Here is a 56,231-nt window from a genome sequence, read left to right as displayed (position 1 = left end):
CGCCCCAGAATGCTGTGTTCACTGAGGACGGCGAAGACTTCGCCGGTCATGAAAGTATCGAAATGCACGATGCAACCGTCGGCCACTTCCACCCATTTCGAATGGCTGCCCGGCAAGCCGATCAACAGATCGTTACCCGCCCCGCTCGGCAGATTCTGCAACACGCCGAGGACTTGGGTTTCCTCGCCACGCATCACGTTCGGCAAGCGCGAACGCTGAATCACGCCCGGCACGATGTGCACATCGACCCCGCGAAGACTGCGAACGGTTTGTAGGGAAGTTCCGAGATTGGCGACGTTCGCCGGCGTGTCGCAGTAGGCCGCTTCGCGCCAGCCCTGAGCACTGCCGACCATGCCGCAAGCAATCACCGGCAAATCGGGCTGTGCGTCAAGCCAGTCACCGCACGCCTCATCGAAGGCCAATTCAAAACCGTCGGCGCATTCCTGGCCGGCGATGATTCGCGGCGTCTTTGGCAACTGCATGATCCCGGACGACAGCGAGCGCTGTTCCAGCACCTGGCCACCGAAGCCGAGTTTGTAAGCACGTAATGAGGTAGTCCCCCAATCGAGCGCGATCAATTGCGCCAGCATCGCTTCACCTGTTTTGTTTTTTGGGCAGTGAGTGAGCTGGACTATAGACCTTTCAAAAGGTAAATCTCAATATGTAATTTAACATCCCATATTTTGGGATTTTAACGTTTTTATATCGGAATCCCTCCAACCCCCTCTTCAGACACGAAAAGCTTGAAGGTTTCATGATGGTCCGCACCGAACATGTGCGTTTCTCCCCGAGCATCACTTAAACCGCCTTCTTCGCGTCCATCGGCACGCCTGATGGTGTAACCGACGTTCGCTTTAGGCTGCATGGTTTTGATGTCCACAATGCGAAATTTACCTTTCAACGGCGCGAATGAACTCAACAGCCCACTGTAGGGTAAACCGCTGCACACTCCCCCATGAACGATGATCTCGCCCGCGTAGTAGCGCGTCTCATTGATGCAGATCTGTTCAAACTGCAACCATGACAGTTGTCGATCCTCTGGTGGCAAAATTACGTACTCAGGTGCCGTGATTTCTTTCTCGACTTCGGCAATAATCCGTGACGTTGGAATGTACATAACCTTGGAGTAATACGCATTGTAAAAAAACGCAGTAACTGTCGCCTTGCACGGAATATATTCCTGTTTTTCTAACAACGACAGCAACACTTCCTTCTGGATAGGCCGAGAACTAGCCCCTTCATCTTCATCCTCTTCAAACATCAATCTGCTGCTGAATTCATAACGACGATCCCCTTCAATAATGTGCACTTCATCGACAACGGCACGTCCTGACAGTCGAATATGATGCAGGATAGAAAAATCAACGTCCCCATCCAGAGAGCAGCTTAGCCAAGTACCTACTTGCGCGTTTATGCCATGTGCCTCATACAAATTAACCAGATCTCTGTCGGACCTAAAGCGCAGGTTATAGAGACCTGAATCATACTCAATTGATGCAAACTCGATTCGTGGTGCCGGCACTTCCAAATGCATGCACGACGAACACATAAAAAACGCAAAAACCAACAGCAATTTTTTCATTTTTCGCCCAAAAAATAAAAAAAACGACAAAACAACACTAACCAATGGCAAATCCAACTACAAAACAATAAATGCTTTGACATCAAACTCATTTACCATCCAAGGCTTCTTTTATTCTTACAACCGGAACGTACATCACATTCGAAAAATAAGTATTCGTCATCGTTGCGCTAACCAGAAACCGACAAGCCACATACTCTTTATTCGACAGAAGAGCTTTCAACTCCGACGTCCCCAAAGCCCTCTCGCTAGCACCAGCGGAAATAGACACATTAAAAATAATCTGTGAGACAAACTTAAATCCTGGTTGAGTTTTATCCCGAGCAACAGCACCCTGAGCGAAATACTTCATCCGATGGTCCAGATTGAAGTCGACATCATCTGCCAAGGCACACATCAATTTTTCACCAACACGTGACTTGTATGAACCGAGAATATCGGTATCTGCTGAAAAATATAGATTATATACAGGTGTATCGCGCACCCTTTCTATTCTTGAAAAATCAAGATTAGCAATGGCCTTATCTTGATTGAAGGAACACCCACCCAAAACAAAAACAGTGACAAGCAAAAAAAAATTCGGAATATTCACATCAACCTCTGAAATGTTTATTAATAGATTGAATCACGTACGCAAGAGCAGACTTCTCATCCGCCAAAACCGTCGTAAACACAACATCCGCCTCTTCATGATTTACATCCATTTTACTATTCACATTAGGCCCTTCTTCCAACCCTGCTTTAGCTTTGGTTTTTCTGGATAAATGTTTGAAATAGCTCCCGCCATCGCTCCATTACCAACGGGGTCCAGTGTCAACAACCGTGAGGCAGGCACTGGATGGTTTGCTAAGCGGTAATTGGAAAGCGACGGAGTAGACATGAAAAGTCCCGAGGCCCTTCGTGTCCTGACAAGAGGCCTCGCCAAGCGCTGGATTTTATTTTTTATCGATAGCTTGCACCAAGTCGACTGTTGGAATACGCATAACGTTTGAAAAGTAAGTATTGTAGGTCGTGGTATGAACCCGAAACACACAGGAAATGTAGCTTCGATTAGTTAACCAACGACTCAACGCCTCGCCTTCCGGAAAAACCTCCGCTCCTTTCTCTCCAGTGAACTCCCTGAAAATAACATCGGCCTGATATTTGTATACCGAGTTATCTTCAATGCGCTCCACCAGACCATAGCCAGAACGTTTTATCTGATGAGCCACGGCAAAATCAAGATCATCATCTACTGCGCAGATCAATCCTTGACCGATACTCGACTTGAATAGTTCAAGAATCGCGACATCCGAAGTAAAGCGCACCTGATATATCCCTGCATCTCTTAACTCCTCAACATCGGAATATATCAGCGTCGCGATCGGCTTTCCGTGATTCAGTGAACACGAAGCGCAAAAGGAAATAATGAGCAAAAAAACGCATCGAAACATCAAATGCTACTCCTTAAAATAGTTCAAAATCGATTCATTCAGTATTTGCCGAGCTGTTTTTCCATTATTCAACGGCCGAATGTACATGATATGTGCATCGGCGTGATTTACGTCAACCCGCCCCATCACATCCGGCCCTTCGACAACTTCCCACTGCTCGCCAAAATCTGCGACCCTGTCAGACAAATTGCGCTTTTCAGGTGCAGCAGCAGCTCGAATATTAACCCAGTACTCAGCTTTCGGCTTAGGTTGCAATCTATATATATTCGAAATACTCCAAACAACCTTACCTTCACCAACCGGGTCTATGGTTATCAACATTCTTACCTTGTAGCCTTTATCGGTCAGAACACTGGACAGGTGCGCGCCATTCCACCCCCCAAGACTATGACCGATGATATATACCGCTGTAGAGCAATCAGGTATTTTTTCAGCACATGTTCTGATAAATCTTTGTCAGCAATAAAATCATTGTAACCAAGAGGCCAAGACTCAAATTTTCCTTTCGGGAATTTTAGCTGCTTTGCATCTCTTATAAATATCTCACGCACATCATCCACATTATTATTCGGCCCACTCAGATAGTAGCTCTCCTGATCCCCAGCACCACCTATAAAAAACACAACAAAATTTCGTAGAGAAACAGAAACCTGCTTAACGGACTGATCCGTCTTACATGTCAGCGTATGCGTTTTCACCTCTCTTTTCGCCAAGGGTGCTTCTACTGTCGCGCCTTCATCAGCCATACCTGATTACTCCACAAACAATTTAATGGTTTCAGCCAAATGAGAACTGACGGTATGGGTAAACCCCGACGCATCGGTGATGCCATGCTCCTCACTGCCGTCACCACGCTGAATGGTGTAGGGGTGGTAGGGAACGGGCTCTCCGGTCGCTTCGTTAACCACCTGCAACCTGTCAGTAAAATGCACCGGCATCGGCAACAACCCACTAAACGCCGCCCCTCCGCCACTCTGACCAATAATGATCGTTCCAGAACCGCCAACCACCACGTTGCCATGGCCGCCCGTACTATCGAGCGTTGCGGCGTTAAGGCCGTTAATGAATACCGTGCCAGACACGGCGCCGGTGATCGGGCTGCCGCAAGCAGATTTATCGGTCATGCGCGCAGCGCCGAGGCCGTCGAAGAACACGTCCGGGGAGCCGGACACGATCGGGTTGGTGCCATGGCCCGGCAATGGGCATGCCGTCGGGTCGGTGACGCGTGCAGCAGGTTTTCCACTCAAGTCAAAGCTCCTTGCTTCTGAGATTCAGGGTGAGGCTGATAGATATCGATGTCGGTTGCGGCGAAGTACCAGCGGTTATCGACCGGGTCGAACAGCGCGTGGCAATCGTCATGGCTGACGGGGGATGAAACGTTGTGAAGGGTTTGCCAGGCCTCGGCGACTTGCCATTTCAGATCTGCATCCGAAACGCTGTCGAGGTCGTTGAGCAAGGTGTTGTAGTCGCGCAGGCCGATCCGGTCATAGGACGTCTGCAGCAGGCTGGCCATCTGCGGGCCGAAATCGATGTAACGCTCTGCGGTCCATTGGCCGATGTCGGAATAAACATACCAGCCCATGGGCAGCAGCGTGCCGTCCTTCAACAACGATTGACCCGCCAAGGCAACGAAACCACAGCAGACGTGCAGCGTCAGCCAGCCTTGATGTTCCCGGATAAACGGATTCGGATCGAACGTGCGAAGCGGTATGACACGGTACTCCTCGAGACCGCGACTGCGCGTCATCAACTCGGCGTCCAGACGCGAAACAAACGCCCGGATCGCCTTGCCGCCCGCACGGTTGAGGGTGCAAAGGATGTCCACCGACTGGCGGTGGCGGTCGTCCGTGGAGCCGAGGTTTTTCACCAGGCCGTACAAACGCAGAGTCGCCCGAAGTCCGCTCATCGCCGGTCACTCATTGACGCGGCGAAGGCTCCACGGGCGTGGAGAAAGAGTGCCAAAAGCATTGCAGGTGTCGTCCGTGAGTGCGCAAAGGGCGCACAGAATGCCGGACTAGAGCGGTGCGAACAACTGATTCATGTCATATAGCCACCATCGATCAACGTCCCTCGGCAAACTCGCGCAACACCGCTCCATCCATTCGATACCGCACCCACTCTTCCTGCGGTTGTGCGCCGAGGGATTTGTAGAATTCGATCGCCGGTTTGTTCCAGTCCAGCACGCTCCATTCGAAACGGCCGCAGTCATTGGCGCAGGCGATTTTCGCCAGGTGGCGCAGCAAGGTTTTACCGGCGCCGCCGCCCCGTTGTTCGGGAGTGATGTAGAGGTCTTCGAGGTACAGGCAGTTGCTGCCCAACCAAGTGGAATAGCTGAAAAAGAACACCGCGAAGCCGATCGGCAAACCGTCGCGCAGACAGACCAGGCCATGGGCGGTGGCGCCTTCGCTGAACAGGCTGCGCTCGATGTCGGCGACGCTGGCGATGACTTCGTGGCGGGCACGTTCGAAGTCGGCCAGTTCAGTGATGAACGCGAGGATTTGCGGAGCATCGCTGGGGGTTGCCGGGCGGATTTCGATGGTCATGAACGTGCCTTGTGAAAAGTTGAAAACGCCATACTAAGTCCGCGCGGGGCGCTCGTCACATTTGAAAGCAAAACGTCATGTAGCATTAATGTTTTGTGGCGTTTTGCATGAACGGGCCAGCCTGCGAAATCAGCGTGACTGTGCTGACGTCTTCGCGGGCAAGCCCGCTCCCACAGGGTGCTCATTGATCACAAAAACCGAGTCGAATCCAAGGAATTCCATGACCACCGCCACTTTCGCGCCGCTGCACAATCTGGCTTCTGAACTGCTGCCCCATGCGCTGGAACCAGGCGAGGACGGTGCTCATGATCTGTCGCATTTGCAGCGGGTGTGGCACAACGTGCGCACGCTTCATGCCGAAGAAGGCGGTGATCTTGAGGTGCTGCTGGCAGCCGTGCTGTTGCACGATTGCGTGGCGGTGGAGAAAAACTCGCCGCTGCGCTCACAGGCCTCACGGCTGGCGGCGCAGAAAGCTTCGACAGTACTGATAGCCTTGGATTGGCCTGGCGCAAAAATCACAGCGGTCGTCCACGCCATCGAAGCCCATAGCTTCAGCGCCAACATCACGCCCATCACCCTCGAAGCGAAAATCATCCAGGACGCCGACCGCCTCGACTCCCTTGGCATGCTCGGCGTGGCGCGTACCTTCTACATTGCCGGGCGCATGGGCAGTGCGCTGTACGACCCTTTGGACCCAGAGGCGAAAGAACGGGACTACGACGACAAGCGCTTTTGCCTCGATCATTTCCAGACCAAGCTGCTGCACCTGGCGGACGGTTTCCAAACGACCACCGGTCAACGTCTGGCACAGATTCGCCACGAACGCCTGAAGGGTTTCATGGAGCTGTTCAAGGAAGAAATCAGCATCTGCTGAAAGTATTACTCCGGCCTCCACTAACCCTGAAATCGGTAACCACAGACCTATCATCGGTACCTTGCGTGATAGATAGATGACATTCACTTCTATCGGGTCAAGGAACCGCCTCATGTCTGCCGCCGCCCCACCCGTCTCAAGCAGGTTGTTCAGCCTGTTCTGCCTCGCCAGCTATTTGTTGTCGTTGTCTTATGGCTCGACTTTTTTACTGTCGCTGCTGATCGGCTCTCGCGGCGGCAACGAACTCGATGCCGGCAGCGTGATTTCGGCGGCGATGCTCAGCACCTTCGCGGCAGTGATTGTCTCCGGTCACTTGTCTGACCTTCTCGGCGCGGCGCGCTCCATTGCACTGTTCAGCCTCTTGCTGGTGGTCGCCAGCCTGGGATTTGCCTTGACGCCTGGCTTTGGCAATTTGCTGCTGTTTTTTGGACTGATGCTAGGGTTGGGTTGGGGCGTTTTCTACACGCTCGGACCGATCATCGTCGCGAGCCTGGTGACGCCTGCGCAACGGGCTAAATACTTTGCGCTGCTGTCGGGCAGCATGATGACCGGGATCGGCAGCGGTCCATTGTTGGGCCGTGCTGCCAGTGCTCTCGGGTATCCGGTGACGGCAGCGTTTTACCTCGCGGCGCTGGCCAGCCTGATCGGTGCTTTGCTGTTCTGGCGGCTGGATGTCCAGCTCAAGAAAACGCCCTCGGCATCAGCGTCAGTCGCTCGAATATCCTGGCACGCAACGGCTCGGGTGTTGTCCTCCAGAGCCGTGTTCCCGATCATCATGGTCGGCCTCGGCGGCTGTGTCTTCGGTGGTCTGTCGAGTTTTCAAACCAGTTACGCAGCGTCCCGTTCACTTGATTATTCACTGTTCTTTTTCGGTTTCATGGGCGCGGCGATCAGCAGCCGAATGTTGATTGCCGGGTTCGTGGTCAAACGCGATCCATTGCGTGCCTCCTGCCTGTTGTCGGGCCTGATGATGGTTTCGATCCTGATGTTCGGTTTTGTGGTCGACGACGGGTTCAGCTACGTGCTGGCGGCGATGATGCTCGGGGTGGGTTATGGGCTGACGTATTCGGTGATCAATGGCCTGGCGGCTAATGAAGCGCCGTCCGGCACGACCTCGCAGTCCTTGCTGTTGTTCAGCCTGTCCTATTTCGTCGGCGTGTTCGGCTTTCCGTTGCTGGCCGGGAGAATCATCGTCGAACACGGGATGGTGACACTGTTGCTTACGGTACTGACGATCGCCCTGCTGAACTGGCTGATCACCGTAGGTCGGTTGATCTGGCGTCACGTCAGCAGGATCAAAACATTGCAGCAGGCCTAGGGGGCGTTCTCAATGAGTTTCCCCGCCGCGCCGGGTCTGCTGTTGTGCAGGGCAAGGCGCGAGAAGCGTGGTTTGGTCATTCCAAATAAGCTTCGAGCAACGCAGCCCTGCACAACAGCAGGCCCGGCCCTTCGGGTTGTGCCTTAAAGCGGGCCAGCCTGCGTTGCAGGCCTTGGAAAGGGAACAACCATTCCCAGCGGCCTGCGCCTTGCCTGGCCCGCTTTAAGGCGACAACGCGGCGGGGAAACTCATTGAGAACGCCCCCTGGACCACTCGTCGTTCATCAGGCACCAATCCAGGTCAGAAAGGACCAATATCGGGTAAGGACTCTAATCAACGGAGACGACACCATGATCACGTCCCGACTGACCGCCCTCGCCCTCACCACATTGCTCACCTCTGTCGCGTTCGCCGCGACCAGCTCTTCCGGGACCGACCCGACCGATCCAATTGATAGGCCCGAATCTGCGGCCACCCAAGGCATCGACAACGGCCGGTCGCCTTCCCCGACGGCCACAGACCCACGGATTTATCACGACGACGCGGGCCGTCAGGGCGGGATGAATACACCCGGCACTCCCGATAACGCCGGAACCGGCGTCAGCTCGAAAACCACCACCGGTGGCTCGGGCTCCGAAGGCCGTAGCGCCAATCAATAAGTTCGCCGGTGCGAGCGAACATGCAATACCTACCCATCCTGACGAAGAGGTAACCATGAACGTCGATAAAAACCTGGAAAAAGAAGTCCTGACCCGCCTGCTGCACGCCCACCCAAATGGCTTGGGCAAGGAGGTTCTGGACAATTACCGGGGGGAGAGAGTCGTGGCCAGCACCCTCGCAACTCTGCAGGAGCGCGGGCTGATCCAGCACGGTCATGTGACCTGCAACGAAGCCGGCGAGCACTCGTTAAACCTGCCAATCAAGCTCAGCGCCGCCGGGGTTGAGGCGGCGCGCAAGCTGGATGTCTAACCATGTAGGAGCTGGCGAAGCCTGCGCCAGCTCCTACAACCAGGAGAAATCCCATGCCTCGTGGAAGCAAAGACAAATACACCGCCGAGCAAAAGCGCAAGGCCGAACACATCGAAGAAAGCTACGAGCACAAAGGTGTGTCGAAAGATGAAGCCGAAGCTCGTGCCTGGGCCACGGTGAACAAGCAGTCGGGCGGAGGTGAACGCGCCGGCGGCTCTGGGCGCAAGAAGCCCGCCAGCGCCAAGTCTGCAGATCGCAAGGAATCATCCCGACGTGCAGTGGCCACTCGTGAAGGCAAGCCACGCAACAGCAAGGCTTCGCGCGATACGCAGACGGTGGACAGCCTGATGAAAGAAGCCCGGGCGAAGAAGATTCCAGGGCGCTCGAGCATGCGCAAGCAAGAGTTGATCGAGGCGTTGCGCAAGGCGGGTTGAAGATCTGAATTGATGGAGAGTTTGAGGGCCTCATCGCGGGCAAGCCCGCTCCCACATTGGATCTATGTTGATCGTTGAATGTGTGAACGACATAAATCCATGTGGGAGCGGGCTTGCTCGCGAAAGCGGTGGATCAAGCGCCGAAAGTCTTCCAGATCAACGCATCCACCTCAGCCGCCCCCGGCGAAGTCGCCGGCCCCCAGCGAGTGACCGCCAACGCCGCAGCCGCATTCGCCCGTCGTGCCGCTTCGACTGCCGATAATCCATGCGCCAACCCGGCGACAAAAACGCCCGCGTGAGCATCCCCGGCGCCATTGCTGTCCACCGCCACGACCTTGAATCCCGGCACATGCTGGTGATCGCCATGCTGGCTGATCCAGCAGCCTTGCGGCCCATCGCGCACCACCGTCAACACCTCGGTGGGCAGATAATCCGCCAACCGATTCAATGCCTCGTCGATATCCTTCGCCCCGGTAAACCGCTGCGCCTCGACACGGTTGCTGGTCCACAGATCGATGCGCTGCAACAAGGCCTTCATCAGTGGCACGTCCGGTGAATCCGCCAATGGCCCCGGATCGAACACCACCTTGATCCCGTCCGGCAAATCCAGCACCCAATCCACCAGCGCCTGAGCCTTGCCGCCATGCAGCAGGCTATAGCCGCTGACATAGACAAAATCGCCCGCCTCGGCTGGCACACTCGCCAGGTCTTCGGCGGCCAATTCGCCTTCGGCACCGATCCAGGAAATGAACGTGCGCTCGGCCGAGGCTTCGGTCAGCGCGACGCACAGCCCGGTGTCGCGCTCGGTGCTCTGATCGATGCCGATCCGAATGCCTTCAGCCGTCATCGCCTCTCGGGCCAGGTCGCCGAAACGGCCCTTGCCATGGCCACCGAGGTAAACCACCGGCAAGCCGTTTCGCCGGGCCGCAGCCATCACATTGAAGCCACCGCCAGCCTCGAAACGGGCGGATTGCGCCAGCACGTCACCGCCTGATTGAGGCAATTTATCCACGGCCATGACCAGGTCGATCATGACCTGGCCGGTGTGCAACAACTTAGGCATGAGCACTCTCGAACAACGCAGCGCGGCGATCCTTGGCACCGCCGAGCACCCAGTAAATCCCACCGGCCACCAGGAACGTCACGATCCAGCCCAGGCCGTTGTGGCCCAGCCAGGAGTCGGACAAAAAGCCGCGGAACCAGATATCTTGTTCAGTGGTGCCAATGGTGGTGAAACTGAAACCCAGCACAATCGCCAGCGCCCACGCACCAAAGGCGCGCCACTCGACGCCGCCGCGATACCAGTAGGCGCTGCTCGGGCTGACGTCCAGCAGGTCTTTGGGGCTGTAGTAATGCCGGTGAATCAGGTCGACCACGAAGATCCCGACCCACGCCGTGATCGGTACGGCCAGCAAGGAAATGAAGGTGATGAACGGGCCGTAGAAGCTCTCGGCAATCAACATGAAGTAGATCGAACCGGCGAAGATCGCAATGATATCGAGCACCACCGCATACACGCGCTTGACCTTCAGGCCGAGGGTCAGCGTGGTCAAACCGGCGGAGTACACCGACAGGTTGTTCGACAGCAGCAGCCCGCCGAACGCGGTGATCAGGTACGGCACGGCCATCCAGGTCGGCAGCATGTCGCGGATCGCGACAATCGGGTCAGTGGCCGAGGCCAGATCATTGTTGCCCACCGACAGCAAACCACCGAGGGTGATCAGCAGCACCAGCGGAATCCCCGCACCGAATGCCGCCGACGCCACCAGACGCACGGCTTTGACACTGCGGTGCTGGTAGCGCGACATGTCGGCACCGGCGTTGGCCCAACCGATCCCGGTGCCAGCAGCCATGGTGCCGATGCCGATAATCATCGCGCTCAGGGGCGCTGGCGTGGCGTTGAATACGGCGCTCCAGTCGATGGTCGCGCAGAGGAAACCGCCTACAAGGATGTTCAACGCACCGAACACGTAGGTCGCCCATCTCTGAATCACCAGCAACGTGGCGTGACCGAGGCCGGACACCGACAACGTCAGCAGCACAAAAATCGCGATGAACACCAGGGTCAGCAGCGGCGCGCTTTTGGCTTCCACCGGTGAGCCGAACAGAATCGAGCACAACGACAGCAAGACGAATGCAGCGGTGGTGGTGTTGACGGTTTCCCAACCCAGTCGCGACATCAGCGAGACCAGCGTCGGGCCGATATTGCCGCGTACGCCGAAGATTGCCCGCGACAACGTCAGGCTCGGTGCGCGACCACGGCGACCGGCAATGGAGATGATCCCGACCACCGCGAAAGAGCCGGCGGCACCGAGAATGGCGACGATGATCGCCTGCCAGATCGCCAGGCCGCGGAAGGCTACCAGCGTGGCGCCCAACGGCAAACCGAGGATGGAAATGTTCGCTGCGAACCAGACCCAGAACAGTTGCAGTGGGTGGCCGTTGCACTCCCCTTCCGGCACCGGCTCGATACCACGGGTTTCCAATTGCCCGGCACTTTGCCCGATGTTCGATGAACTCATAAAAAAACTCCTGTTGCCATTGTTGTGGTTATGGGCAATTTCGGAAGTCGACATAACGTTCCGGCGATCCTGGCCATATCATTGCGCTCCATTGCGGGTGAAAAATTCTAGTATGCGGCGCGCCTATCGCGAGCAGGCTCGCTCCCACAGGTACGGCGTGTATCTCAAGGTTTGTACTATCCCTGTGGGAGCGGGCTTGCTCGCGAAGACGTCAGTACAGTCAACGCAGAGCCAACAGCCCCTGCACCAACGCTTCCAGCTGCAAATCATTTACCGCTTTAACCTGTTCGATCATCGCCACCGGCCAACTTTCAAGCCCCAGAGAAGCCCCAAGCATGGCGCCGAGAATCGCCGCGATGGTGTCGGTATCACCGCCCAGACTGGCAGCCATGCACAGCGCTTCGAAGGCACTCATCTCATCAATGGCTACTTGCTGAGCCAGCGCAAACGACACCACCACCGATTCCTGCGAGGCCACCGACGTGCCGATCACGTCGTACAGCAAGTCCGCCAGCAACGCTTTGTCGCTGTCGACGCTGATGCTCCGCGCCCAACTGATCCGCGAAGCGATACGTCCGCCAGCGACCCAGTGGCCATGGCTTTCGGCTTGCTGAGCGATCTGCTGGCCGAGGTTCAATGCCTCGCCCAGGTCCTTGCCGTTGATCCCGGCAGAAACCACCGCCGCCACCGCCGCCGCACTGGCAATTCCCAGTGTGGTGTTGTGGGTCACCTGACAGGCTTGCACCACGGCGCGGATGAAACGCTCAGGATCGGCAACATCGGCCGCAATCCCCACCGGCGTGATGCGCATCGCCGCGCCATTGGTGGTGCCGTGGCGACCCGCCTCTTCCAGCGAGTGGCCGGCGAGGATCATCTCGATCGCGCGTTTGGTCGAGGGGCCGAGCAAATCCTGCGAGCCCTTGGCTTGCATCCCGGCTTCCCATTCGATCAAGCGCTGGGCCAGCACCGCCGGTTCGATCCAGCCCTCGCCTTCAATCAACAACTGACCGACCAGGATCGCCTGTTCGGTATCGTCAGTGATCGAGCCTTTGGGCATGTTCGCGGCGATCGGTTGATCCGGGCCAGCGTCTTGCAGATCGGTGATCTCGCCAAAGCGCGCCTTGATCTCGGCGCGGCTCAGGGATTGTGTCGGCATGCCCAACGCATCGCCCAGGGCCAACCCATAGAAGGCGCCCAGTGCACGGTCGAGCGCGGTCATTTTGAAGTTCCAATTTGCAGGTGCAGACGAAAATGCACCGGGTCGAGCAGGCTTTCGACCTGTTCCATGAAGCGGTTCTGACGGTCGTAAGTGGTGCGCAGGGCCTTGAGGAACACCGTACCCTCCGGGCGCCCGAGCAATACGGCGTCTTCGGCATTCAAGGGTTCGGCACCGATCCACTGATCGCCGTGATCGCCGATGTAGCCGTAGGCGGCCAACGTGATGGTCAGGGAGTCATCGATCAAACCGACTCGCGGCAGGCCTTCCAGACCTCCGGTGGCGGGCATCAATGAGCGTTCAAGGGACACCAGCGTGCCATCGGTGCCGCGGCGGCGACGGTCGAGGGTGATGAACTGATCAGTGCCGAAACGTGGTAGCAGGTCAGGACGGGTGACCGCCTCCAGCCGCAGCACTTCGGTATTGATCAGCGCCCCATTGTCGGCCAGCGCCTGGGCCCAGCCGCTGCGCTGATCGAGCACCACACCGTCGAACGTGACGATGGACCCCACACCGCTTTGCGTAGCGATGTAGTGGCGCCGTTTCAGTTCGGCCAGGGCTTCACGCAGCGTGCCTCGGCTGACCTTGAATTCTTGAGCCAACTGATGTTCGCCCGGCAATAAAACGCCATCCTCCATGAGGCCGTTTTCGATGCGTCGGACGAGCTCGTCGACTACCTGTTGTTTCTTGTCAATTCGTAGCGGTCTAATCATGTACACCTCGGGTGTACCGTCATAGCTGAAACGGGTTGGGGCGAGCAAGGAATATTTTGTGAAAGTGGGTGAAGGATCCAGGTTCAAATCGATCGCTACGCGGTCAATCGTCGGCTCGCCACATCGTATTTGCTGCGTAAACACAACTTGAGGACGACAGAGATCAACTGTGGGAGCGGGCTTGCTCGCGAAGGCGTCGGCACATCCAGCATCAATGTGACAGATAGACCGTCTTCGCGAGCAAGCCCGCTCCCACAAAGGGAAATCAGCGTTGTTTCAGTCGGTCGATTACGACGGCCAGCAACAAGATCGAGCCACGAATCACATACTGATAAAACGTATCGATATTCTTCAGGTTCATCGCATTCTCGATGATCGCAAGAATCAGCACCCCGGCAATTACATGCCGAATCATCCCGATCCCACCGCTCAGCGACACCCCGCCGAGCACGCAAGCCGAAATCACCGTCAGCTCGAAACCCTGGCCAATCATCGGCTGACCGGACGTCATGCGCGACGCCAGGATTACCCCGGCCAACGCGCCGATCACACCGTGCACGGCGAATATGATGATCTTGGTTCGGTCGACATTCACCCCAGCCAACAACGCCGCTTCCTGGTTGCCGCCGATGGCCATGGTGTTGCGCCCGTAGGTGGTGTAATTCAGCAACCAACCGAAAAACAGGAAGCAGACGATGGTGATCAAAATCGGCACCGGCACACCGAACAACTGACCGTTACCGAAGACGAAGAACTGTTCCTGTGAAACGCCCACCGCTTTGCCATTGGCAAAAATGTAAGCCAGGCCACGCACGATCTGCATCGTCGCCAGCGTAGTGATCAACGCATTGACCCGCAGCTTGGCGATCACGATCCCATTGATCAGCCCGACCATCAGCCCCATCACCAGCGCTGCACTCACGCCGAGGAACACGCTGTCGGTGTCGCGCATCACCACCGCCGCGACTACGCCGGCACAGGCAATCACCGAGCCCACCGACAAGTCGAAATGCCCGGACGCCAGGCAATACAACATGGTGCACGCGGCAATCCCGGTAGTGGAAATCGCCAGGCCCAGACCGCGCATGTTCAGCGGCGACAGGAAGTTATCGATCAGCAAGGTGCAAAGCACAAAGATCCCGACGGCCGCCAGCAGCATCACCCAGTCATCGAGAAAGCGCCGCAGGTCCAGAGGTTTTCGCGGGGTTGGCAGAGCGTTATTTTGGACGGTCATAGTCACCTCTCAGTTCGCCACGTCGGCAGCGCGTTGGCGTGGCAACGCCAGTTGCAGCAAGTTGGATTCATTGGCTTGTTCGCGGGTCAGTTCGCCGCGCATCGCGCCTTCGCAGAGCACCAGGATGCGGTCGGAAATGCCCATGACTTCCATCAGGTCGCTGGACACCACAATCACCGCGATGCCGCTGGCCGCCAGGTTATGGATGATCTGGTAGATCTCGGCTTTTGCCCCGATATCGATGCCGCGAGTGGGCTCGTCGAGCAGCAGGACTTTCATTGGCATCGACAGCCAGCGACCGAGAATCGCCTTCTGCTGATTGCCGCCAGACAGGTACATGATTTTCTGCGCTGCGTTGGGCGTCTTCACCTTCAGCGCCTTGATCTGCTTGTCGGCGTTGTCCTTTTCCCACAGGCCGCGCAACAGGCAGCCGAAGGTGGAATGGGCGCCGCGAGCGCTGATGTTAATGTTCTCGGCAACGCTTGCGAGCGGCAGGATGCCCTCCTTCTTGCGGTCCTCGGGACACAACAGAATCCCCGCTGCGATAGCATCGCGCGGCGAACGCAGTTTCAGTTCACGACCGCGCAATTCCAGGCGCCCGGCGGTGTTGCGCGTGAGCCCGCTGAGCATCCGGAACAGCTCGGTGCGCCCGGCGCCGACCAGGCCGAACAGCCCGAGGATTTCACCCTTGTGCGCCTCGAAACTCACCGGCTCACGCAAGCCCGGCCCCAGTAACCCGTCGACCTTGAGCGCCACCGCGCCACGCGGACGGCTGCGGTAATCGTAGATATCCTGAATGTCGCGACCGACCATGCACGTCACTAACTGATCATGGGTCAGCGCGCTCATGTCCTCGAAGGTGCGCACGAAGCGACCGTCCTTGAACACCGTCACCGCGTTGCAGATACGGAACACTTCTTCCATGCGATGGGAGACGTAAAGCACCACTTTGCCTTCGTCGCGCAGGCGCCCGATGATCGCCATCAAGCGATCGATTTCCCGCGCCGACAGGCTGCTGGTGGGCTCGTCGAATGCAATCACATGCGCGCCACGGGACAACGCCTTGGCGATTTCCACCAGTTGCCGCTGGCCGAGGGACAAACGCCCGACTTTCTCTTGCGGGTCGATTTCATCGGCCAGGCCTTTAAGACAGGCCAATGCCTGTTGCCGCAAAACGCCACGATTGATCAAGCCGAAACTCGCCGGCAGATGCCCGAGAAACAGGTTCTCGGCGACGGTCATTTCCGGCACCAGGTGCAGCTCCTGATGGATCACCGCGACCCCGCTGCCAATGCTGTCGGCGGTGGATTTGAAGATCCTCTTCTGCTCGCCGATCTGCAGATTGCCGCTGCTCGGCGTGTAAGCCCCGCCAAGGATTTTCAGCAGCGTGGATTTACCGGCACCGTTCTCGCCCATCAAGGCGTGAACCTGCCCCGGATGGGCGACGAAGCTGATGCCGTCCAGCGCCTTCACCCCGGGAAAGGTTTTGCCGATTCCGTTGAAACGCAGGCTGCCGCCAATGCTCTGTTGATCTGTCTGTACTTGTGCGTGCATAAACCCACCTCATCACACCGGTCAGGCAGCCCTGTCGCCAGGGCTGCCGATGAAATCAACCGCGCCTCAGTTCCACAGGCCGATTTTTTCCAGTTCCTGCTTGAAGTTGTCGCGCGTGATCAGCGTAACGTCGTCCATCGCGGTGTATTTCGGCGGTTCTTTGCCGGTGGTGACCCACTCGTACATCATGCTCGCAGTGTTGTAGCCCTCGATGTGCGGGCTCGGCAGCATCGAGCCGAAGAAGCCGCTGTTGGGCTTCTTCAGTTCGCCAATGGCATCGGTGCCGTTGATGCCGATGCCGATCACGTTGGCCGCGGCAAAACCGGCGCTTTCGGTGGCGCGCACGCCGCCCAGCACGGTGTTGTCGTTCATGCCGCCGATGATCAGGTTTTTTGCCGCGCCCGGAAGCTTCACCAAGGCCGAGTTGGTGGCGTCCATGCTGCCGGGTACATCGAGGGTTTTCAGCGCCGAGAAAAGGATGTGGTCTTTCGGCATGCCGGCGTCTTCCAGCGCTTTGACAGAACCGTCAGTGCGTTTCTTACCGGTATCGAGTTCGTTGTAGGTGTTGATCACCGCGTAGGTGTCTTTCCATTCCCAACCGCGTTTTTTCGCTTCGGCGGCCATGGCGGCGCCCTGCTTCTGGCCCACTTCGAAAGCGGCCATGCCGAGGTACGGCACGTCCTCCATGAACTTGCCGCCGGCATCGACGAAACGGTCATCGACGGCGATCACTTTCAAACCGTTGAGCTTGGCCTTGGCCATGATTGCAGGGCCGAGGGATACGTCCGGCGGGCAGATCACGAAGCCCTTGGCGCCGTTGGCCGCCAGGCTGTCGATGGCCGAGAGGGTTTTCTCGCCATCAGGCACGGCGATCTTGATGACGGTGAAGCCCTTGTCCTTGCCGGCCTTTTCGGCGAAGGCCCATTCGGTCTGGAACCAGGGCTCTTCCGCTTGCTTGACCAGAAAACCGATCTTGACTTCCTCGGCCGCCAGCAACGTACTGCTCAGGCTGACCGCGGTAACCGCCAAAGCGGCACAACACAGGGAACGGATCCCACGACGACGTTTCATAAGCTGACTCCTTGTTATTTTTTTTGAGCGTTATTTGAAAGCCAATACAGCGGTCGAAGCATGCAGCCAATAGTCATATCGTATGATGATTGGATTTCAGACGTAGTTTCGCGCTTGAAACCCGGGTTATTCAGTCGTGATACATGACCGAACGCCCACCATCGATGGTGATGCATGAAGCGTTAATGAACGGCGCTTCATCGCTGGCCAGGAACACAGCGGTCATCGCCACTTCAATCGGCTGGCCGATACGCCGTGGTGGATGCAGGTCGAAGGCTCGCTGACGTTCGGCATGGGGGTCGGCAAAACCGTTCCAGTAATCGACGTTCAGTTGGGTTTCGATGTATCCCGGTGCGATGGCGTTGACGCGAATGCCTTTGGGTGCGTATTCGATGCCCAAGGCGCGGGTCAGTCCGAGCAAACCATGCTTGGCCACCGGGTACGGGAAGCAGCCAGGAATGATGTGAGTGGAATGGGTCGAGGCGATGTTGATGATGCTGCCGATGCCCTGCTCGATCATTTGCGGCAACACGGCTTTGCAGCCATACCAAGCGCCGTCCAGGTCAATGGCGAAGCAACGACGCCAGTCTTCTTCGGTCATTTCCAGCGGATCGCGGAACACGTTGACCCCGGCGCAATTGACCAGCACATCGATTCGACCGTGAAGTTCGATGGCCAATCCGGCCATGGCATGCAGGTCTTGCTGGCGCGACACGTCGGCCTTGATCGCTACGACATCCGCGCCTTGTTCACGCCAGTGCGCCGCGACTTTTTCGACTTTCTCGGCCTGGATATCACTGATGATCAGCTTGGCCTGCTGGGAGGCGAAGGTGGCAACAATCGCTTCGCCGATCCCCTGAGCAGCACCGGTCAGCAGCACGACCTTGTTTTTCAGGCGCTCACCCTTGGGCGGTTCGGGCACCGGTGGCAAGGAAAGAGGTTCAGCCATGGATCAACACTCCTGTTCGAAGGCACGACGAAAACCGGACATCTGTCGATGTCCGGTCAAAAAGCTGTTGGGAATAGGCAGGCAGGCGCGAAAACGCCCGGGCGCCGAGGCGGCCTGAAGCACTGACTCCGTCAGGGAGTGCGGTGGAATATCGCTGCATCACTTCACCTGTTTTGTTTTTTTAAGTGTGAGTGCGTGTAACTGATGGGGCCGACTATAAACCCGACCACCAAATAATCTCAATATATAATTTTACATCCCATACTTAGGGATTTATCCAGCAAACCGCTGACAAGCTTTTCCGGGCACATCCACTCGAATCGATAACAGCGCGCCGTCCAGCGGGTGATTGAGCGGGCTTGCGGCGCTGGTGATGTACAGGGTTTTGAAGTCTTCGCCACCGAATACACAACTGGTGGGACGGCTGACCGGCAGCTCGATCACCCGATCCACATGACCTTCGGGGTTCAATCCGAGCAGACAACTGCCGTCCCAACGGGCATTCCATACATAGCCCTCGGCATCCATCGCCGAGCCATCGGGGCCGCCGCGTTCGTGGGGGCCAAGCCAGACATAGGCGGTGTCCAGGTTGCCGTCGGTATGGATGAAATGCCGATAAAGCGTTTTGTCGAGGCTGTCGGCGAAATACAGAGTTGTGCCGTCGTCGCTCCACAGCAACGTGTTGGGAATGCCTAATCCCCGAAGCAGCGGCGTGACCCGAGCATCGCCGTCGATGCGAAACAGACCACCGGAGCGACGCACGACGGGCAAATCTTCGCCCTGCTCACCGATGTTGTTTTGCATGGTGCCCAGCCAGAGCCGGCCCTGGGCATCGCAGCGGGCTTCATTGGGGCGATTGCCGGGTTGCGGATCGGCGACGCAAAACAAGGTCAGCCTAGGTTCCAGGCCTGGAGAATCCAGATCCAGCCGATAAACCCCACTGCTCAATGTCACCAGGGCATCGCCGCTCTCGCAGGGGATGAATGCGGACACGTGCTCCGGCATCTGCCAGATTTGCACATTGGCGCCGATCAGCCTGAGCGCTTGTTTGCCGGCGATATCTACCCAATACAGCGCCTGGGTCGGAGCATCCCAAAACGGGCCTTCGCCGAGTTGCGCACGGTGTCCGGTAACCGCAGTCCACGTCATGAAACCTCCTGTCTTTTTGCTTTTATGTGGGAGCGAGCCTGTATAAGTTAAAACGCAGAACCCTGTGGGAGCATGGCTTGCCCGCGAAAAATGCACCGCGGTTTTTCAGGTATTACGCGTTATCGTTCTTCGCGGGCAAGCCACGCTCCTACAGGATTTTCGTCGCTCAAATTTCTTACTTACCGACGCCACACAGCCCGCTGCACCAAGGGTTCTTTATTGTCAGCTAGCCTTCTTGTCGGCCATGACTTGGGGGTAGAAGCGTTTGATCGCCAGGTCCGCGTTATCGATCAGGGTCATGCAAGCCCATACCCCCCGCGCGGAATCCCGGGCGGCGATGGCGTCGGCCATGTCTTTATGGATTGGCAAGGTTCGGCGCAGTTCGTCCGGGTCGGCGGCAGACACTTCAAAAGACACTGCCAGCAACGCGCCGAGGGCCGGGACCATTTGTTCGATGAATTGATTGTGGCTGGCGGCGAGAATGCACTCGTGAAAGAACTGGTCGGCGCGGTTGTAATCGATGCCGCTGTCCACGGCCCGTTCCAGCGCGTTGTAGGCCTGGAGCACGGCTTGCACTTGTTCCACCGTCGCCCGCTCGCAAGCCCAGCGCACCGCCATGGGTTCGATGGTGCGACGCAGGTCGAGCAAGTCGTCGACGAAGTTTTCCGGTAAGCCACTGCGCGACAGCCAGCCGACGACTTGCGGATCAAAAAGATTCCAGCGCCGCACCGGCAATACGCGTGTGCCGACCTTCGGCCCGACTTCGAGCATGCCTTTGGCCACCAGGGTTTTGATGGCTTCACGGATGACCGTACGGCTGACACCGAGCTGCTCGCCCAGATCGGCTTCGACCTTGATGGTTTCGCCCGGTTTGACCTGGCCGGCAGCAATCCAGCACCCCAGCCAGTCGACCGTCGACGCATGAAAACTGCTGGACATGGGCACCTCGTCGACCGGTGATAAAAAAACAAACGACACAAAGCCGTTCGCGATGGGTGTCCACGCTAATCATCATATGATTGGGTGTCAATTGGATTTTCAGCTGCCCCGCCAATACGGACAGGGTTGTTCGTCCGAAACCTGCCCGAAGCGCTTTGATCCCATCCACTTTGTAAACTACGGTTAGCCGCAACAGATCGGGCTGTCAGCGATTTGTACCCCTTCAAATCAGCTAACGATAGGTACAAACATGGACATGGATGCGTCTACGAAATACCCCATTGTGTTGGTTCACGGTCTTTTCGGCTTCGATAAAATCGCCGGTTATCCCTACTTCTTTGAAATCGAGGAAGCCTTGGAACGCGCCGGCGCCCAGGTGTTTGCCGTCAATATTCCAACCGTCAACGGTAATGAGGAACGCGGTGAAAAACTGCTCGAACACGTCAACCGCATTTTGCTGGAAACCGGAGCCGCCAAGGTCAATCTGATCGGCCATAGCCAAGGCCCTCTGGCCGCACGCTACGTAGCAGCGCTGCACCCGGAAAAGGTTGCGTCGGTCACCTCGGTCAGTTGCCCCAATCACGGTTCCGAGATTGCCGACCAATTGCATAAGGCGCTGACGCCGGGAGAGTTGCCCGAAGCATTCGTACTGGCCCTGTTGGGCGCGGTCGGCACCTTCATTTCGTTGATCAGCGGCCATCCGGAAAACCCGATTGACCCTGAGGCGGCATTCGAATCGCTGACCAGCGCAGGATTGGCTGCCTTCAATCGCAAGTACCCACAAGGGCTGCCAAAGGTTTGGGGCGGGGAAGGCAACGAAGTTGAAAACGGCGTGTATTACTACTCCTGGAGCGGGATCGTGCAGAGGTTCCAAAGCCTGCAACCACTCGACCCGAGTCATTTGAACTGTAAAGTGCTGTCAAAGTTATTTTATAAAGAAAAGGACGCCAATGATGGGCTGGTCGGCCGCTACAGCTCGCATCTGGGGAAAGTGATTCGCTCGGATTACCCGATGGACCATTTTGACGCGGTCAATCAGATGGCCGGGATCAACAGTTGGAACGTGAGTCCGGTCGGGCTCTACCTGGAACATGCAGAGCGACTCAAGAGCAAAGGTTTGTAAGCCCCAAAAAAACGGCCCGTTGAAATAACGGGCCGTTTCTTTTTTACAACACAGAAGCACAGAAAGACAGCGCGTTAAGGCTCAAGCCCGATAGGGAAGAATTCGCCACCGCTCCACACGCCCAGCCAACGCTGCCCGTCAATCTCACGACTGACCGCCAGCTCCACCAGTTGGTAGAACACATTGCGGTGAATCAGCGCTTCAAGGTTGGTGCGCACATGCACGTACGGCGCGGGTTCCTGAGTTACCGGATCGATCACCACACGCATAGGGTGCTCGGTGCCGGCATCGGCGGTTTCATCGACGTTGGTGGTAAATCGCAAGACCTGGGCTTCACCCTCGCCTTCGACCTCCACGGCAATCGCCACGAACGGCGCGTCGTCGACCTTGATGCCAACCTTTTCGACCGGGGTAATCAGAAAATAATCATCGCCGTCGCGGCGAATGATGGTGGAGAACAGCTTGACCATCGGCTTGCGCCCGATCGGCGTACCGAGGTAATACCAGGTGCCGTCGCGGGCGATGCGCATGTCGATATCGCCGCAGAAGTCGGGGTTCCACAAGTGGACCGGCGGCAAGCCTTTGGTTTTGGGGATTTGCCCCAACAGGTCGTTGGCTTTTTGCGGGCCACTCATGGCGTTCTCCTTTGAATTACTGGTCGCTGAGCCCCAGCAGGCTACGAGCGTATTGCTCCAGCGGCGGGCCCAGCAAGTCTTCTGGCTTATTGTCGTGGAACGTCAGTAAACCGCCACGACTCTTGATACGTGCAGTATCAATCAAATACTGGGTGCTGGTCTCGATCAACATGATTTGAATCACGCCGTTGTCGATACCGAGACGATCCACGTGTTCCTGGTCGAGCCATTCGTCCGAGTTGCCGATGCGGTCGTCGGCCTTGGCGAAACGCGTGTAAAGCAGGTAATGGGCACCGGCGGCACGGGCTTCGCCCATGGCAGTGTCGAGGCCTTCCGGCGCACGGGCGCGGCGGACCATCGGGAAATATTCGATAAAGCCGTTGAAGGCCTCCTCGGCCACTACGTTAGGTCGCGGGTAGGCACTGCCCGGCGGCGCGAACGCACCTTGGGCGATGTAGATAAACGAGTCCGGCTGAATGCGGAAGTTATTCACGCGACGGCTGTCGCTGTGGTCCAGCAGCCCCGCGTCGCTCATGTGGTAGCGAGTCCCTTCGGCCATATCGCTGACATTCATGCAGCCACCAAGCGCCAAAACGGCCAGCAGCAAAACCAGGCTACGCATCCTACCCTCCAGAGGCCGGTGACGGAAAACCGGCGAATGGCCATGGGATGCAGCTTCCGCGCCAGCTCAACGTGCAGGCGTGTGTCAGTTGTTTTTGGGGTGAATGGTGGATGGCTTGCCCGCGATGAGGCTCGATCAGCCGCCGATGATTTTCATGATGGTCGCGCCACCGGAGAACGCCACTTCCTGCTTGTCCCCCAAGGCTTTGACCAGCAGTCGCTGCAAGGCCGGCAGCGCCTGGTGACGAGGCTTGTCCAGCAGGTCGCCGACATAGTGGCGATTGCTTGACGACAGGCAGCCATGCAGCCAACCAGTGGACGACAAGCGTAGACGCGAACAGGTGCGGCAGAACGGAACGCTTTCGTTGGCGATCACGCCGAAGTGGCCCAGCCCCGGAATCTGGTAACGCACCGCCGTGGCATCGACGGGTGCATCGGCCTGAAGGTACTCGTAGCGCTCGCCGATCAGGCTCAGCAACTGCTGGAGGCTGACGAACTGCTGCAGGAAAGCGTTGGAGTCGCTGGCCAGGTGGCCCATGCGCATCAATTCGATGAAGCGCAACTCATAGCCGCGCTCCAGGCAGTAGTCGAGCAGTGGCATCACCTGATCGAGGTTCTGCCCACGCAACGGCACCATATTGACCTTGATCTTCATGCCAGCCGCGGCGGCCTGGGCCATGCCGTCAAGGACGGTCGCCAGATCACCGCCGCGCGCAATGCTGCGAAAAGCGCTGGCATCCAGGGTATCGAGGGAAACGTTGATGCGCCGAATACCGGCATCCACCAGCAGCGGCAGCTTCTTCGCCAGCAACTGACCATTGGTGGTCAGGCTGATGTCCGCCAGGCCCATCTGCCCGACGGCAGTCATGAAGGCTTCGAGTTTGGGACTGACCAGTGGCTCGCCACCGGTAATGCGCAAACGCTCGATGCCCGCGGCCTCAATCAGGTACGCCACGCCGCGTGCCATGGCCTCCGCCGACAACTCATCCTGCGCAGCCACCAGCCGCTTGCCATTGGGCACGCAGTAGGTACAAGCGTAGTTACAGGCTGAGGTCAGACTGATCCGCAAATTGCGAAAACGCCTGCCTTGACGGTCAACGATCATGGATCACTCCGGCGAAAGAAGATTCGAACGCGCAAAACTTGACTCACAAATCAAGTTTTAGCAAGCCCTATGCCTGAGTATATTCCTGCGGTACTGCGCCATGTAGCTAAATCATGGCGCAATAAGGCAACTGAATGGTTCAGCTGCTCGGCGTGTCGGTGTCGCGCTTGCGCTTGTTGCCCATGCGCACGCCGATGTCCATCAGGAACTGGAAGAAACCTTCCTGATCTTCCAGCACGTTGCTCCAGAACGGCGAGTGATACAGCGCCACGGCGCCGTGCACCAGCGCCCAGGCTGCGCAGTAATGGAAATAAGGCGGCACGTCTTCGAGCTTGCCTTCGCTGATCCGGCCCTTGATCAGCAGGGTCAGGCGTTCGAAGTTCGAGGCGCGGATCTTGTGCAGTTCCTCGACCATTTCCGGCACCTGGTTGCCCTTGACCACCTTTTCTTCCAGGCGATCGAACAACCGATAGCGTTGCGGATCGCGCATACGGAATTCGAAGTAGGCCCGGGACAGGGCTTCCTTGTCCTTATCGACATCGGCCGAATGCAACAGCTCGTTCAAATCGCGCTCGTAATCGAGCATCAGGCGCAGATAGATCTCCGCCTTGGATTTGAAGTGCTTGTAGATCGTGCCTTTGCCGATACCGACGGCATCAGCAATCATCTCGACGGTGACACTGTCTTCACCTTGTTCGAGGAACAGCTTGAGCGCGGTATCGAGAATTTCTTGCTCGCGGCGACGAAACTCACGGACCTTACGAGGTTCTTTATGCATAAGAAAAGGTCTGTAGGGGTCAAAATTCGAAGCCGCGTATTATGCCTAACTTACGCCAAAATGCACGGATCATCCGACCATATATGTGTTTCTTGATGAATTCGCGCCACCTCGCGGGTTGATGAGAACTCAACTGAAGCGCGCGTATTCCAAATTTGTTTAAAAACCCGACCAGCTAAACTGGACTCGGCGCAATACTGATCAATACTTCAACTGTCGGCGAGGCATCTCCCCCAAGTGTCGCGTCGATGAAGGTACCAACGGATTGCGTGCCTTTGTTTTACTCCTAATGGTCTTAACCCGGATTCACCCCCCAGAACCCGGGTTTTTTTTGCCTGCGATTCAGCGGCCAAAATCCCATAGGCTGCGATCTTTTCTAACGTTACACCGATGCCCTGACGTGCGCCAACGGGAATAAACGCTTGAAATTCTCGGTGGTCTGCTCGGCAAATCGCTCGTAGGACTCACCTCGCAACATTGCCAGAAATTCCGCTACCTCACGCACGTACTGCGGCAGATTCGGTTTGCCGCGATAAGGGATCGGCGCCAGGTACGGCGAGTCGGTTTCCACCAGCAACCGGTCAGGCGGCACCTTGCTGGCCACATCCCGCAGGGCATCGGCATTGCGAAAAGTGACAATACCGGACAAGGAAATGTAATACCCCATGTCCAGCGCAACCTTGGCCATCTCCCAGTCTTCGGTGAAGCAATGCAGCACGCCCGCCTGAGGCAGTGCCGCTTCGCGTAGCAGCTCAAGGGTATCGGCCCGCGCGCCACGGGTATGGATGATCACCGGTTTGCCGGTCTGTTGCGCCGCTTGCAGGTGCAGGCGGAACGACTCCTGCTGCAACGCCGCCGCTTCCGGCTCGTAGTGATAATCCAGACCGGTTTCACCGATCGCCACCACCCGCGGATGATTGAGTTCGCGCAACAGCCAATCCAGCGCCGGTGCGGCACCCGGCTGCACATCGAGTGGATGCACGCCGACCGAACAGTCGACATCGTCGTAACGTTCGGCCAGGGCTTTGACGTCGGCGGCGTTATCGGCGCTGACGCCAATGCACAGAAAGTGCCCTACCCCGCGCTCACGGGCCGCATCGAGCGCGGCATCCAGGGAGCCGTCGTGGGCGGTGAGGTCGAGGCGATCAAGGTGACAATGGGAATCTACGAGCATAAAAGGGCTGCAACTTACATCGTATGAGTGGGACGGTCGGACTTCAGCGCTCCGGCCAGATGGGTTTCGATTCGACTGCGCGCGGTGTTGTCGCCTTCGTTGAATTGCACGCCAACCCCGGCGGCGCGATTGCCCTGGGCACCTTTGGGGGTGATCCAAGTGACCTTGCCGGCGACCGGGATCTTTTCCGGTTCATCCATCAGGTGCAGCAACATGAAGACCTCATCGCCCAACTTGTAGCTCTTGTTGGTCGGGATAAACAGGCCACCGTTCTTGATGAATGGCATGTAGGCCGCGTAGAGCACGGCCCTGTCCTTGATGGTCAAGGACAAAATACCATTGCGCGGCCCCGGACTGATGGGTTCGTTCATGCTGACCTCCACTGTCTGATGATCAGAGTCTAGTGTCAGACGGTCACTTCTGGGTAGGCAAGGATACCCATTGCACCAACAGCGCCTCCAGCAACAACGCCGGATTGAGGTTGGCCTTGCTCATCACTTTCTGCCGCTGGGCGAGAATCCAGTCCTGGATATTCAGGACTTTGTCCTGTGCGGATTTCTGCGCCAGGTACTGAATCACCTTGCGCATGTCCGCCAACCCCAGCCCGGCTTCATCTTGAGTCAATTGATAACGCAGGATCAGGCTCGACCAGTCGCAGAACCAGTCGAACAGCAGCAACATGGGAATGGTTTTCCACTCCTCGGCCAGTTGCGTCGGCGATTGCTGCTGCTTGAGCAGTTTCTTCACGCCTTCAACCACCAGTGCCCGCTGCTCTCGCACGCCCTGTGCCTGCAATTTGACCGCGGCCAATGGCGAACCGGCGGCGAGGGTCAGCAGCTCAATGCGCTCTTCTTCCGAACAGTCCGGCAAAGCGCTGGCCAGCCAAGCCAGACTCATGGCTTCGCTTGGCAACGGACAGGCTTGCTGCACGCAACGGCTCTTGATGGTCGGCAGCAGACGGCTGGTCTGGTGGCTGACCAACAGCAAAACGGTATCGCCGGACGGCTCTTCAAGGCTTTTCAGCAAGGCATTGGCGGCGTTGATGTTCATCGACTCGACTGGCTCGATCAGCACCACTTTGCGACCGCCCATCTGCGCGGTTTGAACCACGAAGCTGACCAGATCACGCACCTGATCGACCTTGATCGCCTTGTCTGCCTCTTCCGGCTCCAGGATGTAGTTGTCGGGGTGACTCCCAGCCTTCAGCAGCAGACAGGATTTGCACTCACCGCAGGCGTCTTGGGCGGTCGGGCGCTGACACAACAAATGGGCCATCAGACGCTCGGCCAGCGCACGCTTGCCGATCCCGGCCGGGCCATGCAGCAAATAGGCATGAGCGTGCTGGGCACGGCCGGCCATTTGCTGCCAGAGATTGTCCTGCCACGGATAGGCTTCAGCCACGGGTCAGCTCCAGCAGACGTGGCAACAAGGCATCCAGAGACTGCTGAACCTGCGCCAGCGGCTGAGCGGCATCCACCAGGACATAACGCGCAGGATCCGCTTTGGCACGCTCCAGAAACGCGGTGCGCACCGCATCGAAAAACGCTCGGCCCTCGAGTTCGAAACGGTCCAGCCGACCGCGGGCGCTGGCGCGAGCCAGGCCCACTTCTACCGGCAGATCGAAGATCAGCGTCAAGTCCGGGCGCAGATCGCCCTGGACGAATGTTTCGAGGATCGCGATGCGCTCCAGCGACAAACCACGACCACCCCCCTGGTAGGCATAGGTCGAATCGGTAAAGCGATCGCACAGGACTACCGCGCCACGGGCCAGCGCCGGGCGGATCACCTCGGCCAGATGCTGAGCTCGCGCGGCGAACACCAACAGCAGTTCGGTGTCGGGATTCATGACCTCATCGACCGGCGCCAACAGCACGTCGCGAATCCGCTCAGCCAGGGGCGTGCCGCCGGGCTCCCGGGTCAACACCACCTCGATCCCGGCAGCGCGCAGACGCTCGGCCAAGTATTCGCGGTTGGTACTCTTGCCGGCACCTTCCGGGCCTTCCAGGGTAATAAACAAGCCAGTCACAGGCAGTCCTTAGTCAGAGTCATTGCGGGCTTTGCGGCGCGGGCGCATCCGCTTCGGGTGCTGGCGCAGATTCTTGTGCGGGATCTTGTGCGGGATCTTGCACAGAGTCTTGCGGCGCTACGGGAGGCAAGTCTTCGGGCGCCGCATTGGGCGAAGCCGCCGGGATTGGCGCCTGGGAATCCTCCGTCGACGGCGTAACAGTCGGCGCGGGGCTGGACCGGTAATCGGCACGTCGATTGATCTGGAATTCGCGCACCGCATTGTTGTGGGCGTCCAGATCATCGGAAAACACGTGGCTGCCATCACCGCGCGCGACAAAATACAGGCTGTTGCCATCCGCCGGATTCAGCGCCGCATGGATCGCTTCGCGCCCCACCATCGCAATCGGCGTCGGCGGCAGACCCGCAATCATGTAAGTGTTATACGGCGTCGGCTCCTTGAGATGAGCGCGGGTCAACTTGCCGTTGTAACGATCACCCAGACCATAAATCACGGTCGGATCAGTCTGCAACAGCATGCCCATTTCCATGCGCCGCACGAACACGCCGGCGATCTGCCGACGCTCCTGCGGCACACCGGTTTCCTTTTCCACCAGCGAGGCCATGATCAGCGCCTGATAGGGCTCGGTGTAAGGGACGTCGGCAGCGCGCTGGTTCCATTCCTTGAGGAGGACCTCATCGAGGCGGTCGTAAGCTTTCTTGAGCAGATCGGCGTCGGTCATGCCACGCACGAAACGATACGTGTCGGGGAAGAATCGCCCTTCCGGAAAAACCCCGCTGTGCCCGAGCTTGTCCATCACTTGGCTGTCGCTCAGACCGTTGAGGGTCTGCTCGAGTTTTTCATCCTTGGCCAGCGCTGCGCGAACCTGATGAAAATTCCAGCCTTCAACCAGCGTCAGGCTGTACTGCACCATTTCTCCGCGCTTCCACAGGTCGATCAGCCCGTTGACTGTCATACCGGGCACCATGCGGTATTCGCCGCTGTGCAGCGGTTGTCCTGCCAGATTGAAGCGCCAATACACACGCAGCCAGAAAGCGTCTTTGATGACGCCATCGGCTTCGAGTCGAAGGAAGGTGCGGTTTGGCGTAGTGCCTTTGGGCACTTCCAGCAGCTCTTCCTGGGCGATGTTCAGCGGCTGTTCCAGCGCCGAATCGATTTTCCAGGCGCAAGCGCCCGCCAACAGCCCCGCCAGAACCAATCCGGTTTCCAGCAGCAGCAAGAATTTACGTCTCACGAATCAAGCATCCAGTAGCGCACGAGCAATGGTTTGGAGTTTACGGGTGAGCGGCCCAACCGGCCAGCTCAGTGCGGCATAGGCGCGCACCGGCCAAACGCCATACACGCTGTTGCAGACAAAGACCTCGTCAGCCCATTGCAGCTGCTCGAGGGTGATATCGGTGATTTGCGTGGGAATCCCCAATGACTTGGCTTGAAACAATAATTCGGCACGCATCACGCCCGCCACGCCACAGCGTTTGAGGTTGGCGGTCACCAGCACGCCATCGCGCACCAGGAACAAATTGCTGAACACGCCTTCGATCACCCGCCCGACCTGATCCAGCATCAAGCCTTCGGCATGTTCGGTGTCCTGCCATTCGGAACGGGCGATGACCTGCTCCAGACGATTCAAATGCTTGAGACCGGCGAGCAATGGCTGTTTGGAAAGTCGCGTCGCACAAGGAAAAAGACGAACGCCCTGCTCCGCATGAACAACCGGATAAGCCGCAGGAGGATTGCCTTGCAGGATGCGTCGAGCCTGAGCCGAGGGATCGGCGGCGTAACCGCGCAGGCTGTCGCCGCGGGTGAGGATGAGTTTGAGCACGCCCTCGCCCAGCGCGGCGGCATAGGCCAGCACTTCCGCGCGGATCAATTCATGATCGGCGGCAATCGCCAGGCGCGAACAACCCTCTGCCAGACGCGACAAATGTCGATCCAGCAGCAGCGGCTGCCCGCCCTTGACTGCGATGGTCTCGAACAGACCATCACCGTAAGCCAGGCCGCGATCCTTCAGCGACAAAGCGTCAGCCGGTTGACCGTCGACCCAGCTGTCCATCAGTCAGCGAACCGGCGGAACACCAGCGAGCCATTGGTACCGCCAAATCCGAAGGAGTTGGACAGCACCACGTCGATATCCATGCCACGCGCGGTGTGGGGTACGAAGTCGAGGTCGCAGCCTTCGTCCGGCTCATCGAGGTTGATGGTCGGCGGCGCTACCTGGCTGTTGATTGCCAGTACACTGAAAATCGCCTCGACCGCGCCCGCCGCACCCAACAGGTGACCGGTCATGGACTTGGTCGAACTGACCGCCAGCTTGTAGGCGTGATCGCCGAACACGGATTTGATCGCACAGGCTTCGGCGAGGTCGCCAGCCGAGGTCGAAGTGCCGTGAGCGTTGATGTACTGAACCTGATCGCTATTGATCTTCGCATCGCGCAAGGCATTGGTGATGCAACGCGCAGCACCCGCGCCATCGGCCGGTGGCGAGGTCATGTGGTAAGCATCGCCACTGGTGCCGAAGCCGATCAGCTCGGCGTAGATGGTCGCGCCACGGGCCTTGGCGTGCTCCAGCTCTTCGAGAACCAGTGCGCCGGCGCCGTCGGACAGCACGAAGCCATCACGGCCCTTGTCCCATGGACGGCTGGCCCGGGTCGGCTCGTCGTTGCGGGTCGACAGTGCGCGGGAGGCACCGAAGCCGCCCATGCCCAGACCACACGCGGCCATCTCGGCACCACCGGCGATCATTACGTCGGCTTCGTCGTACATGATGTTGCGTGCCGCCATGCCGATGCAGTGCGTACCGGTGGTACACGCCGTGGCGATGGCGTAGTTAGGTCCCTGTGCGCCCAGGTGGATGGACAGGAAACCGGAAATCATATTGATGATCGAGCCTGGCACGAAAAACGGAGAGATCCGTCGTGGGCCGGAATCATGCAGCGTGCGGCTGGTTTCTTCGATATTGGTCAGACCGCCAATACCCGAGCCCATGGCCACGCCGATCCGCTCGCGATTGGCGTCGGTAACCTCAAGACCTGCGTTACGCACGGCTTGAAAACCTGCAGCCAGACCGTATTGAATGAACAGGTCGAGTTTGCGAGCTTCCTTGACCGACAGGTACTCCTCGACATTGAAGCCCTTTACCGAGCCGCCAAAACGGGTGGAATAGGCAGAAAGGTCGGTGTGTTCGATCAGACCAATGCCACTGCGGCCAGCCAGAATGCCCTGCCAGCTGCTCGGCACATCCGTGCCCAGTGGCGACAACATACCCATACCGGTGACTACGACGCGTCTACGCGACACAGCACTCTCCTTTTTCAAATGACGACTTTGCATCAGGCCTAAAGAAAAAACCGCACGCCATGATGGCAGTGCGGTTTTTCCATGACAGCAAGCAACGATTACAAGCTATTAAGCCTGATGGTTAGTAACGTAATCGATTGCGGCTTGTACAGTAGTGATCTTCTCAGCTTCTTCGTCAGGGATTTCGGTCTCGAATTCCTCTTCCAGAGCCATCACCAGCTCAACAGTGTCAAGGGAGTCGGCACCCAGATCTTCAACGAAGGAAGCAGTGTTGACCACTTCTTCTTCTTTAACGCCCAGTTGCTCAGCAACGATTTTCTTGACGCGCTCTTCGATGGTGCTCATACCTTGTTTTCACTCCTAATGGACAAATTCAGGCAGCTGGCCGGTGGGTAAGTGTATAGAAAGACTTTTCAGTTTTTCAACTGAAAGCTTCACTCCTCAAACCCGGCGACCCTCTGTCTATAAATAGATTGCAGCTTTATAACGGATTTTAGACAGCTCGTATGACATTTTTTTGAAGCAATCCGTCACATTTAACTCATGTACATCCCGCCGTTCACCGGGATTGTAGCCCCAGTAACGTAAGCCGCACCGTCGGATGCAAGAAAAGCGACCACAGACGCGATCTCTTGAGCTTGCCCCAGACGACCCAGCGGAATCTGCGTCTGCAAGGCTTCACGCTGCGCCTCGGGCAATTCACGGGTCATATCGGTGTCGATGAACCCAGGGGCCACCGAGTTTACCGTAATCGAACGCGAACCGACTTCACGCGCCAGTGCACGACTGAAACCTTCCAGACCGGCCTTGGCGGCAGCATAGTTTACTTGGCCTGCGTTGCCCATGGCACCCACAACCGAACCAATACTGATAATTCGTCCCCAACGGGCCTTGGTCATGCCGCGCAAAACGCCCTTGGACAGACGGAACAGGCTGTTCAGATTGGTATCGACGACATCATGCCATTCGTCATCTTTCATGCGCATCATCAGATTATCGCGGGTGATACCGGCATTATTGACCAGGATCGCCGGCGCACCGAATTGCTCCTGAATGCTCGCCAGCACGGCCGCTACGGACTCGTCGCTGGTGACATTGAGTTCCAGGCCAGTACCCTGAATACCATTTTCTTTCAGGGTAGCAGCGATACGCTCGGCCCCCGAAGCGGAAGTCGCGGTGCCGACAACAATGGCACCCTGACGACCCAATTCCAGAGCGATAGCCTGGCCGATACCACGACTGGCACCAGTGACCAGTGCAACTTTACCTTGCAGACTCATGCAAGCTTCTCCTTGTTCAGGCCAGCGCTGCACGGGCGGCAGCGAAAGCGTCTGGGGTATTGAGGTTAGAGGTCGACACGCCTTCGGCGCAACGTTTGTTCAAACCGGCAAGTACTTTGCCAGGGCCGCATTCGACCAGTTCGGTCGCGCCCTTGGCAGCCAGCGCCTGGATCGACTCCACCCAGCGCACAGGCTTGTAGAGCTGCTCAAGCAGATCGCGCTTGAGGGTCTCCAGATCGGCCGGCACGTTGGCGCTGACGTTCTGTACCACAGGGATCTGCGGTGCCTGCCAGTTGATCGCTGCGATCGATTCGGCGAACCGCTCGGCGGCCGGACGCATCAATTCGCAGTGAGACGGCACGCTGACCGGCAATGGCATGGCGCGCTTGGCGCCACGTGCCTTGCAGCCTTCGATGGCGCGCTCGACCGCAGCCTTCGCACCGGCGATCACTACCTGGCCCGGGGAGTTGAAGTTGACCGCGCTAACCACTTCGCCCTGCGCCGCTTCGGCACAGGCTGCCAGCACGTCGGCATCTTCCAGACCCAGGATTGCAGCCATGCCGCCCTGTCCGGCCGGAACGGCCTCTTGCATCAACTGACCGCGACGCTCTACCAGCTTCACTGCGTCGCCCAGGCTCAGGCTGCCCGCAGCCACCAGGGCGCTGTATTCGCCCAGGCTGTGACCGGCAACGTAAGCCGGACGCGCGCCGCCTTCAGCCAGCCACAGGCGCCACAAGGCGATCGAGGCGGTCAGAATGGCCGGCTGGGTTTTATCGGTTTGATTGAGTTGTTCTTCCGGCCCTTGCTGGGTCAGTGCCCACAGGTCGTAACCCAGAGCATCGGAAGCTTCTTTGAATGTTTCGAGGACCACTGGATGTTGCGCGCCCAACTCGGCCAGCATGCCGAGGGACTGCGAACCCTGTCCTGGAAAGACGAATGCGAGGGAAGCAGACATGTAACAAGCCCCTAATGATCTTGTCGTCGGAGAATGACGTCCCGTTTGTGGAACGCAAGAAACTCACAGTTGGATGGCCCATTGAACTGAGCGGTCACATTTAAGCATTGTCCGACGAAAACGCCTAAGGCAACAAATCTTCCAGGCGCCCATGAAGCCGTTCAGGCAAGTTTTCCTGGATCTCGATCAGCGCGCGTTGAATCGCACTCTGAAACCCCTGCACCCCCGCCGAACCGTGGCTTTTCACGACAATTCCCTGCAAACCGAGGAAACTTGCACCGTTATGTCGTGCCGGCGCCAGTTCGGCCTGCAAGCGTTTCATCAGCGGCAGCGCCAATGCGCCCACCACTTTCGACGCGAAATTTTTCTTGAATAACGCCTCGATGCGCCCGGCAATCATGGTCGCCAGACCTTCACTGGACTTGAGCAGGATATTGCCGACAAAGCCGTCACACACCACCACATCCGCCTCGCCACGGTACAAACCGTCACCTTCGACAAACCCGATGTAGTTGATGCCGCGAGCACTCTGCAACAAGGTGGCCGCCAGCTTGACCTGCTGATTGCCCTTGATGTCTTCGGTGCCGATGTTCAGCAATGCCACCCTCGGGCGAACGATGCCCAGGGTTTCTGCCGCGACCGAGCCCATCACTGCAAACTGCAACAAGTGCTCGGCACTGCAGTCGACGTTGGCACCCAGGTCGAGCAACTGGCAGCAGCCCTTCTGCGTCGGAATGGCCGCGATCATTGCCGGCCGATCGATGCCCGGCAAGGTCTTGAGCACAAACCGTGACAACGCCATCAGCGCACCGGTGTTACCCGCGCTGACGCAGGCCTGGACCTTGCCGTCTCGCAGCAGCTCCAGCGCCACGCGCATCGACGAATCGGGTTTGCCACGCAAGGCCTGGGCAGGTTTTTCGTCCATGGTGATAATTTCGGACGCCGGCACAATCGACAGGCGCGCGCGATCCACAGCCGATTGGCTGGCGAGCAGTTCTTCAAGAAGGGAGGGTTGACCGACGAGGGTCAGGTGCAGCGAGGGTGTAGCAGACAGACAAGCAAGGCTGGCCTGAACAATGCTGCGGGGACCGAAGTCCCCGCCCATTGCGTCAATCGCGATGACTTGAGCGGACAAGGATTACTCGTCAGCGCCCTTGTCGATCACTTTACGGCCACGGTATACGCCTTCTGGCGATACGTGGTGACGCAGGTGAACTTCACCGGTGGTTTTTTCTACAGACAGGGTGCTAGCCTCGAGAGCGTCGTGCGAACGACGCATGTCACGGGCAGAGCGGGATTTTTTGTTCTGCTGAACAGCCATAATTGATTAACTCCTAAACGTTTGGGTCACGCTTTAACTGCGCCAATACACTGAACGGGTTGGACCGCGTTACCTCGTCCTCGCTCGGTTCGGGCTCATCGAGACCCGCCGGCTGCTGGCATTCTTCCGGATGATGAGCAGGCACAATGGGCAAGGCGAGCAGAAGCTCCTCCTCGATCAGTGACTGCAGATCCAAAGGATCTTCGCCCAGTTCCAGCACGTCATAACCTTTCGGCAACGACTGGGTATTCGCACCCTCCTTCACCACAGCATAACTGCATTCGCTATGGATCGGCAGGGTGACCAGCTCAAGACAACGCTGGCAAACCATTTTGACTTCGGTGTCGATAAAGCTGTGAATTACCACAGATTTACGTTCATCTCGTTCAAAAACGAATTTAGCCTGCACCGTACCGACAGTATCGGAAAGCGGGTCGCAGAGTCTCTCCAAATCGGCCAGCAGCAGTTCACCTTGAAGGGTGGTGCCACGGTCAGCCAATTTGCGCGGGTCAACGTGAGGTGGAATCGGGTCATTCAACATAGGCGCAGCATTATAGGGATGCCCCCAGCCATGTCAAAGGAAATTCAGCCCTGTCCGTCACTTGAGCCTGCGCTAGAATTCGACCCCTGCCCTTTGGAGATGCGCATGCTGCCTTTATTACTCGCTTCAAGCTCGTCCTATCGCCGGGAATTGCTGGCCCGCCTGCAGCTGCCGTTCACCTGCAGCTCGCCGGATATCGACGAAAGCCATCGTCCGGACGAATCAGCCGTCGAACTGGTAAAGCGTCTCGCCGAAGAAAAAGCCCGCGCACTTGCAGGCAGTCATCCAACCCATCTGATCATCGGCTCGGATCAGGTCGCGGTACTCGGCGAGCGGATTATCGGCAAACCTCACACCTTCGAAAAGGCCCGCGAACAATTGCTGGCATCCAGCGGCGCCAGCGTGACCTTCCTGACCGGGCTGGCACTGCTCAATAGTCAGACCGGCCACTGCCAGGTCGACTGCGTGCCCTTTACCGTACATATGCGCGCACTCGACACAGCGCGCATCGAACGCTACCTGCGCGCCGAACAGCCCTACGACTGCGCTGGCAGCTTCAAGGCCGAAGGTTTGGGGGTAAGCCTGTTTCAAAGCACCGAAGGCCCTGACGCCACCAGCCTGATCGGCCTGCCGTTGATTCGCCTGGTGGACATGTTGCTGGCCGAAGGCGTGCAGATACCTTAAAGGGTCAAAAGATCGCAGTCTCGTTTCACTCGACAGCTCCTACAAGGGATGCGCATTTCAATGCAGGAGCTGTCGAGTGAAACGAGGCTGCGATCTTTTGACTGTAAAAAAACCGGCAAAAAGCCGGTTTTTTTATACAGCAAGAAGATCAGCGCAACGACGGACCCTGAAAGCCCATCCACATCGCCAAATGCTCCGCCACGCTGGCGCCGAGCTTTTTCGAGAAGCGATCGAATGGCGATTCCTCAACAGTGAAATCCACTAACTCTTTCTCGCCGATCACATCACGGGCAACCGAACTGGCATTGCCCAGACCATCGATCAAGCCCAGCGACAGCGCCTGCTCACCCGACCAGACCAGCCCGGAGAACAACTCCGGATGATCTTTGTCCTTCAGACGATCACCCCGGCCCTTCTTGACGCTGCTGATGAACTGCTGATGAGTGGTATCAAGCACGCTCTGCCAGAACTGGGTTTCCGCAGGCTTCTGCGGCTGGAACGGATCGAGGAAAGATTTGTGCTCGCCAGAGGTGTAGGTACGACGCTCCACGCCCAACTTCTCCATGGTCCCGACAAAACCGTACCCGGCTGCCGTCACACCAATGGAACCCACCAGGCTCGCCTTGTCAGCGTAGATCTGATCCGCGGCGCTAGCGATGTAATAGGCACCGGAAGCGCCCAAATCCGAGATCACCGCATAAACCTTGGTATCCGGATGCAGGCCGCGCAAACGACGGATCTCGTCGTAGACATAACCCGACTGCACCGGGCTGCCGCCAGGGCTGTTGATTCGCAGAATCACACCCTTGACCTTCTTGTCCTCGAAGGCCGCACGCAGGCTACCGACGATATTGTCGGCACTGGCCGGCTCTTTGTCGGCAATCATGCCCGTTACATCGATCAGCGCCGTGTAACCAGAGCCGAGGCTCGCACCTTTCTCCATGTCGACCAGCGGCGATAACAGAATCAACGCACCGAACAGGTACAAAAAAGTCAGCGACTTGAAGAATATCCCCCAGCGACGGGACCGGCGCTGTTCCTGCACACCAGCCAGCAGGGTTTTTTCCAGCAGCTTCCAGCTTTTCTCGTCACCGCTTTCCGCACTCGCCTTGGCGGGCGCTTTCCATTCGTCGGTCATGCCATGTACCCCAGCAAAAAAACCAATTAAACCCGCTGATTCAGCCAGGCGTGCAACTCTGAAAAACGATCAATGGCCAGTCTCGGCTCAAATAGCTTCAAGGCGTCGATCGATTGAGCGCCATAGCTGACCGCTACCGAATCCATGCCCGCATTGCGCGCCATCTGCAGGTCGAACGACGAATCGCCGACCATCAGCGCCTGCTCCGGGCGAACCTCGCAATGGGCGAGAATCTGCTCGAGCATCAGCGGATGGGGTTTGCTGGCGGTTTCGTCAGCAGCACGGGTGATGTCGAAATAATCTTCCCAGCCGTGAGACTTCAGCACCCGATCCAGCCCACGACGAGCCTTGCCGGTCGCTACTGCCAGATGATACCCCTCGACACGAAACGCTTCGAGGGACTCGACAACACCCTCAAACAGCGGCGAAGGCACGGCCTCCGCCGCAATGTAGTGATCCGCATAGTGCTGACGGAATGCTATCAGCTCGGCATCGCCAATCTCGGGATACAGGGTGCGAATCGCTTCCGGCAAGCCCAGACCGATAATGCCTTTGACGGCAAAATCATCACGCAACTGAAAACCGGACCGCTCAGATGCGACATGCATCGCCTCGACAATCCGACCAATGGAGTCAGCGAGCGTGCCGTCCCAATCGAAAATCAGTAGCTTGTAATCAGTAGGGTGCACTCAAGCGCTCCACGGTTTTGGCCCACATCTCGTCGACCGGCGCCTGCAACTTGAGCTCACCCCCATCAGGCAGCGGCACGGTCAGCATGTAGGCGTGCAGGAACAGGCGCTTGCCGCCCAGATCACGAATCTCTTTGCTGAAACCCTCATCGCCGTACTTGGTATCACCAGCGATACAATGTCCGGCATGCAGAGTATGGACGCGAATCTGGTGAGTCCGGCCGGTGATCGGCTTGGCTTCGATCAGGGTAGCGAAGTCGCCAAAACGACGCAGGACCTTGAACACGGTCACAGACTCCTTGCCCTCCTCCTCGTCCACTTCAACCATGCGCTCGCCGGAGCGCAGATTGCTCTTGCCCAGCGACGCACGGACTTGCTTGATGGAGGCCGCCCAGTTGCCGCGCACCAGCGCCATATAGCGCTTATCGACACCATCGCCGCGCAATGCCGTGTGCAAGTGGCGCAACATGCTGCGCTTCTTGGCGATCATCAACAGGCCGGAGGTATCACGATCGAGGCGATGAACCAGCTCGAGCTCTTTGCAATCGGGACGCAACTGACGAAAGGCTTCAATCACGCCGTAGGTCAAGCCACTGCCGCCATGAACCGCAATGCCGCAAGGCTTGTTGACCACGATCAGCGCCTTGTCTTCGTAGACAATAGAGGCCTCGAGCCGCTGCAACAGACCCTGGGCCAATGGCACGGGTTCGTCGCGCTCAGGCACGCGAACCGGCGGCACGCGCACGATATCGCCCGCCTGCAGCTTGTATTCGGGCTTGATCCGACCTTTGTTCACCCGCACTTCGCCCTTGCGCAAAATGCGGTAAATCAAGGTCTTGGGCACGCCTTTGAGCCGAGCGAGAAGGAAGTTATCAATACGTTGGCCGGCATATTCCGGCGAGACCTCCAGCAGTTGTACGGCTGGGGTCGAAGGGGCAGTAGTCGTCATGCCGCGGATGATAACAATTTTTTATGGAATTGAAGCACTTAATCATTGCTGCTATAGTCGCGAACGCCGCCAAAAGCGGCCTGGACAGCGGAACCACGGTCAAAAACCGGCCCTGACCAACGCAATTCACCAGGACGCGAGGCCGTCCTACGGGGCTTTCGCTACGTAACGGTGGAGTTTGCAGTTGTAACGAGCGCAGGTGACATAAGGCCTGAATCATGCCGCAAAGCAGAGTTTTCACTCGCCTTCCGAGCAAATATTCACGGCCAGTTCACAAAGTGCAGTCAGCTGCGAACGACCCCGAGCGAACGCTTCGGAAACACCGCCTAAATTAGCCATGATGCGTGACCTCCCCTTTCGGAGCTCACGGTAAATGCCAACCCGCTGCGGATTCTGCGCGCGGCAGCACCCGAATTATCAGGGATACGTGTAGGGTGGAGATGCACAACCGCTGGACTGTGTAGCAATAGGCTTTATCAAGACGCTTCATCTCGTCCACAGCCGCCGGTTGATTCCTCCTCCTGACTGAGTGCTTAAGTAGCCACAGCAAGCAGGACGCGTACGTCGCGACACCGGCCCAATTGGCCGGGGTTCGCTAGACACTGGAGTGGCCAACCACTCCTGACGCACCTGACACCGACCATGAGAAGTCGTGTGTGCCGAACGCCGTTTCCGGCAGCCCGGAAACCGACGGTACTACATGAAAAGAATGCTGATTAACGCAACTCAACCCGAAGAGTTGCGTGTTGCACTGGTAGATGGCCAGCGCCTCTACGACCTGGACATTGAATCCGGTGCACGCGAGCAGAAGAAGGCCAACATCTATAAAGGCCGGATTACTCGCATCGAACCAAGCCTTGAGGCTGCCTTTGTCGATTTCGGCTCTGAGCGCCACGGCTTCCTGCCCCTCAAAGAAATCTCCCGCGAATACTTCAAGAAAGCCCCTGAAGGCCGCGTCAACATCAAGGACGTCCTGAGCGAAGGCCAGGAAGTCATCGTTCAGGTCGAAAAAGAAGAGCGTGGCAACAAGGGCGCAGCCCTGACCACCTTCATCAGCCTGGCCGGCCGTTACCTGGTGCTGATGCCGAACAACCCGCGTGCCGGCGGTATCTCCCGTCGCATCGAAGGTGAAGAGCGCAACGAACTGCGTGAAGCCCTGAACGGTCTGGTTGCCCCGGCCGACATGGGCCTGATCGTTCGCACTGCCGGCCTTGGCCGCAGCAGCGAAGAAATGCAGTGGGACCTCGATTACCTGCTGCAACTCTGGACCGCCATCAAAGAAGCTTCGCTGGATCGTTCCGCGCCGTTCCTGATCTACCAGGAAAGCAACGTGATCATCCGCGCCATCCGCGATTACCTGCGCCAGGACATCGGCGAAGTGCTGATCGACAGCGTTGAAGCCCAGGACGAAGCCCTGACCTTCATTCGTCAGGTGATGCCGCAGTACGCCAGCAAAATCAAGCTGTACGAAGACAGCGTTCCGCTGTTCAACCGTTTCCAGATCGAAAGCCAGATCGAAACCGCCTTCCAGCGCGTTGTCGAACTGCCTTCCGGCGGCTCCATCGTTATCGATCCGACCGAAGCCCTGGTGTCCATCGACATCAACTCGGCGCGCGCCACCAAAGGCAGCGACATCGAAGAAACCGCACTGCAGACCAACCTTGAAGCCGCCGAAGAAATCGCCCGTCAGTTGCGCCTGCGCGACATCGGCGGCCTGATCGTCATCGACTTCATCGACATGACCCCTGCCAAGAACCAGCGCGCCGTGGAAGAAAAAGTCCGCGAATGCCTGGAAGCCGACCGCGCTCGCGTGCAAGTCGGTCGCATCTCGCGCTTCGGCCTGCTGGAAATGTCCCGTCAGCGCCTGCGTCCATCCCTGGGCGAAAGCAGCGGTATCGTCTGCCCGCGTTGCAACGGCACCGGTATCATCCGTGACGTTGAATCGCTGTCGCTGGCGATCCTGCGCCTGATCGAAGAAGAAGCCCTGAAAGACCGCACCGCCGAAGTTCGCGCACAAGTGCCGATTCCGGTTGCAGCTTTCCTGCTCAACGAAAAACGCAACTCGATCACCAAGATCGAACTGCGCACCCGTGCCCGCATCGTCATTCTGCCGAACGATCACCTCGAAACGCCGCACTTCGAAGTTCAGCGTCTGCGTGATGACAGCCCGGAAGCCAGCATCAACCAGTCCAGCTACGAAATCGCCGCTGCCGCTGCCGAAGTCGAAGAAGTCCAGCCAGCCGCCGCGACCCGCACCCTGGTTCGCCAGGAAGCCGCGGTCAAGACCGCTCCGGCCCGCGCCAACGCTCCGGTTCCGACCGAAGTCGCCGCTGCTCCGGTGGCTGCACCAGCTGCCGTAGCCCCAGAGCCAAGCCTGTTCAAAGGCCTGGTGAAGTCGCTGGTCAGCCTGTTCGCCACCAAGGAAGAGCCTGCCGCGCCGGTTGTGGTTGAAAAGCCAGCTACCGAACGTCCTGCTCGCAACGAAGAGCGCCGTAACGGCCGCCAGCAGAGCCGCAACCGTAACGGTCGCCGCGATGAAGAGCGCAAACCTCGTGAGGAACGTGCACCGCGTGAAGAACGCGCACCACGTGAGCCACGCGAAGCCCGTGAAGAAGCTCCAGCAGTCGCCCTGGAACGCGCTCCACGTGAAGAGCGCGCACCACGCGCCCCTCGTGAAGAACGTGCACCGCGCGCCCCGCGTGAAGATCGCAAGCCACGTGGCGAGCGTGAAGAACGTCCGGTTCGTGAATTGCGCGAGCCTCTGGATGCCGCTCCGGCTGCCGCTGCCAACGCTGAAGAGCGTCCAGCCCGTCAGCCACGTGAAGAACGCGCTCCACGCCCACCGCGTGAAGAACGTCAGCCACGTACCGAGCAAGCGGCTGCTGCCGTTGCTGAAGAAGAGTTGACCACCAGCGAAGAGCAACTGCAGGAAGACGGTCAGGAAGGCGCCGAGGGCGATCGTCCACGCCGCCGCTCCCGTGGCCAGCGTCGTCGCAGCAACCGTCGTGAGCGTCAACGCGATGCGAACGGCAACGTGATCGAAGGTTCGGAAGAGTCCGAATCGGCTGAAAACGCCGAAGCGCCAAGCGCTGCCGATCTGGCCGCCGGCCTGGCTGTTACCGCAGCCGTTGCCAGCTCCGTGATCAGCGCACCTGCTGAAGCACAAGCCAACGAGCAAGCTGAACGCGCCACTGCCGCCACTCTGGAAACCGCTCCGGTTGAAGCACCAGTGGTTGAAGCGACCACCCCGGTAGAAGTCACTGCCGCTCCGGAAATCGAAGTGGCACCGGTTCGTGAAGTACAGCCTGAAGTTGAAGCTGCCGCTGAGCCGGCCGTCGTTGCTGAACCAGTGGCTGCTACCGAGCCTGTGGTTGAAGCGCCGGCTGAACGGGTACGTGAAGTTCGCGAAGAGCAAACCACGTTCAACTGGGTTGCCGAGCCACCTGTAGCGGTCGAAGCTCCAGCGCCAGTCGCTGAAGCCCCGGTTGCTGATGCCATGGTCTCCGAGCCAGTGGTTGCTGCTGCCGAGCCTGCTCCAGCGGTTGTTGAAGCGCCAGTTGTTGCCGAGGAGCCTGCACCGGTGGTTGAAGCCGCCCCTGTCAGCGCTCTGACCCCAAGTGGCCGTGCGCCGAACGACCCGCGTGAAGTACGTCGTCGCAAGCGTGAAGAAGAGCGTCTGCAGAAGGAAGCCGAACTGGCTGCTACTGCTGCTCCGGCTGTTGCCGAGCCAGCACCGGTTGTTGCTGAAGTTGTTGAGGCAGCCCCTGCCCCGGCCGCTGAAGTCGCTGCCGAGCCGGTTGAATCCGTGATCGATGAAGCACCACGCTCCGTTCAGGAAGCGGTAGAGCAACACGAGCAAGCCCAGGAAAAAGAGCACGAGCCTAAACCCCTCGCCTGATTCCATCGGCCACTAAAAAGCCCCGCCTGGTGATCCAGGCGGGGCTTTTTTTATGTCCTTTGTAACGCAGGAAAACCGCGTTACCGTTCATCGCGGGCAAGCCACGCTCCCACAGGTTTTGTGTCGTTCAGGAGAAATTATGCTCAACACAAAACCTGTGGGAGCGTGGCTTGCCCGCGATGGCGGTGTGTCAGGCAAATACTAATGCATCAGGCACATCCACATCCCACAACACCCCGGGATCCTCTACCGCCACTTCGACCACCCTCGCTTGCGCGAACAGCGACTTGGCGCCGTGATCACCGGTCAACGCCATCAACCCTGGACCAAAGCTTCGCCCAAACCCCACCGGATGCCCATATTGCCTCTCATACACCGGCACGCTGATGGCATCCTCGGCGATATTCGCAACAACCTGTTCAATGCTCGACGGCAGGATAAACGGCATATCCCCCAGGACGATCAGCCAGCCACCGAGTTGCGAGCACGCCGCCACACCCGCCGCAATGCTGTCGCCCAGGCCGGTCGACTCAATCCGCACAATCTCGCAACCATAAGCCTGGGCCATGCGAATCACTTGCGGGCGATCCGCCGTGGTCACCAGCACGCGCTTCTCAAGCGTGGCCGGCAGATTCACCAGCACCTGCTCGATCATCGAATGCACAGTGACGCCGTCACGACCTGTGCAGTCCACCAGCAACTTGTCCTTATCGTCACCCGCTACTTGTCGAAACCGACTGCCCTGCCCCGCGGCCACTACGATAACGCCGATGGGGTCGCTCATACGCCCTCCTGCAACGGCTTCTTCTGTTTCAGTTCGACGCCGTTCTTGATCGCCACAATTTCGGCCAGCAGCGACAAGGCGATTTCCGCCGGTGTATGGCTGCCGATGTGCAAACCGATCGGGCCGTGCAAGCGCTCGATGGCCTGTTGTGACAAGCCTAGCTGAGCCAGGTTGTCCCGGCGCTTCTGGCTGTTGACCCGCGAACCCAGCGCACCGACATAAAACGCCTTGGAGTCCAGGGCCGTGAGCAGCGCCATGTCATCCAGGCGTGGATCGTGAGTCAGCGCGACAATGGCCGTGCGCTCGTCGGTCTGGATGGTCAGCACCGCTTCATCGGGCATGCCCGGGACGAAGCGACCGTGTTGCTCTTCCCAGCCGTAGACGAACTCGGTGCGCGGATCGCAGATCAGCACTTCGAAATCCAGCAGCCGCGCCATCTCGGCGACGTAGCGCGACAGTTGGCCGGCGCCGATCAGCAACAACCGCCAGCGCGGACCATAAATGGCGCGTAAGGTCTGCCCGTCAAACACCAGCGCATCGGTCTTGCTCGCTGGCTGCAAAACCACTTCACCGGTCGCCAGATTCAGCTCACGCGCAACGATTTCATGCGCTTCGCAGCGCGTCAGCAATTCGGCGACCCACGCCGGATCGCCGACGCGTTCCTCGGTCAGGCGCAACGTGCCGCCGCACGGCAAACCAAACCGTGCGGCCTCCTCACGGGTGACGCCATAGGTAATCAACTGCACCGGTGGCCCTTCGGCCGGGATACGGCCATCGTGCAGCCGGGCAATCAGGTCATCCTCGACGCAGCCACCGGACACCGAGCCAATCACCACGCCGTCTTCACGCAAGGCCAGCATGGCGCCAGGTGCCCGGGGCGCGGTGCCCCAGGTCTGGACCACGCTGTACAACATCACCCGCTGACCGGCGAGGCGCCATTGCAGCACGCTGCGCAGGACGTTCAGATCGACGCTGTCCATCAGGCTTGCGCCTTCTGCCAGCCTTGCAGCTGATAACGCACCGGCAGGTTACGGATGCGCTTGCCGGTGGCGGCGAAGATCGCGTTGCACAGCGCTGGCGCAATCGGCGGCACGCCCGGCTCACCGACTCCGCCCAACGGCACATCGCCCGGTGGCGTAACCAGGTGCACGGAGACTTCTTTCGGTGCCAGAGACATGCGCGCCACCTCGTACATGTGGAAATTGTCCTGCTGAACCTTGCCGTCCTTGAAACTGATTTCCCCCAGCACCGCGTTGCCCAGGCCCATGACGCAGGCGCCTTCGAACTGCGAGCGAATCCGTTCGGGGTTGATCTGCGGGCCGCAATCCACGGCGATGTCGGCCTTGTGTACGATCAGCGTGCCATCGTCTTTGACTTCCACCTCGATCACCGCCGCCACATAAGTGACAAAACTATAGTGCACCGCCAGGCCCAAGCCTCGACCCTTGGGCAACTCACGCCCCCAACCGGCCGCTTTGGCGGCGGTTTCCAGCACGGTGCGCATCCGTGCGGTATCGATCGGGTAACGCTCGGGGGATTCACCGTAGTTCCACTCTTCACTCAAGGTGCGCGGATCGATCTGACGATCCGGGCCGAGCAGTTTGATCTGGTACTTGAGCGGATCCTGGCCAGCCTTGTGGGCAAGTTCATCGACAAAGCTCTGAATCGCAAAGCCGTGGGGAATGTTCGACACCGAGCGATACCAGCCGACCCGTGTATGGACCGTCGCTTCAGGGTTTTCCAGGCGCACGTTGGGGATCGCGTAAGCCATGTTGGTAAAGCCCATGCCCAGCTCGAAAGCCGCTTCATGGTTCATGCCCGGCGCGAACAGCGCGGTGATGCTCGGCGCCACCGTGCGGTGCAGCCAGCCGGATGGCAGGCCGTCCTTGTTCAGGCTGGCCTTCAGGTACTCGGCCGACACGGTGTGGAAATAGGAATTGTGGATGTCGTCTTCACGGGTCCATTGCACCCGTACGGCTTTACCCGGGAATTCCTTGGCCAGGATCGCCGCTTCGATGATGAAGTCCGGCTTGGATTTGCGACCGAAACCGCCGCCGAGCAAGGTGACGTTGAGCGTGACGTTATCGAATGGAATGCCGAGGCGCTCGCCAATCCGTTCGCGGCTGACTTGCGGAGCCTGGCTTGGGGCCCAGGCTTCGCACACGCCATCCTTGAAACGGGCGATGGCGACCATCGGCTCCATTGGCGATTGCGCCAGGTGGGGCAGGTAGTAAGAGGCTTCGAGAGTGCTGTCGGCGCCGCTCATGGCCTGGTCGATGCTGCCGGTATTGCGCACCACTTTGCCGGGTTTTAGGGACGCGGCTTCGAGCTCCTTGCGGTAGGCGATCGAGTCGTAACTGGCGTTGGGGCCGTCGTCCCATTCGATTTTCAGCGCCTCGCGGCCCTTGATCGCCGCCCAGGTATTGCTGGCCACCACGGCCACGCCGCCCAGAGGCTGAAACTCGGACGGCAATGGACGGCTTTCGACTTGCAGAACCTTGATCACGCCCGGGACTTTCATCGCGGCGCTGGCATCGAAGGATTTGACCTTGCCGCCATACACCGTTGGACGCGCGATGGTAGCGAAGAGCATGCCCTCGAAATGCACATCGGCGCCGTAGACCGCACGACCATTGACGATGTCCGCACCGTCGATGGCCTTGGTGCCTTCCTTGCCTATATAACGAAATTCCGATGGCTGCTTAAGCCGCAGGCTGTCGCGGGCCGGCACCGCCAGTGCACCGGCAGCAGCGGCCAACGCGCCGTAGCCCAGTTCACGACCGGTCGGTTGGTGAATGACTTTATGCAGTTGCGCACGGCACTCGCTGACCGGCACTTTCCACTGCGCCGCGGCGGCTTGCTCAAGCATGGTCCGCGCGGCAGCACCGCAACGGCGCATCGGCTCGTACCAGTGACGCATGCTGCGCGAACCGTCGGTGTCCTGGTTGCCGAAACGCACTTCGTCGCCCGGTGCCTGTTGCACTTTGACCAGCGCCCAGTCGGCGTCCAGCTCATCGGCCACCACCATGGTCAGGCTGGTGCGCACGCCCTGGCCCATTTCCGAGCGGTTGCAGACCACGGTCACGCTGCCATCGGCGGCGATGCTGACGTAAACCTTAGGATCATCGATCCAGCCATTGGGCATGCCGTCAGCGCCGAACTTCTTGTCTTTCTCGGCGGCAAGCGCATCCTGCCAGCCCCAGCTTGCCGCCAGAACCAGCGCACTGGTGGCGCCCACGCCTTTGAGGAAACCACGGCGGCTGAGGTTGCTCAGATTGCTCAGCGCAAAATCATTCGGTAGCTGGCTCATGCCTTGGCCTCCTTCAGGTGGGTGGATGCCTGGCGGATGGCGGTCTTGATCCGGTTGTAGGTGCCACAACGGCAAATGTTACCGACCATCGCCTCTTCAATCTGCTCGTCGCTGGGGTTCGGATTGGTTTTCAGCAATGCCGTGGCCGACATGATCTGCCCGCCCTGGCAGTAACCGCACTGAGCCACCGCGCTGTCGAGCCAGGCTTGCTGGACGACTTTGCCAACCGGGTCGGCGTGCAGGTTATCGATGGTGGTGACATTCTGGCCGATTACCGAGCCGATCGGCGTGATGCAACTGCGCGCAGGCGCGCCGTCGATATGAATGGTGCAGGCGCCACACAGGCCCATGCCGCAGCCAAATTTGGTGCCGTTGTAACCGGCCACGTCACGGATCGCCCAGAGCAGCGGCATGTCCTCGGTGACATCGAGTTGATGATCTTGACCATTGAGTTTCAGGGTAATCATGGGCACGCCCGCATAGTTATAGAGGTTATGGGGTCGAGCAATCTGCCGCGTGGGTTCCTTCACGCAGATCGACTCAGGCTAATAGGCTCTCTTATGCGGACGGCGACGTCTGCACCGGGCCTTTGGTGGAGCAAATGCTTGCATCGTTAGGCAGCTAAGTTAACCCAGCATTAACAAAAAAGCCCTGCACATTTGAAGATGTGCAGGGCTTTGGAATCAGCCGTGAAAGCGTAGCCTCAATACCGATTGGGCTCCATTTCCAGGTCGACGTGGAAACGTTCTGAAATGTCTTTTTGAATGCGTTGCGCCAGGTTCAGCAATTGCAGGCCCGTTGCGGTGCCGTAGTTGACCAGCACCAGCGCCTGTAATTTATGCACACCGGCATCACCGTCGCGAAAGCCTTTCCAGCCGGCCCGTTCGATCAGCCAGCCCGCCGCCAGTTTCATTTGCCCGTCAGGTTGCGCGTAGGCCACCAGCTCCGGGTATTGCTCCTTGAGTTGCGCTACCAATGTCGCCGGCACCAAGGGGTTCTTGAAGAAACTGCCGGCATTGCCGAGCACCGCAGGGTCCGGGAGTTTTTCGTTGCGAATGCTGCAAATGGCCTGACTGACATCGGTAGGCGTCGGGTGATCGATGCCCAGCAATGTCAGGCGCTGGCGAACCGGCCCGTATTCCAGGTGCAGGTGCGCGGTGCGATTGAGGGTGAAACGCACCCGCAGGATCAACCAGCGCCCCGGCTCCTGTTTGAACAGGCTGTCACGGTAGGCGAAGTTGCACTCGGTCAGCGTGAAGTCCCGCAGCTCACCGGTCTGGCGATCGAGGGCCGTCAGGCCGGCAAACACGTCTTTTATCTCGACGCCATAAGCGCCGATGTTCTGCATCGGTGCCGCGCCCACAGTGCCGGGAATCAGGCTGAGATTTTCCAGCCCCGACAACCCTTGCGCCAAGGTGTGTTGCACAAACGGATGCCACGGCTCGCCCGCCTCGGCCTCGATCACCACCTGGTTGCCATCATCGCTCAGTACACGAATCCCCCGCGTGGCCATGCGCAGCACCAGTGCCTGGACATCAGCGGTCAGCAGCAAATTGCTGCCGCCGCCGATCACCAGCACGGGCACATTATGTTCCACCCCATAGGCCAGGGCTTCGCGCACGTCGGCATCGCTATGGGCTTCGGCAAACAGCCGGGCCTGAACATCCACGCCAAAGCTGTTGAACGGCTTGAGCGATACCTGAGCTTGTATCTGCAAACTCATAACCGGCCCTTCAATTCGATCACCAGCAGATCGCTGGCGCGCTCGATCAGGTCCAGGACCTGTTCGAAACCCTGGTCGCTGTCGTGATAAGGATCCGGCACTTCATCGATTTCCGACTGGAAGCGACGCAGGAACAGGTCCAACTCGGCCTTGCCCTTGGCTGGTTGCAGAGCCTTGAGGTGGCGCAGGTTGCTGTTGTCCATCGCCAGAATCAGGTCGTAGGTGGCGAAATCGGCGCGGCTGACCTGCTGAGCGCGCTGGGCGGACAGGTCGTAGCCGCGCAGTTTCGCCGCGGCCTGGCTGCGCTTGTCCGGGGGCTTGCCGACGTGCCAGTCACCGGTGCCGGCAGAAGCCACTTCGACTTGATCGGCCAGCCCGGCCTCACGCAGTTTGTGCCGCAACACGCCTTCGGCCGTGGGGGAACGGCAGATGTTGCCCAGGCAGACGAACAGAACCCGCATCAGGCCTCCAGCAAGCGACGAACGCGCTCGAGGTCTTCAATGGTATCGACGCCGGTAGGTGGCGCGATCAGCGCATCGGCGACGTGAATCCGCACGCCGTGCCAGAGCGCCCGAAGTTGCTCCAGAGACTCGGTATTTTCCAGCCAGCACGGGCCCCAGGTGACGAAGTCATGCAGGAAGCCGGCGCGATAGGCATAAATGCCGATGTGGCGGCGATACGGCACACCTTCCGGCAACTGCTCGCGGTTTTTGGCAAACGCGTCGCGAGCCCACGGCAAGGTGGCACGACTGAACGTCAGCGCCAGGCCATTGAGGTCGCTGACCACCTTGACCACGTTGGGGTTGAACAGGGTTTCCACGTCTTCGATCGGCTCGGCCAGGGTGGCCATGCGTGCTTCGGTGTGGGCGGCCAGGTTGGCGGCGACCTGATCGATCACGCTCGGCGGAATCAACGGCTCGTCGCCCTGAACGTTGACCACGATGGCGTCCGGGGCCAGACCCAGTTTCGCCGCGACTTCGGCCAGACGGTCAGTGCCGGAATTGTGGTCTTCGCGCGTCAGCACCACTTCGGCACCAAAGCCTTTGCAGGCCTCGACAATGCGCGCATCGTCAGTGGCAACGACCACGCGCTGGGCACTGCTTTTGCTCGCCTGCTCCCAGACATGCTGGATCATCGGCTTGCCGGCGATCAGCAGCAGAGGTTTGCCCGGCAGACGGGTGGAGGCATAGCGCGATGGAATGACAACGGTAAAGGCTGTGGTCATTTATCCAGACGCTCGTCGGTGGTCAGGGTGCGCGCTTCACTTTCGAGCATCACCGGGATGCCGTCGCGAATCGGGTATGCGAGGCCAGCGCCCTTGCTGATCAGCTCGGTTTTGTCGGCGCTGAGCTTGAGCGGACCTTTGCAGATCGGGCAAGCGAGGATATCGAGCAATTTGGTGTCCATGAACATTCCCTGGATAGAAACGGAGTTAAGGCAAAAGACGAGCCGGCAACAGGCGTATCAGCTGCGTGTCGAACCAGGCCACGAAGGCCGGCGATGGCGCAGCATCGACCGCCAGGTACCACCAATCGGCGGCGGCGAAGGCACGGCACTTCACCGCGTCTTTTTCCGTCATCACCACGGGCAATGACGGTGTGAAATTCAAGGCCTGCACGCTGTACTCGGCGTGGTCGGCAAATGCATGCGGCACTGGCCGCCAGTGTAGCGTTTCGAGGGTCGTGAAGAAACGCTGGGGATTGCCGATCCCGGCCACGGCGTGAATGGCCTGGCCTGCGGAAAAGTGGTCGAGAGGCCGGCGTTCGCCGCTTTGCAGATTGACCAGCGCGGTGGGTTGCAGCTGAAAGGCAAAACCGTCGATGCGGTCGGCCGCGGCGCCGTTATAAAGCACTGCATCGACGCTTTGCAGGCGCTCGATCGGTTCGCGCAACGGCCCGGCTGGCAGGCAACGCTGGTTGCCCAGACCCCGGGCGGCATCGATCAGCACCAGTTCCAGGTGCCGGGCCAGCCGGTAATGCTGCATGCCGTCGTCGGAGAGGATCAGGTCCAGCGGCTCGCTCGCCAGCAAGGCTTTGACCGCGCGGCTGCGGTCCGGGTCGATCATCAGCGGCACGCCGGTGCGCTGGACGATCAACAACGGTTCATCGCCCGCCACGTCCGCGCCTTGATCCGCCTTGACCCGCCACGGCAATTGCGCAGGTTTGGCACCGTAACCACGGCTGACCACGCCGACTCGCAGCCCGCTGCGCTGGCAATGCTCGATCATCCACAGAATCAGCGGCGTCTTGCCGGTACCGCCCACTGTGATGTTGCCGACCACGATCAGCGGCACCGGCGGCTGATAGATCTCGCCCTCGCCCGCCAAAAAGCGCTTGCGCTTGCCGGTAACCACGCGCCGATACAGCCATTCCAGAGGCTGCAACAGCTTCAACGCCGGATGGCCTTCGTACCACGCAGCGAGCAATCGATCGGACATGGCCATCAGGACGCCGGCGCCGCCTCGACTGTGGTCATGCGCAAGTGACTGAAACCGAGCTTGCCAGCAGCGTCCATCGCGGTGATGACGGACTGATGAGGCGTCTTGCCATCAGCGCTGATGGACAGCGGCAGGTTGGTATCGCCATTGGATTCTTTCTGCAGCGCTTCCATCAGGCTGGTCAGGTCGTTCTTCGGTAACAACTGGTTGTTTACGGAGAACACACCTTCGGCGCTGATGGCGATGTCCAGTTGCTTGGCCTGCTGGTCCTCGGCCGGGGAACCGCTGACCGCTTCCGGCAAGTCGACGCGCAACTGGGTTTCACGGGTGAAGGTGGTGGTCACAACGAAAAACAGCAGCAGGATAAACACCACGTCGATCAACGACGCGAGGTTGATGTCTATCGTTTCCCGTGGTTTACGACGGAATTTCACGCTTTGCCCTCAGCCAGATCCACGTCGCGGTCACCCTGCACTACCTCGACCAGCTTGATCGCTTCCTGCTCCATGCCCACCACCAGCTCATCGATGCGGCGTTGCAGGAAACGGTGGAAGAACACGGCCGGAATGCCGACCATCAGGCCTGCGGCGGTGGTGATCAGCGCTTTGGAAATACCACCGGCCAGCACTGAGGCGTTGGTGCCCATGCCCGTGCCCATGAACGCACTGAAAATATCGATCATGCCCAGCACCGTACCCAGCAACCCCAACAACGGGGCCATGGCGGCGATGGTGCCGAGGGCGTTGATGTAGCGTTCGAGTTCATGAATCACCCGCGCAGCGGCCTCTTCGATGCACTCTTTCATGATCTCGCGACCATGCCTGGAGTTCGCCAGACCGGCGGCCAGGATCTCGCCCAACGGAGAGTTGGCGCGCAGTTCCTTGAGTTTTTCTTTATTGAGCTGTTTGTCCTTGATCCAGACCCAGACCTGCCCGAGCAAGTGCTCCGGAGTCACGCGGCTGGCACGCAGGGTCCAGAGACGCTCGGCGACGATCGCCATGGCGGCGATGGAACTCAGAATGATCGGCAGCATCATCCAGCCGCCGGATTTGACCAATTCCCACACAGTGACAGTCCCCTCGAAAAGTGCGCCACTCTAACATAGGGGGTGGACGCACCGAAGACCGCGATGTCGCATCCGGTCGGGCTTCGATAGTTCGGGTTACTGGCTGGATGGTGGCGGACCGCGCCAGAAGCGCCGTTCTTGAAGCATCGTCCACGGCGGCTTGAAGCGTCCCAGTTGCAGACGAATGGCACCTTGCTCGGCGCTGTCGTAGATCGCCACACCACGTTTTTGATACCGCGCCACGACCGTGGGATGAGGATGACCGAAAGAATTGCCGTTACCACGGGAGATCAATACCGCTTTGGGTTGCAAGGCGCTGAGCAATGCCACCGAAGAAGAACTGCGACTGCCATGGTGCGGAGCCTGCAACCAATCTGTCGGCACCGCCAATGGACCGTCGAGCAGCGCCCGCTCGGCTGCGGCATCGATGTCACCGGTCAGCAGCAACCGCTCGCCGTTGGCCTCGATCTGCAACACGCAGGATTTCTGATTACTGTCGCTGGCAGACGACCACTGCCAGAGTTGAAACTTCACGCCGTCCCAGGCCCATTGCTGACCGCTCTCGCAGCCCTCGGCGTGCAGTTCGTCTGGCAGGGCCAGATGATCGCCACTCAGTATTTGCTTCACCGGTATTCCATTGGCAATTGCTCGCGCACCGCCGGCGTGATCGGCATCGGCATGGCTGATCAGCATCAGATCAAGCCCATTCACCCCCAGTTTGCGCAATGACGGCAGCACCACTCGCTCACCCAGGTCGATATCGCCGAACCGTGGCCCGGCGTCATACAGCAAGGTGTGATGGCGAGTACGCACCAGGATTGCCAAACCCTGACCGACATCCAGCTGCCAGACCTCGGCCATGCCTTCAGGCAATGTGTGCCGGGGCGCAAAAACCAGTAACAGCAACATCGGCCAGCCCAACGGGCGCAACGGCACGCCTCGTGGCAATAACAGCAGAAAGGCTCCCAACATACCGAGCGCCCATATCCACAACGGGACCGCCACCGGTACCCACGCAGACAATTGCCCGGCCATCAACGCCAACCCCTTGAACAAAAGATCGATCAGACCACCGGCCAACCACAGCAATCCTTCGCTCACATAAGGAACAGGCAACAACATCGTCCCAAGCAAGGCCGGCGGCAGGACCACCAGACTGACCCAGGGCACCGCCAGCAAATTGGCCAGCGGCCCGCTGAGACTGATCGGCAACCCCAGCGCCAACAGCAGCGGGCAGAGACCGATCGCGATCAGCCATTGAGCGCGAGTCCAGGTTTGCCACCAGCGCCACGGCCCCAATCGCCCGCCAAAGGTGAAAATCAGCACCGCCACCGCCGCAAAGGACAACCAGAAACCCGGTTGCAGGCTCGCCAGCGGGTCCAGCAGCAAAACACCGTCAAACGCCAGCAACAGCGGCCACCATGCGCCAAGGTGACGAAACCGTAGTCGCCACAACAGCACCAGACCGATCATCAGGCAGGCCCGCCGCACAGGCACCTCGAAGCCGGCCAGCAGCCCATAACCGAGCGCCGCCGCGAACGCCATTCCACACGCCCATGGCAGCCACGGCAAGCGCTTGGGCCATAAGCCATAACGCGCCAACCCGGCAATCAGCAGATACACCACGCCCGCCAGCAAACCGATGTGCTGCCCGGAAATCACCAATAGATGCACGGTGCCGGTGTTTTGCAGCACCTGCCAGTCCTCACGACTCAACCCGGCGCCATCCCCTAGCACCAACGCCGTCAGCGCACCCGTTCGTCCTTGAGCATCCACGGCCTGCAAACGCTGACGGATGCCGTCACGCCAGGCCCACTGCGCCTCCCTCAGGCGCTGGCCATCCTTGACGGTTCCGGTGGCGCCGATGTGCCGGGCCAGTAACCAGGCGTCGTAATCGAACCCATGCGGGTTGAGCAACCCGACAGGACGCTTCAATTTGACGGCCAGCCGCCAATGCTCGCCGCTATTAACGGGCGGCCCGCCATACCAGGCCAGGCGCAGGTGCCGAGGCAGTCTGGTGCGACGTGATTGACTGTCCGTCAGTTCGAAACGCACTACGCCCTCGGCCTGCTGCGGTAACCCGGTCACACGACCTTCGACCCAGCGAGTCTCGCCATCGAGATTCAGCGCCAGGCGATCATTCAGCGCCCACTGTGCATTCGCACCCGCCCAACTGAAACCGAACAGAAAAAATGCCAAGGGAAAAGTTCGAAACGGCAACAACATCAAACCCACTACCGGCAACAACAGCCACAACCCTGCCGGCGGTAATACCGGTAAAAAACGCAGGGCCAGCAAACCCAACGCCAGCGCCATCATCCCTGTGCGCATATGCCCGTCCTTGAGAGTCCCCGCCCTAGGCTTAGCCGGTTCGCCGCACGTCCGTCGTTATCAATTGTCACAAAGTCTGAATGGGCGGTTCGTAGAATCCAGACATACTTGCCGCCTGAACCGACCGAGAAGCCTTATGCCCCGGCGCTTATTCAAACGTTACATGCCAGACCCGACCAGCATCAGGGAACACAAATCCTTACGCTTTCTCGGCACCCTGCTGCATGACCCGAACCTCTGGCACCTCAATCGCCACTCCGTCGCGCGGGCGATGGCGGTCGGTCTGTTCGCGGCGTTCTTGCCGATTCCATTGCAAATGCTGGTGGCGGCGTTCCTGGCCATCATCGCGCGCGGCAACATGCCAATTGCCGTCAGCCTGGTCTGGCTGACCAACCCGATCACAATGCCGGCGGTGTTCTTCTGCACTTACCAGACCGGTGCCTGGCTGATGGACGTCCCCGCCCGCAGCCTGCCGGATGCGCTGACGTGGGAATGGATCAGCGGCGAAATTTCGACGCTGTGGCAACCGTTTTTGCTTGGCTCGGTGGTCACGGGGTTGGTGCTGGGTGCCCTCGCCTATTGCCTGGTGATGATGTATTGGCGCTGGTGGGTGAGTCGGCAGTGGAAGCGGCGTAAGAAAAGTCGAATGTGAGAATGTAAAACGGCCTCCGCTTGGGAGGCCGTTTCTTTTTGTGGTGTTTGTGCTGACGCCTTCGCGAGCAAGCCCGCTCCCACATTAATTCGCGGGCGTTCACAAATAATGTGTTCGCAGCAGATCCAGTGTGGGAGCGGGCTTGCTCGCGAAGCAGGCGACTCGGTCTTCCTTAGGTACGCATCCCGCGCCCACTCACCAGCAACCGCGCACAACCGATATACAGCACAACGGTCGCAATGAGCATGAAGGTGATCGCCACGCTGATCCTGATATCCGACACACCGAGGATGCCGTAACGGAAGGCGTTGACCATGTGCAGCACCGGGTTGGCCAGTGACACGGTCTGCCAGAACGGGGGCAGCAAACTGATCGAGTAGAACACCCCGCCCAGGTACGTCAGCGGCGTCAGCACGAACGTCGGGATGATCGAGATATCATCGAAATTGCGCGCAAATACCGCGTTGATGAAACCCAGCAGCGAGAAGATCGTCGCCGTCAGCACCACCACCAGAACGGTCACGCCCAGGTGATGCACCTGCAACTCGGTGAAGAACAGCGACAGCAGGGTCACGATGAGCCCGACCATCAAGCCACGCAGCACGCCACCCAGGGTGTAGCCGATCAGAATCGTATGCGGCGACACGGGCGACACCATCAATTCTTCGATGGAGCGCTGGAACTTGCTGCCAAAGAAACTCGACACCACGTTGCCGTAGGAGTTGGTGATCACCGACATCATGATCAGCCCCGGCACGATGTACTCCATATAAGTGAAGCCACCCATGTCGCCGATCTGCCGACCGATCAGGTTACCGAAGATCACGAAGTACAGAACCATGGTGATGGCCGGCGGCAGCAAGGTCTGCGGCCAGATTCGGGTGAAGCGCTTGACCTCACGGTAAACGATGGTATTGAGGGCAACGAGGTTGGGTTGCAGCTCGGAACTCATACCGCCACCTTCGACAGATTCTTCTCCACCAGGGACACGAACAACTCCTCGAGGCGATTGGTTTTGTTACGCAGGCTCAACACTTCGATGTTCTGCTGCGCCAATTGAGTGAACAGCGCGGTAATGCCCATGGCCTTGTCGACCTGGACTTCCAGGGTATGACTGTCGATCAGTTTGGCCGGGTAACCGAGCAACTGCGGTGCCACTTGCAAGGTGTTCTTCATATCCAGCAGGAAGGTTTCGACATGCAGTTGGCTGAGCA

General features: G+C 58.8%; 62 protein-coding genes (2 of these 62 only partly in view). 9 read left to right on the top strand and 53 right to left on the bottom strand.

Annotated features, from left to right (window positions below):
- The 9 genes from TU81_RS15040 to TU81_RS15005 form a co-directional block, all read right to left on the bottom strand.
- A protein-coding gene (locus TU81_RS15040) for a 2-dehydro-3-deoxygalactonokinase (RefSeq protein WP_048395839.1) crosses the window boundary here: on the bottom strand, positions 1-590 show its 5' portion. It extends 403 nt beyond the left edge of the window; only the first 590 of its 993 coding nucleotides appear in the window; it begins with the start codon at positions 588-590; its stop codon lies beyond the left edge, outside the window.
- A 110-nt stretch (positions 591-700) separates the two neighbouring features.
- Entirely contained in the window at positions 701-1,582 is an 882-nt protein-coding gene (locus tag TU81_RS15035) for a hypothetical protein (protein ID WP_151152187.1), read from the bottom strand.
- An 88-nt stretch (positions 1,583-1,670) separates the two neighbouring features.
- Positions 1,671-2,174 (bottom strand): hypothetical protein, encoded by a 504-nt coding sequence (locus tag TU81_RS30320; RefSeq protein ID WP_151152185.1) that lies wholly within the window; start codon positions 2,172-2,174, stop codon positions 1,671-1,673.
- A 343-nt stretch (positions 2,175-2,517) separates the two neighbouring features.
- A complete protein-coding gene (locus TU81_RS15025; protein ID WP_038982119.1) occupies positions 2,518-3,015 on the bottom strand; it encodes a hypothetical protein in 498 nt (165 codons plus the stop codon).
- Between the two features lie 6 nt (positions 3,016-3,021).
- A complete protein-coding gene (locus TU81_RS31030) occupies positions 3,022-3,336 on the bottom strand; it encodes a hypothetical protein (RefSeq protein WP_313847852.1) in 315 nt (104 codons plus the stop codon).
- Between the two features lie 23 nt (positions 3,337-3,359).
- Positions 3,360-3,761 (bottom strand): hypothetical protein, encoded by a 402-nt coding sequence (locus tag TU81_RS31025; protein WP_313847851.1) that lies wholly within the window; start codon positions 3,759-3,761, stop codon positions 3,360-3,362.
- 6 nt (positions 3,762-3,767) lie between these two features.
- A complete protein-coding gene (locus TU81_RS15015; protein WP_048395836.1) occupies positions 3,768-4,262 on the bottom strand; it encodes a PAAR domain-containing protein in 495 nt (164 codons plus the stop codon).
- Positions 4,259-4,921 carry a hypothetical protein gene (locus TU81_RS15010; protein ID WP_038982117.1) on the bottom strand — a complete coding sequence of 221 codons (663 nt, stop codon included), beginning with the start codon at positions 4,919-4,921 and terminating at the stop codon, positions 4,259-4,261. The genes TU81_RS15015 and TU81_RS15010 overlap by 4 nt, the downstream gene beginning before the upstream one ends.
- A gap of 154 nt (positions 4,922-5,075) precedes the next feature.
- Entirely contained in the window at positions 5,076-5,558 is a 483-nt protein-coding gene (locus TU81_RS15005) for a GNAT family N-acetyltransferase (RefSeq protein WP_038982116.1), read from the bottom strand.
- A gap of 220 nt (positions 5,559-5,778) precedes the next feature.
- On the opposite strand from TU81_RS15005, the gene TU81_RS15000 reads away from it, so the two are divergent.
- The 5 genes from TU81_RS15000 to TU81_RS14980 all read left to right on the top strand — a co-directional run bounded on the left by TU81_RS15000 (position 5,779) and on the right by TU81_RS14980 (position 9,153).
- A complete protein-coding gene (locus TU81_RS15000; protein ID WP_038982115.1) occupies positions 5,779-6,432 on the top strand; it encodes an HD domain-containing protein in 654 nt (217 codons plus the stop codon).
- A gap of 112 nt (positions 6,433-6,544) precedes the next feature.
- The gene (locus TU81_RS14995; protein WP_038982114.1) at positions 6,545-7,750 is read left to right on the top strand and encodes an MFS transporter; all 1,206 of its coding nucleotides are present in this window, start codon (positions 6,545-6,547) and stop codon (positions 7,748-7,750) included.
- A gap of 350 nt (positions 7,751-8,100) precedes the next feature.
- Positions 8,101-8,409 carry a hypothetical protein gene (locus TU81_RS14990; protein WP_038982113.1) on the top strand — a complete coding sequence of 103 codons (309 nt, stop codon included), beginning with the start codon at positions 8,101-8,103 and terminating at the stop codon, positions 8,407-8,409.
- 55 nt (positions 8,410-8,464) lie between these two features.
- A complete protein-coding gene (locus TU81_RS14985) occupies positions 8,465-8,719 on the top strand; it encodes a hypothetical protein (protein ID WP_038982112.1) in 255 nt (84 codons plus the stop codon).
- Between the two features lie 53 nt (positions 8,720-8,772).
- Positions 8,773-9,153 (top strand): Rho termination factor N-terminal domain-containing protein, encoded by a 381-nt coding sequence (locus tag TU81_RS14980; protein ID WP_038982111.1) that lies wholly within the window; start codon positions 8,773-8,775, stop codon positions 9,151-9,153.
- A 133-nt stretch (positions 9,154-9,286) separates the two neighbouring features.
- Here TU81_RS14980 and TU81_RS14975 read toward each other — a convergent pair whose 3' ends face one another.
- The 10 genes from TU81_RS14975 to TU81_RS14930 all read right to left on the bottom strand — a co-directional run bounded on the left by TU81_RS14975 (position 9,287) and on the right by TU81_RS14930 (position 20,500).
- Entirely contained in the window at positions 9,287-10,216 is a 930-nt protein-coding gene (locus tag TU81_RS14975; protein WP_038982110.1) for a PfkB family carbohydrate kinase, read from the bottom strand.
- Entirely contained in the window at positions 10,209-11,675 is a 1,467-nt protein-coding gene (locus TU81_RS14970) for a purine-cytosine permease family protein (protein WP_048395833.1), read from the bottom strand. The genes TU81_RS14975 and TU81_RS14970 overlap by 8 nt, the downstream gene beginning before the upstream one ends.
- A gap of 220 nt (positions 11,676-11,895) precedes the next feature.
- Positions 11,896-12,894: an ADP-ribosylglycohydrolase family protein gene (locus tag TU81_RS14965; protein ID WP_038982108.1), complete on the bottom strand. Its 999-nt coding sequence runs from the start codon at positions 12,892-12,894 to the stop codon at positions 11,896-11,898.
- The gene (locus TU81_RS14960) at positions 12,891-13,604 is read right to left on the bottom strand and encodes a GntR family transcriptional regulator (RefSeq protein WP_038982107.1); all 714 of its coding nucleotides are present in this window, start codon (positions 13,602-13,604) and stop codon (positions 12,891-12,893) included. The genes TU81_RS14965 and TU81_RS14960 overlap by 4 nt, the downstream gene beginning before the upstream one ends.
- 265 nt (positions 13,605-13,869) lie before the next feature.
- Positions 13,870-14,838 carry an L-arabinose ABC transporter permease AraH gene (gene araH / locus TU81_RS14955; RefSeq protein ID WP_038982106.1) on the bottom strand — a complete coding sequence of 323 codons (969 nt, stop codon included), beginning with the start codon at positions 14,836-14,838 and terminating at the stop codon, positions 13,870-13,872.
- A gap of 9 nt (positions 14,839-14,847) precedes the next feature.
- The gene (gene araG, locus TU81_RS14950) at positions 14,848-16,392 is read right to left on the bottom strand and encodes an L-arabinose ABC transporter ATP-binding protein AraG (protein ID WP_048395831.1); all 1,545 of its coding nucleotides are present in this window, start codon (positions 16,390-16,392) and stop codon (positions 14,848-14,850) included.
- A 66-nt stretch (positions 16,393-16,458) separates the two neighbouring features.
- Positions 16,459-17,463 (bottom strand): substrate-binding domain-containing protein, encoded by a 1,005-nt coding sequence (locus TU81_RS14945; protein ID WP_038982104.1) that lies wholly within the window; start codon positions 17,461-17,463, stop codon positions 16,459-16,461.
- 130 nt (positions 17,464-17,593) lie between these two features.
- The gene (locus tag TU81_RS14940) at positions 17,594-18,412 is read right to left on the bottom strand and encodes an SDR family oxidoreductase (RefSeq protein WP_038982103.1); all 819 of its coding nucleotides are present in this window, start codon (positions 18,410-18,412) and stop codon (positions 17,594-17,596) included.
- Between the two features lie 273 nt (positions 18,413-18,685).
- Complete coding sequence (locus TU81_RS14935; protein ID WP_048395829.1) at positions 18,686-19,561, bottom strand: SMP-30/gluconolactonase/LRE family protein; 876 nt, start codon at positions 19,559-19,561, stop codon at positions 18,686-18,688.
- A gap of 222 nt (positions 19,562-19,783) precedes the next feature.
- Positions 19,784-20,500: a FadR/GntR family transcriptional regulator gene (locus TU81_RS14930; RefSeq protein ID WP_038982101.1), complete on the bottom strand. Its 717-nt coding sequence runs from the start codon at positions 20,498-20,500 to the stop codon at positions 19,784-19,786.
- A 250-nt stretch (positions 20,501-20,750) separates the two neighbouring features.
- Here TU81_RS14930 and TU81_RS14925 point away from each other — a divergent pair, with 250 nt between their 5' ends.
- Positions 20,751-21,623, top strand: a complete 873-nt coding sequence (locus TU81_RS14925) for an esterase/lipase family protein (RefSeq protein WP_048395827.1) — start codon at positions 20,751-20,753, stop codon at positions 21,621-21,623.
- Between the two features lie 74 nt (positions 21,624-21,697).
- Here the strand turns inward: TU81_RS14925 and TU81_RS14920 are convergent, their stop codons facing one another.
- From TU81_RS14920 to TU81_RS14840, 17 genes are all read right to left on the bottom strand, one after another.
- Positions 21,698-22,258, bottom strand: a complete 561-nt coding sequence (locus TU81_RS14920) for a DUF1285 domain-containing protein (RefSeq protein ID WP_038982099.1) — start codon at positions 22,256-22,258, stop codon at positions 21,698-21,700.
- 16 nt (positions 22,259-22,274) lie between these two features.
- Positions 22,275-22,880, bottom strand: coding sequence for a DUF4823 domain-containing protein (locus TU81_RS14915; protein WP_038982098.1), 606 nt, complete (start codon positions 22,878-22,880; stop codon positions 22,275-22,277).
- A gap of 135 nt (positions 22,881-23,015) precedes the next feature.
- Positions 23,016-23,984: a GTP 3',8-cyclase MoaA gene (locus TU81_RS14910; protein WP_038982097.1), complete on the bottom strand. Its 969-nt coding sequence runs from the start codon at positions 23,982-23,984 to the stop codon at positions 23,016-23,018.
- Positions 23,985-24,123: 139 nt separating this feature from the next.
- Positions 24,124-24,762, bottom strand: a complete 639-nt coding sequence (locus tag TU81_RS14905; protein WP_007942012.1) for a TetR/AcrR family transcriptional regulator — start codon at positions 24,760-24,762, stop codon at positions 24,124-24,126.
- A gap of 382 nt (positions 24,763-25,144) precedes the next feature.
- Positions 25,145-25,936: a TatD family hydrolase gene (locus TU81_RS14900; protein ID WP_038982096.1), complete on the bottom strand. Its 792-nt coding sequence runs from the start codon at positions 25,934-25,936 to the stop codon at positions 25,145-25,147.
- Positions 25,937-25,950: 14 nt separating this feature from the next.
- The gene (locus TU81_RS14895; protein WP_008014345.1) at positions 25,951-26,307 is read right to left on the bottom strand and encodes a PilZ domain-containing protein; all 357 of its coding nucleotides are present in this window, start codon (positions 26,305-26,307) and stop codon (positions 25,951-25,953) included.
- A 43-nt stretch (positions 26,308-26,350) separates the two neighbouring features.
- On the bottom strand, positions 26,351-27,337 hold the full coding sequence (locus tag TU81_RS14890) for a DNA polymerase III subunit delta' (RefSeq protein ID WP_038982095.1): 987 nt from the start codon (positions 27,335-27,337) through the stop codon (positions 26,351-26,353).
- Positions 27,330-27,962, bottom strand: coding sequence for a dTMP kinase (gene tmk, locus TU81_RS14885; RefSeq protein ID WP_048395826.1), 633 nt, complete (start codon positions 27,960-27,962; stop codon positions 27,330-27,332). The genes TU81_RS14890 and tmk overlap by 8 nt, the downstream gene beginning before the upstream one ends.
- 19 nt (positions 27,963-27,981) lie before the next feature.
- Positions 27,982-29,196, bottom strand: a complete 1,215-nt coding sequence (gene mltG, locus TU81_RS14880; protein WP_048395823.1) for an endolytic transglycosylase MltG — start codon at positions 29,194-29,196, stop codon at positions 27,982-27,984.
- Between the two features lie 3 nt (positions 29,197-29,199).
- The gene (gene pabC, locus TU81_RS14875) at positions 29,200-30,015 is read right to left on the bottom strand and encodes an aminodeoxychorismate lyase (RefSeq protein ID WP_038982093.1); all 816 of its coding nucleotides are present in this window, start codon (positions 30,013-30,015) and stop codon (positions 29,200-29,202) included.
- The gene (gene fabF / locus TU81_RS14870) at positions 30,015-31,259 is read right to left on the bottom strand and encodes a beta-ketoacyl-ACP synthase II (RefSeq protein ID WP_008067780.1); all 1,245 of its coding nucleotides are present in this window, start codon (positions 31,257-31,259) and stop codon (positions 30,015-30,017) included. The genes pabC and fabF overlap by 1 nt, the downstream gene beginning before the upstream one ends.
- Positions 31,260-31,367: 108 nt before the next feature.
- The gene (acpP, locus tag TU81_RS14865; RefSeq protein WP_003442511.1) at positions 31,368-31,604 is read right to left on the bottom strand and encodes an acyl carrier protein; all 237 of its coding nucleotides are present in this window, start codon (positions 31,602-31,604) and stop codon (positions 31,368-31,370) included.
- Positions 31,605-31,795: 191 nt separating this feature from the next.
- A complete protein-coding gene (gene fabG / locus TU81_RS14860; RefSeq protein ID WP_007942004.1) occupies positions 31,796-32,539 on the bottom strand; it encodes a 3-oxoacyl-ACP reductase FabG in 744 nt (247 codons plus the stop codon).
- 16 nt (positions 32,540-32,555) lie between these two features.
- A complete protein-coding gene (gene fabD / locus TU81_RS14855) occupies positions 32,556-33,494 on the bottom strand; it encodes an ACP S-malonyltransferase (protein WP_038982092.1) in 939 nt (312 codons plus the stop codon).
- 124 nt (positions 33,495-33,618) lie between these two features.
- Positions 33,619-34,629, bottom strand: coding sequence for a phosphate acyltransferase PlsX (plsX, locus tag TU81_RS14850; protein ID WP_082157848.1), 1,011 nt, complete (start codon positions 34,627-34,629; stop codon positions 33,619-33,621).
- A 3-nt stretch (positions 34,630-34,632) separates the two neighbouring features.
- Positions 34,633-34,815 carry a 50S ribosomal protein L32 gene (gene rpmF, locus TU81_RS14845; protein WP_003179396.1) on the bottom strand — a complete coding sequence of 61 codons (183 nt, stop codon included), beginning with the start codon at positions 34,813-34,815 and terminating at the stop codon, positions 34,633-34,635.
- Between the two features lie 13 nt (positions 34,816-34,828).
- Positions 34,829-35,356, bottom strand: a complete 528-nt coding sequence (locus TU81_RS14840) for a YceD family protein (protein ID WP_004371317.1) — start codon at positions 35,354-35,356, stop codon at positions 34,829-34,831.
- A gap of 105 nt (positions 35,357-35,461) precedes the next feature.
- On the opposite strand from TU81_RS14840, the gene TU81_RS14835 reads away from it, so the two are divergent.
- Positions 35,462-36,040, top strand: coding sequence for a Maf family protein (locus TU81_RS14835; protein ID WP_038982090.1), 579 nt, complete (start codon positions 35,462-35,464; stop codon positions 36,038-36,040).
- 148 nt (positions 36,041-36,188) lie between these two features.
- On the opposite strand, the gene sppA is transcribed toward TU81_RS14835, so the two are convergent.
- The 3 genes from sppA to rluC are packed head-to-tail and all read right to left on the bottom strand — an operon-like array spanning position 36,189 to position 38,816.
- A complete protein-coding gene (sppA, locus tag TU81_RS14830) occupies positions 36,189-37,178 on the bottom strand; it encodes a signal peptide peptidase SppA (protein WP_038982089.1) in 990 nt (329 codons plus the stop codon).
- 26 nt (positions 37,179-37,204) lie between these two features.
- Positions 37,205-37,867 (bottom strand): HAD-IA family hydrolase, encoded by a 663-nt coding sequence (locus TU81_RS14825; RefSeq protein ID WP_048395818.1) that lies wholly within the window; start codon positions 37,865-37,867, stop codon positions 37,205-37,207.
- A complete protein-coding gene (gene rluC, locus TU81_RS14820; RefSeq protein ID WP_008014368.1) occupies positions 37,854-38,816 on the bottom strand; it encodes a 23S rRNA pseudouridine(955/2504/2580) synthase RluC in 963 nt (320 codons plus the stop codon). The genes TU81_RS14825 and rluC overlap by 14 nt, the downstream gene beginning before the upstream one ends.
- 700 nt (positions 38,817-39,516) lie before the next feature.
- Between rluC and rne the strand changes: the two genes are divergently transcribed.
- A complete protein-coding gene (gene rne / locus TU81_RS14815; RefSeq protein ID WP_048395816.1) occupies positions 39,517-42,714 on the top strand; it encodes a ribonuclease E in 3,198 nt (1,065 codons plus the stop codon).
- Positions 42,715-42,904: 190 nt separating this feature from the next.
- Here the strand turns inward: rne and TU81_RS14810 are convergent, their stop codons facing one another.
- The 12 genes from TU81_RS14810 to TU81_RS14755 all read right to left on the bottom strand — a co-directional run bounded on the left by TU81_RS14810 (position 42,905) and on the right by TU81_RS14755 (position 54,365).
- A complete protein-coding gene (locus TU81_RS14810; RefSeq protein WP_048395814.1) occupies positions 42,905-43,498 on the bottom strand; it encodes a nucleotidyltransferase family protein in 594 nt (197 codons plus the stop codon).
- Positions 43,495-44,478, bottom strand: coding sequence for an XdhC family protein (locus TU81_RS14805; RefSeq protein WP_038982084.1), 984 nt, complete (start codon positions 44,476-44,478; stop codon positions 43,495-43,497). The genes TU81_RS14810 and TU81_RS14805 overlap by 4 nt, the downstream gene beginning before the upstream one ends.
- The gene (locus TU81_RS14800) at positions 44,478-46,808 is read right to left on the bottom strand and encodes a xanthine dehydrogenase family protein molybdopterin-binding subunit (RefSeq protein WP_048395812.1); all 2,331 of its coding nucleotides are present in this window, start codon (positions 46,806-46,808) and stop codon (positions 44,478-44,480) included. Before TU81_RS14800 ends, TU81_RS14805 begins: the two co-directional genes overlap by 1 nt.
- A complete protein-coding gene (locus TU81_RS14795) occupies positions 46,805-47,275 on the bottom strand; it encodes a (2Fe-2S)-binding protein (protein ID WP_048395810.1) in 471 nt (156 codons plus the stop codon). Before TU81_RS14795 ends, TU81_RS14800 begins: the two co-directional genes overlap by 4 nt.
- A gap of 236 nt (positions 47,276-47,511) precedes the next feature.
- Positions 47,512-48,531, bottom strand: a complete 1,020-nt coding sequence (gene murB / locus TU81_RS14790) for a UDP-N-acetylmuramate dehydrogenase (RefSeq protein WP_048395808.1) — start codon at positions 48,529-48,531, stop codon at positions 47,512-47,514.
- Positions 48,528-48,992, bottom strand: coding sequence for a low molecular weight protein-tyrosine-phosphatase (locus TU81_RS14785; protein ID WP_048395806.1), 465 nt, complete (start codon positions 48,990-48,992; stop codon positions 48,528-48,530). The genes murB and TU81_RS14785 overlap by 4 nt, the downstream gene beginning before the upstream one ends.
- Positions 48,992-49,756, bottom strand: a complete 765-nt coding sequence (gene kdsB / locus TU81_RS14780; protein ID WP_048395804.1) for a 3-deoxy-manno-octulosonate cytidylyltransferase — start codon at positions 49,754-49,756, stop codon at positions 48,992-48,994. The genes TU81_RS14785 and kdsB overlap by 1 nt, the downstream gene beginning before the upstream one ends.
- A complete protein-coding gene (locus tag TU81_RS14775; RefSeq protein WP_003174668.1) occupies positions 49,753-49,938 on the bottom strand; it encodes a Trm112 family protein in 186 nt (61 codons plus the stop codon). The genes kdsB and TU81_RS14775 overlap by 4 nt, the downstream gene beginning before the upstream one ends.
- Positions 49,939-49,963: 25 nt before the next feature.
- Positions 49,964-50,974 carry a tetraacyldisaccharide 4'-kinase gene (lpxK, locus tag TU81_RS14770; protein WP_048395801.1) on the bottom strand — a complete coding sequence of 337 codons (1,011 nt, stop codon included), beginning with the start codon at positions 50,972-50,974 and terminating at the stop codon, positions 49,964-49,966.
- A complete protein-coding gene (locus tag TU81_RS14765; protein ID WP_007904055.1) occupies positions 50,974-51,402 on the bottom strand; it encodes an ExbD/TolR family protein in 429 nt (142 codons plus the stop codon). The genes lpxK and TU81_RS14765 overlap by 1 nt, the downstream gene beginning before the upstream one ends.
- Complete coding sequence (locus TU81_RS14760) at positions 51,399-52,034, bottom strand: MotA/TolQ/ExbB proton channel family protein (protein WP_008067747.1); 636 nt, start codon at positions 52,032-52,034, stop codon at positions 51,399-51,401. Before TU81_RS14760 ends, TU81_RS14765 begins: the two co-directional genes overlap by 4 nt.
- Before the next feature lie 96 nt (positions 52,035-52,130).
- Positions 52,131-54,365: a DNA internalization-related competence protein ComEC/Rec2 gene (locus TU81_RS14755; protein WP_048395799.1), complete on the bottom strand. Its 2,235-nt coding sequence runs from the start codon at positions 54,363-54,365 to the stop codon at positions 52,131-52,133.
- Positions 54,366-54,501: 136 nt separating this feature from the next.
- On the opposite strand from TU81_RS14755, the gene TU81_RS14750 reads away from it, so the two are divergent.
- Positions 54,502-55,017 carry a DUF2062 domain-containing protein gene (locus tag TU81_RS14750; protein ID WP_038982076.1) on the top strand — a complete coding sequence of 172 codons (516 nt, stop codon included), beginning with the start codon at positions 54,502-54,504 and terminating at the stop codon, positions 55,015-55,017.
- Positions 55,018-55,189: 172 nt separating this feature from the next.
- Here TU81_RS14750 and TU81_RS14745 read toward each other — a convergent pair whose 3' ends face one another.
- Positions 55,190-55,969 carry an ABC transporter permease gene (locus TU81_RS14745; RefSeq protein WP_048395797.1) on the bottom strand — a complete coding sequence of 260 codons (780 nt, stop codon included), beginning with the start codon at positions 55,967-55,969 and terminating at the stop codon, positions 55,190-55,192.
- On the bottom strand, positions 55,966-56,231 hold the 3' portion of the coding sequence (locus TU81_RS14740) for an ABC transporter ATP-binding protein (RefSeq protein WP_038982074.1). The gene runs 667 nt beyond the window's last position; 266 of the gene's 933 nt are visible here — the last part of the coding sequence; the start codon falls outside the window, past its right edge; it ends in the stop codon at positions 55,966-55,968. Before TU81_RS14740 ends, TU81_RS14745 begins: the two co-directional genes overlap by 4 nt.

Origin of the sequence: Pseudomonas lini (assembly GCF_001042905.1) — a bacterium.
Taxonomy (GTDB): domain Bacteria; phylum Pseudomonadota; class Gammaproteobacteria; order Pseudomonadales; family Pseudomonadaceae; genus Aquipseudomonas; species Aquipseudomonas lini.
This window is presented reverse-complemented; position numbering and strand designations above follow the sequence as displayed.

Excerpts from the sequence above, each read along its gene's own strand:
- TU81_RS15035 (WP_151152187.1), bottom strand. The coding sequence starts at position 1,582 with ATGAAAAAATTGCTGTTGGTTTTTGCGTTTTTTATGTGTTCGTCGTGC.
- TU81_RS15025 (WP_038982119.1), bottom strand. The coding sequence starts at position 3,015 with ATGTTTCGATGCGTTTTTTTGCTCATTATTTCCTTTTGCGCTTCGTGT.
- TU81_RS31030 (WP_313847852.1), bottom strand. The coding sequence starts at position 3,336 with ATGTTGATAACCATAGACCCGGTTGGTGAAGGTAAGGTTGTTTGGAGT.
- TU81_RS31025 (WP_313847851.1), bottom strand. The coding sequence starts at position 3,761 with ATGGCTGATGAAGGCGCGACAGTAGAAGCACCCTTGGCGAAAAGAGAG.
- TU81_RS15010 (WP_038982117.1), bottom strand. The coding sequence starts at position 4,921 with ATGAGCGGACTTCGGGCGACTCTGCGTTTGTACGGCCTGGTGAAAAAC.
- TU81_RS15005 (WP_038982116.1), bottom strand. The coding sequence starts at position 5,558 with ATGACCATCGAAATCCGCCCGGCAACCCCCAGCGATGCTCCGCAAATC.
- TU81_RS15000 (WP_038982115.1), top strand. The coding sequence starts at position 5,779 with ATGACCACCGCCACTTTCGCGCCGCTGCACAATCTGGCTTCTGAACTG.
- TU81_RS14995 (WP_038982114.1), top strand. The coding sequence starts at position 6,545 with ATGTCTGCCGCCGCCCCACCCGTCTCAAGCAGGTTGTTCAGCCTGTTC.
- TU81_RS14990 (WP_038982113.1), top strand. The coding sequence starts at position 8,101 with ATGATCACGTCCCGACTGACCGCCCTCGCCCTCACCACATTGCTCACC.
- TU81_RS14985 (WP_038982112.1), top strand. The coding sequence starts at position 8,465 with ATGAACGTCGATAAAAACCTGGAAAAAGAAGTCCTGACCCGCCTGCTG.
- TU81_RS14980 (WP_038982111.1), top strand. The coding sequence starts at position 8,773 with ATGCCTCGTGGAAGCAAAGACAAATACACCGCCGAGCAAAAGCGCAAG.
- TU81_RS14975 (WP_038982110.1), bottom strand. The coding sequence starts at position 10,216 with ATGCCTAAGTTGTTGCACACCGGCCAGGTCATGATCGACCTGGTCATG.
- TU81_RS14970 (WP_048395833.1), bottom strand. The coding sequence starts at position 11,675 with ATGAGTTCATCGAACATCGGGCAAAGTGCCGGGCAATTGGAAACCCGT.
- TU81_RS14965 (WP_038982108.1), bottom strand. The coding sequence starts at position 12,894 with ATGACCGCGCTCGACCGTGCACTGGGCGCCTTCTATGGGTTGGCCCTG.
- TU81_RS14960 (WP_038982107.1), bottom strand. The coding sequence starts at position 13,604 with ATGATTAGACCGCTACGAATTGACAAGAAACAACAGGTAGTCGACGAG.
- araH (WP_038982106.1), bottom strand. The coding sequence starts at position 14,838 with ATGACCGTCCAAAATAACGCTCTGCCAACCCCGCGAAAACCTCTGGAC.
- araG (WP_048395831.1), bottom strand. The coding sequence starts at position 16,392 with ATGCACGCACAAGTACAGACAGATCAACAGAGCATTGGCGGCAGCCTG.
- TU81_RS14945 (WP_038982104.1), bottom strand. The coding sequence starts at position 17,463 with ATGAAACGTCGTCGTGGGATCCGTTCCCTGTGTTGTGCCGCTTTGGCG.
- TU81_RS14940 (WP_038982103.1), bottom strand. The coding sequence starts at position 18,412 with ATGGCTGAACCTCTTTCCTTGCCACCGGTGCCCGAACCGCCCAAGGGT.
- TU81_RS14935 (WP_048395829.1), bottom strand. The coding sequence starts at position 19,561 with ATGACGTGGACTGCGGTTACCGGACACCGTGCGCAACTCGGCGAAGGC.
- TU81_RS14930 (WP_038982101.1), bottom strand. The coding sequence starts at position 20,500 with ATGTCCAGCAGTTTTCATGCGTCGACGGTCGACTGGCTGGGGTGCTGG.
- TU81_RS14925 (WP_048395827.1), top strand. The coding sequence starts at position 20,751 with ATGGACATGGATGCGTCTACGAAATACCCCATTGTGTTGGTTCACGGT.
- TU81_RS14920 (WP_038982099.1), bottom strand. The coding sequence starts at position 22,258 with ATGAGTGGCCCGCAAAAAGCCAACGACCTGTTGGGGCAAATCCCCAAA.
- TU81_RS14915 (WP_038982098.1), bottom strand. The coding sequence starts at position 22,880 with ATGCGTAGCCTGGTTTTGCTGCTGGCCGTTTTGGCGCTTGGTGGCTGC.
- TU81_RS14910 (WP_038982097.1), bottom strand. The coding sequence starts at position 23,984 with ATGATCGTTGACCGTCAAGGCAGGCGTTTTCGCAATTTGCGGATCAGT.
- TU81_RS14905 (WP_007942012.1), bottom strand. The coding sequence starts at position 24,762 with ATGCATAAAGAACCTCGTAAGGTCCGTGAGTTTCGTCGCCGCGAGCAA.
- TU81_RS14900 (WP_038982096.1), bottom strand. The coding sequence starts at position 25,936 with ATGCTCGTAGATTCCCATTGTCACCTTGATCGCCTCGACCTCACCGCC.
- TU81_RS14895 (WP_008014345.1), bottom strand. The coding sequence starts at position 26,307 with ATGAACGAACCCATCAGTCCGGGGCCGCGCAATGGTATTTTGTCCTTG.
- pabC (WP_038982093.1), bottom strand. The coding sequence starts at position 30,015 with ATGGACAGCTGGGTCGACGGTCAACCGGCTGACGCTTTGTCGCTGAAG.
- acpP (WP_003442511.1), bottom strand. The coding sequence starts at position 31,604 with ATGAGCACCATCGAAGAGCGCGTCAAGAAAATCGTTGCTGAGCAACTG.
- fabG (WP_007942004.1), bottom strand. The coding sequence starts at position 32,539 with ATGAGTCTGCAAGGTAAAGTTGCACTGGTCACTGGTGCCAGTCGTGGT.
- fabD (WP_038982092.1), bottom strand. The coding sequence starts at position 33,494 with ATGTCTGCTTCCCTCGCATTCGTCTTTCCAGGACAGGGTTCGCAGTCC.
- rpmF (WP_003179396.1), bottom strand. The coding sequence starts at position 34,815 with ATGGCTGTTCAGCAGAACAAAAAATCCCGCTCTGCCCGTGACATGCGT.
- TU81_RS14840 (WP_004371317.1), bottom strand. The coding sequence starts at position 35,356 with ATGTTGAATGACCCGATTCCACCTCACGTTGACCCGCGCAAATTGGCT.
- TU81_RS14835 (WP_038982090.1), top strand. The coding sequence starts at position 35,462 with ATGCTGCCTTTATTACTCGCTTCAAGCTCGTCCTATCGCCGGGAATTG.
- sppA (WP_038982089.1), bottom strand. The coding sequence starts at position 37,178 with ATGACCGACGAATGGAAAGCGCCCGCCAAGGCGAGTGCGGAAAGCGGT.
- rluC (WP_008014368.1), bottom strand. The coding sequence starts at position 38,816 with ATGACGACTACTGCCCCTTCGACCCCAGCCGTACAACTGCTGGAGGTC.
- rne (WP_048395816.1), top strand. The coding sequence starts at position 39,517 with ATGAAAAGAATGCTGATTAACGCAACTCAACCCGAAGAGTTGCGTGTT.
- TU81_RS14810 (WP_048395814.1), bottom strand. The coding sequence starts at position 43,498 with ATGAGCGACCCCATCGGCGTTATCGTAGTGGCCGCGGGGCAGGGCAGT.
- TU81_RS14805 (WP_038982084.1), bottom strand. The coding sequence starts at position 44,478 with ATGGACAGCGTCGATCTGAACGTCCTGCGCAGCGTGCTGCAATGGCGC.
- TU81_RS14800 (WP_048395812.1), bottom strand. The coding sequence starts at position 46,808 with ATGAGCCAGCTACCGAATGATTTTGCGCTGAGCAATCTGAGCAACCTC.
- TU81_RS14795 (WP_048395810.1), bottom strand. The coding sequence starts at position 47,275 with ATGATTACCCTGAAACTCAATGGTCAAGATCATCAACTCGATGTCACC.
- murB (WP_048395808.1), bottom strand. The coding sequence starts at position 48,531 with ATGAGTTTGCAGATACAAGCTCAGGTATCGCTCAAGCCGTTCAACAGC.
- TU81_RS14785 (WP_048395806.1), bottom strand. The coding sequence starts at position 48,992 with ATGCGGGTTCTGTTCGTCTGCCTGGGCAACATCTGCCGTTCCCCCACG.
- kdsB (WP_048395804.1), bottom strand. The coding sequence starts at position 49,756 with ATGACCACAGCCTTTACCGTTGTCATTCCATCGCGCTATGCCTCCACC.
- TU81_RS14775 (WP_003174668.1), bottom strand. The coding sequence starts at position 49,938 with ATGGACACCAAATTGCTCGATATCCTCGCTTGCCCGATCTGCAAAGGT.
- lpxK (WP_048395801.1), bottom strand. The coding sequence starts at position 50,974 with ATGGCCATGTCCGATCGATTGCTCGCTGCGTGGTACGAAGGCCATCCG.
- TU81_RS14755 (WP_048395799.1), bottom strand. The coding sequence starts at position 54,365 with ATGCGCACAGGGATGATGGCGCTGGCGTTGGGTTTGCTGGCCCTGCGT.
- TU81_RS14750 (WP_038982076.1), top strand. The coding sequence starts at position 54,502 with ATGCCCCGGCGCTTATTCAAACGTTACATGCCAGACCCGACCAGCATC.
- TU81_RS14745 (WP_048395797.1), bottom strand. The coding sequence starts at position 55,969 with ATGAGTTCCGAGCTGCAACCCAACCTCGTTGCCCTCAATACCATCGTT.